At 68.6% G+C, this 52313-nt stretch carries 66 protein-coding genes (1 of these 66 running past the window's edge); 43 read left to right on the top strand and 23 right to left on the bottom strand.

Annotated elements, in window-relative coordinates:
• The 5 genes from V5F61_RS16240 to V5F61_RS16260 all read left to right on the top strand — a co-directional run.
• A partial coding sequence (locus V5F61_RS16240) for a dinitrogenase reductase (protein WP_394104057.1) occupies window positions 1–85 on the top strand: 85 nt, incomplete at its 5' end.
• Between the two features lie 527 nt (window positions 86–612).
• Entirely contained in the window at window positions 613–1461 is an 849-nt protein-coding gene (locus V5F61_RS16245) for an electron transfer flavoprotein subunit beta/FixA family protein (RefSeq protein WP_393989889.1), read from the top strand.
• 43 nt (window positions 1462–1504) lie between these two features.
• Window positions 1505–2614 carry an electron transfer flavoprotein subunit alpha/FixB family protein gene (locus V5F61_RS16250; RefSeq protein WP_393989888.1) on the top strand — a complete coding sequence of 370 codons (1110 nt, stop codon included), beginning with the start codon at window positions 1505–1507 and terminating at the stop codon, window positions 2612–2614.
• A gap of 10 nt (window positions 2615–2624) precedes the next feature.
• Window positions 2625–3932 carry an FAD-dependent oxidoreductase gene (locus V5F61_RS16255; protein ID WP_393989887.1) on the top strand — a complete coding sequence of 436 codons (1308 nt, stop codon included), beginning with the start codon at window positions 2625–2627 and terminating at the stop codon, window positions 3930–3932.
• A 71-nt stretch (window positions 3933–4003) separates the two neighbouring features.
• A complete protein-coding gene (locus tag V5F61_RS16260; RefSeq protein ID WP_393989886.1) occupies window positions 4004–4303 on the top strand; it encodes a ferredoxin family protein in 300 nt (99 codons plus the stop codon).
• A gap of 401 nt (window positions 4304–4704) precedes the next feature.
• Here V5F61_RS16260 and V5F61_RS16265 read toward each other — a convergent pair whose 3' ends face one another.
• From V5F61_RS16265 to V5F61_RS16280, 4 genes are all read right to left on the bottom strand, one after another.
• Window positions 4705–5022, bottom strand: coding sequence for a hypothetical protein (locus V5F61_RS16265; protein WP_393989885.1), 318 nt, complete (start codon window positions 5020–5022; stop codon window positions 4705–4707).
• A 5-nt stretch (window positions 5023–5027) separates the two neighbouring features.
• The gene (locus V5F61_RS16270; protein WP_393989884.1) at window positions 5028–5291 is read right to left on the bottom strand and encodes a hypothetical protein; all 264 of its coding nucleotides are present in this window, start codon (window positions 5289–5291) and stop codon (window positions 5028–5030) included.
• A gap of 60 nt (window positions 5292–5351) precedes the next feature.
• Window positions 5352–6206, bottom strand: a complete 855-nt coding sequence (locus V5F61_RS16275) for a sulfurtransferase (RefSeq protein WP_393989883.1) — start codon at window positions 6204–6206, stop codon at window positions 5352–5354.
• Between the two features lie 111 nt (window positions 6207–6317).
• Window positions 6318–6779, bottom strand: coding sequence for a hypothetical protein (locus tag V5F61_RS16280; protein WP_393989882.1), 462 nt, complete (start codon window positions 6777–6779; stop codon window positions 6318–6320).
• A 376-nt stretch (window positions 6780–7155) separates the two neighbouring features.
• Between V5F61_RS16280 and V5F61_RS16285 the strand changes: the two genes are divergently transcribed.
• The gene (locus tag V5F61_RS16285) at window positions 7156–8784 is read left to right on the top strand and encodes a flavin monoamine oxidase family protein (protein ID WP_393989881.1); all 1629 of its coding nucleotides are present in this window, start codon (window positions 7156–7158) and stop codon (window positions 8782–8784) included.
• Between the two features lie 135 nt (window positions 8785–8919).
• Window positions 8920–9381 carry a Rieske (2Fe-2S) protein gene (locus tag V5F61_RS16290; protein WP_393989880.1) on the top strand — a complete coding sequence of 154 codons (462 nt, stop codon included), beginning with the start codon at window positions 8920–8922 and terminating at the stop codon, window positions 9379–9381.
• Between the two features lie 153 nt (window positions 9382–9534).
• Here V5F61_RS16290 and V5F61_RS16295 read toward each other — a convergent pair whose 3' ends face one another.
• On the bottom strand, window positions 9535–10122 hold the full coding sequence (locus V5F61_RS16295; protein ID WP_393989879.1) for a hypothetical protein: 588 nt from the start codon (window positions 10120–10122) through the stop codon (window positions 9535–9537).
• A 416-nt stretch (window positions 10123–10538) separates the two neighbouring features.
• Here V5F61_RS16295 and V5F61_RS16300 point away from each other — a divergent pair, with 416 nt between their 5' ends.
• The 19 genes from V5F61_RS16300 (at window position 10539) to V5F61_RS16390 (ending at window position 22886) form a co-directional block, all read left to right on the top strand.
• Window positions 10539–10859 (top strand): HesB/IscA family protein, encoded by a 321-nt coding sequence (locus V5F61_RS16300; RefSeq protein ID WP_393989878.1) that lies wholly within the window; start codon window positions 10539–10541, stop codon window positions 10857–10859.
• Window positions 10860–10936: 77 nt separating this feature from the next.
• Window positions 10937–11266, top strand: a complete 330-nt coding sequence (locus V5F61_RS16305) for a NifU family protein (protein ID WP_393989877.1) — start codon at window positions 10937–10939, stop codon at window positions 11264–11266.
• Between the two features lie 62 nt (window positions 11267–11328).
• A complete protein-coding gene (gene nifS / locus V5F61_RS16310) occupies window positions 11329–12534 on the top strand; it encodes a cysteine desulfurase NifS (protein WP_393989876.1) in 1206 nt (401 codons plus the stop codon).
• A gap of 141 nt (window positions 12535–12675) precedes the next feature.
• The gene (nifT, locus tag V5F61_RS16315) at window positions 12676–12891 is read left to right on the top strand and encodes a putative nitrogen fixation protein NifT (protein WP_393989875.1); all 216 of its coding nucleotides are present in this window, start codon (window positions 12676–12678) and stop codon (window positions 12889–12891) included.
• Between the two features lie 5 nt (window positions 12892–12896).
• On the top strand, window positions 12897–13772 hold the full coding sequence (locus V5F61_RS16320) for an SIR2 family NAD-dependent protein deacylase (protein ID WP_393989874.1): 876 nt from the start codon (window positions 12897–12899) through the stop codon (window positions 13770–13772).
• A 351-nt stretch (window positions 13773–14123) separates the two neighbouring features.
• Window positions 14124–15683 (top strand): nitrogenase cofactor biosynthesis protein NifB, encoded by a 1560-nt coding sequence (gene nifB / locus V5F61_RS16325; protein ID WP_393989873.1) that lies wholly within the window; start codon window positions 14124–14126, stop codon window positions 15681–15683.
• A gap of 88 nt (window positions 15684–15771) precedes the next feature.
• Window positions 15772–15996 carry a 4Fe-4S binding protein gene (locus tag V5F61_RS16330; RefSeq protein WP_393989872.1) on the top strand — a complete coding sequence of 75 codons (225 nt, stop codon included), beginning with the start codon at window positions 15772–15774 and terminating at the stop codon, window positions 15994–15996.
• An 11-nt stretch (window positions 15997–16007) separates the two neighbouring features.
• A complete protein-coding gene (locus V5F61_RS16335) occupies window positions 16008–16325 on the top strand; it encodes a HesB/IscA family protein (RefSeq protein WP_393989871.1) in 318 nt (105 codons plus the stop codon).
• Window positions 16326–16361: 36 nt separating this feature from the next.
• Window positions 16362–16913, top strand: coding sequence for a hypothetical protein (locus tag V5F61_RS16340; RefSeq protein WP_393989870.1), 552 nt, complete (start codon window positions 16362–16364; stop codon window positions 16911–16913).
• On the top strand, window positions 16906–17679 hold the full coding sequence (locus V5F61_RS16345) for a 4Fe4S-binding leucine-rich repeat protein (RefSeq protein ID WP_393989869.1): 774 nt from the start codon (window positions 16906–16908) through the stop codon (window positions 17677–17679). Before V5F61_RS16340 ends, V5F61_RS16345 begins: the two co-directional genes overlap by 8 nt.
• Window positions 17676–17993 (top strand): nitrogen fixation protein NifZ, encoded by a 318-nt coding sequence (locus tag V5F61_RS16350; protein WP_393989868.1) that lies wholly within the window; start codon window positions 17676–17678, stop codon window positions 17991–17993. The genes V5F61_RS16345 and V5F61_RS16350 overlap by 4 nt, the downstream gene beginning before the upstream one ends.
• The gene (locus V5F61_RS16355; protein ID WP_393989894.1) at window positions 17993–18232 is read left to right on the top strand and encodes a nitrogen fixation protein NifZ; all 240 of its coding nucleotides are present in this window, start codon (window positions 17993–17995) and stop codon (window positions 18230–18232) included. Before V5F61_RS16350 ends, V5F61_RS16355 begins: the two co-directional genes overlap by 1 nt.
• 42 nt (window positions 18233–18274) lie before the next feature.
• Window positions 18275–18604: a DUF3024 domain-containing protein gene (locus tag V5F61_RS16360; RefSeq protein ID WP_393989867.1), complete on the top strand. Its 330-nt coding sequence runs from the start codon at window positions 18275–18277 to the stop codon at window positions 18602–18604.
• Between the two features lie 72 nt (window positions 18605–18676).
• Window positions 18677–18937: a hypothetical protein gene (locus tag V5F61_RS16365; RefSeq protein ID WP_393989866.1), complete on the top strand. Its 261-nt coding sequence runs from the start codon at window positions 18677–18679 to the stop codon at window positions 18935–18937.
• A 108-nt stretch (window positions 18938–19045) separates the two neighbouring features.
• The gene (locus V5F61_RS16370) at window positions 19046–20158 is read left to right on the top strand and encodes a DegT/DnrJ/EryC1/StrS family aminotransferase (RefSeq protein WP_393989893.1); all 1113 of its coding nucleotides are present in this window, start codon (window positions 19046–19048) and stop codon (window positions 20156–20158) included.
• A 104-nt stretch (window positions 20159–20262) separates the two neighbouring features.
• On the top strand, window positions 20263–20580 hold the full coding sequence (locus V5F61_RS16375; protein ID WP_393989865.1) for a ferredoxin: 318 nt from the start codon (window positions 20263–20265) through the stop codon (window positions 20578–20580).
• Window positions 20581–21159: 579 nt separating this feature from the next.
• Window positions 21160–21384 carry a hypothetical protein gene (locus tag V5F61_RS16380; protein WP_393989864.1) on the top strand — a complete coding sequence of 75 codons (225 nt, stop codon included), beginning with the start codon at window positions 21160–21162 and terminating at the stop codon, window positions 21382–21384.
• A gap of 239 nt (window positions 21385–21623) precedes the next feature.
• Window positions 21624–22382 carry a 4Fe4S-binding leucine-rich repeat protein gene (locus V5F61_RS16385; protein WP_393989863.1) on the top strand — a complete coding sequence of 253 codons (759 nt, stop codon included), beginning with the start codon at window positions 21624–21626 and terminating at the stop codon, window positions 22380–22382.
• A gap of 180 nt (window positions 22383–22562) precedes the next feature.
• Complete coding sequence (locus V5F61_RS16390) at window positions 22563–22886, top strand: hypothetical protein (protein ID WP_393989862.1); 324 nt, start codon at window positions 22563–22565, stop codon at window positions 22884–22886.
• A 199-nt stretch (window positions 22887–23085) separates the two neighbouring features.
• Here V5F61_RS16390 and V5F61_RS16395 read toward each other — a convergent pair whose 3' ends face one another.
• Window positions 23086–23598 (bottom strand): hypothetical protein, encoded by a 513-nt coding sequence (locus tag V5F61_RS16395; RefSeq protein WP_393989861.1) that lies wholly within the window; start codon window positions 23596–23598, stop codon window positions 23086–23088.
• Between the two features lie 231 nt (window positions 23599–23829).
• Between V5F61_RS16395 and V5F61_RS16400 the strand changes: the two genes are divergently transcribed.
• Together V5F61_RS16400 and V5F61_RS16405 are read left to right on the top strand one after the other, a co-directional pair.
• Complete coding sequence (locus V5F61_RS16400; protein ID WP_393989860.1) at window positions 23830–24075, top strand: hypothetical protein; 246 nt, start codon at window positions 23830–23832, stop codon at window positions 24073–24075.
• Between the two features lie 82 nt (window positions 24076–24157).
• Window positions 24158–24397 (top strand): hypothetical protein, encoded by a 240-nt coding sequence (locus V5F61_RS16405; protein ID WP_393989859.1) that lies wholly within the window; start codon window positions 24158–24160, stop codon window positions 24395–24397.
• Window positions 24398–24422: 25 nt separating this feature from the next.
• Here the strand turns inward: V5F61_RS16405 and V5F61_RS16410 are convergent, their stop codons facing one another.
• The 4 genes from V5F61_RS16410 to V5F61_RS16425 form a co-directional block, all read right to left on the bottom strand.
• Window positions 24423–24857 (bottom strand): group II truncated hemoglobin, encoded by a 435-nt coding sequence (locus V5F61_RS16410; RefSeq protein WP_393989858.1) that lies wholly within the window; start codon window positions 24855–24857, stop codon window positions 24423–24425.
• Between the two features lie 150 nt (window positions 24858–25007).
• Window positions 25008–25175 (bottom strand): hypothetical protein, encoded by a 168-nt coding sequence (locus V5F61_RS16415; protein WP_393989857.1) that lies wholly within the window; start codon window positions 25173–25175, stop codon window positions 25008–25010.
• A gap of 32 nt (window positions 25176–25207) precedes the next feature.
• Window positions 25208–25540: a DUF6156 family protein gene (locus V5F61_RS16420; RefSeq protein WP_393989856.1), complete on the bottom strand. Its 333-nt coding sequence runs from the start codon at window positions 25538–25540 to the stop codon at window positions 25208–25210.
• 62 nt (window positions 25541–25602) lie between these two features.
• Entirely contained in the window at window positions 25603–26052 is a 450-nt protein-coding gene (locus V5F61_RS16425; protein WP_393989855.1) for a Rieske (2Fe-2S) protein, read from the bottom strand.
• Window positions 26053–26270: 218 nt separating this feature from the next.
• On the opposite strand from V5F61_RS16425, the gene V5F61_RS16430 reads away from it, so the two are divergent.
• Window positions 26271–26921, top strand: a complete 651-nt coding sequence (locus V5F61_RS16430) for a glutathione S-transferase family protein (RefSeq protein ID WP_393989892.1) — start codon at window positions 26271–26273, stop codon at window positions 26919–26921.
• Window positions 26922–26931: 10 nt separating this feature from the next.
• Window positions 26932–27264, top strand: coding sequence for a Rieske 2Fe-2S domain-containing protein (locus V5F61_RS16435; protein ID WP_393989854.1), 333 nt, complete (start codon window positions 26932–26934; stop codon window positions 27262–27264).
• 21 nt (window positions 27265–27285) lie between these two features.
• Here the strand turns inward: V5F61_RS16435 and V5F61_RS16440 are convergent, their stop codons facing one another.
• The 3 genes from V5F61_RS16440 to V5F61_RS16450 form a co-directional block, all read right to left on the bottom strand.
• Window positions 27286–27687, bottom strand: coding sequence for a DUF59 domain-containing protein (locus tag V5F61_RS16440; protein ID WP_393989853.1), 402 nt, complete (start codon window positions 27685–27687; stop codon window positions 27286–27288).
• 299 nt (window positions 27688–27986) lie between these two features.
• The gene (locus tag V5F61_RS16445) at window positions 27987–28469 is read right to left on the bottom strand and encodes a tetratricopeptide repeat protein (protein WP_393989852.1); all 483 of its coding nucleotides are present in this window, start codon (window positions 28467–28469) and stop codon (window positions 27987–27989) included.
• 135 nt (window positions 28470–28604) lie between these two features.
• Window positions 28605–29465 carry a xanthine dehydrogenase gene (locus tag V5F61_RS16450; RefSeq protein ID WP_393989851.1) on the bottom strand — a complete coding sequence of 287 codons (861 nt, stop codon included), beginning with the start codon at window positions 29463–29465 and terminating at the stop codon, window positions 28605–28607.
• A gap of 304 nt (window positions 29466–29769) precedes the next feature.
• On the opposite strand from V5F61_RS16450, the gene V5F61_RS16455 reads away from it, so the two are divergent.
• Both V5F61_RS16455 and grxD read left to right on the top strand, forming a co-directional pair.
• Complete coding sequence (locus tag V5F61_RS16455) at window positions 29770–30003, top strand: BolA/IbaG family iron-sulfur metabolism protein (RefSeq protein ID WP_393989850.1); 234 nt, start codon at window positions 29770–29772, stop codon at window positions 30001–30003.
• 78 nt (window positions 30004–30081) lie between these two features.
• Window positions 30082–30414, top strand: a complete 333-nt coding sequence (grxD, locus tag V5F61_RS16460; RefSeq protein ID WP_393989849.1) for a Grx4 family monothiol glutaredoxin — start codon at window positions 30082–30084, stop codon at window positions 30412–30414.
• A 205-nt stretch (window positions 30415–30619) separates the two neighbouring features.
• Here the strand turns inward: grxD and V5F61_RS16465 are convergent, their stop codons facing one another.
• Window positions 30620–30847, bottom strand: coding sequence for a hypothetical protein (locus tag V5F61_RS16465; protein ID WP_394104055.1), 228 nt, complete (start codon window positions 30845–30847; stop codon window positions 30620–30622).
• A gap of 91 nt (window positions 30848–30938) precedes the next feature.
• Window positions 30939–31433: a hypothetical protein gene (locus V5F61_RS16470; protein ID WP_393989847.1), complete on the bottom strand. Its 495-nt coding sequence runs from the start codon at window positions 31431–31433 to the stop codon at window positions 30939–30941.
• Between the two features lie 173 nt (window positions 31434–31606).
• Between V5F61_RS16470 and V5F61_RS16475 the strand changes: the two genes are divergently transcribed.
• Window positions 31607–32560 (top strand): 2-hydroxyacid dehydrogenase, encoded by a 954-nt coding sequence (locus V5F61_RS16475; protein ID WP_393989846.1) that lies wholly within the window; start codon window positions 31607–31609, stop codon window positions 32558–32560.
• A 476-nt stretch (window positions 32561–33036) separates the two neighbouring features.
• Here the strand turns inward: V5F61_RS16475 and lpxC are convergent, their stop codons facing one another.
• The 5 genes from lpxC to V5F61_RS16500 form a co-directional block, all read right to left on the bottom strand.
• Window positions 33037–33969, bottom strand: a complete 933-nt coding sequence (gene lpxC, locus V5F61_RS16480) for a UDP-3-O-acyl-N-acetylglucosamine deacetylase (protein WP_393989845.1) — start codon at window positions 33967–33969, stop codon at window positions 33037–33039.
• Window positions 33970–34275: 306 nt separating this feature from the next.
• Window positions 34276–36021 (bottom strand): cell division protein FtsZ, encoded by a 1746-nt coding sequence (gene ftsZ / locus V5F61_RS16485; protein ID WP_393989844.1) that lies wholly within the window; start codon window positions 36019–36021, stop codon window positions 34276–34278.
• 89 nt (window positions 36022–36110) lie between these two features.
• Window positions 36111–37436, bottom strand: coding sequence for a cell division protein FtsA (gene ftsA, locus V5F61_RS16490; RefSeq protein WP_393989843.1), 1326 nt, complete (start codon window positions 37434–37436; stop codon window positions 36111–36113).
• Window positions 37433–38311: a cell division protein FtsQ/DivIB gene (locus tag V5F61_RS16495; protein ID WP_393989842.1), complete on the bottom strand. Its 879-nt coding sequence runs from the start codon at window positions 38309–38311 to the stop codon at window positions 37433–37435. Before V5F61_RS16495 ends, ftsA begins: the two co-directional genes overlap by 4 nt.
• 80 nt (window positions 38312–38391) lie before the next feature.
• On the bottom strand, window positions 38392–39312 hold the full coding sequence (locus tag V5F61_RS16500; RefSeq protein ID WP_393989841.1) for a D-alanine--D-alanine ligase: 921 nt from the start codon (window positions 39310–39312) through the stop codon (window positions 38392–38394).
• A 502-nt stretch (window positions 39313–39814) separates the two neighbouring features.
• On the opposite strand from V5F61_RS16500, the gene V5F61_RS16505 reads away from it, so the two are divergent.
• A complete protein-coding gene (locus V5F61_RS16505) occupies window positions 39815–40909 on the top strand; it encodes a methyl-accepting chemotaxis protein (protein WP_393989840.1) in 1095 nt (364 codons plus the stop codon).
• A 9-nt stretch (window positions 40910–40918) separates the two neighbouring features.
• On the opposite strand, the gene murB is transcribed toward V5F61_RS16505, so the two are convergent.
• Window positions 40919–41848 carry a UDP-N-acetylmuramate dehydrogenase gene (murB, locus tag V5F61_RS16510; protein WP_393989891.1) on the bottom strand — a complete coding sequence of 310 codons (930 nt, stop codon included), beginning with the start codon at window positions 41846–41848 and terminating at the stop codon, window positions 40919–40921.
• Window positions 41849–42158: 310 nt separating this feature from the next.
• Between murB and V5F61_RS16515 the strand changes: the two genes are divergently transcribed.
• The 7 genes from V5F61_RS16515 (at window position 42159) to lpxK (ending at window position 48135) form a co-directional block, all read left to right on the top strand.
• Complete coding sequence (locus V5F61_RS16515) at window positions 42159–42644, top strand: hypothetical protein (RefSeq protein ID WP_393989839.1); 486 nt, start codon at window positions 42159–42161, stop codon at window positions 42642–42644.
• Window positions 42645–42670: 26 nt separating this feature from the next.
• The gene (gene ubiA / locus V5F61_RS16520) at window positions 42671–43618 is read left to right on the top strand and encodes a 4-hydroxybenzoate octaprenyltransferase (RefSeq protein WP_393989890.1); all 948 of its coding nucleotides are present in this window, start codon (window positions 42671–42673) and stop codon (window positions 43616–43618) included.
• Between the two features lie 179 nt (window positions 43619–43797).
• On the top strand, window positions 43798–44664 hold the full coding sequence (locus V5F61_RS16525; RefSeq protein ID WP_393989838.1) for a 3'(2'),5'-bisphosphate nucleotidase CysQ: 867 nt from the start codon (window positions 43798–43800) through the stop codon (window positions 44662–44664).
• A gap of 19 nt (window positions 44665–44683) precedes the next feature.
• Window positions 44684–44929 (top strand): DUF4170 domain-containing protein, encoded by a 246-nt coding sequence (locus V5F61_RS16530; protein WP_393989837.1) that lies wholly within the window; start codon window positions 44684–44686, stop codon window positions 44927–44929.
• Window positions 44930–45098: 169 nt separating this feature from the next.
• Window positions 45099–45815, top strand: coding sequence for a lysophospholipid acyltransferase family protein (locus tag V5F61_RS16535; RefSeq protein ID WP_393989836.1), 717 nt, complete (start codon window positions 45099–45101; stop codon window positions 45813–45815).
• A complete protein-coding gene (locus V5F61_RS16540; RefSeq protein WP_393989835.1) occupies window positions 45812–47110 on the top strand; it encodes a 3-deoxy-D-manno-octulosonic acid transferase in 1299 nt (432 codons plus the stop codon). Before V5F61_RS16535 ends, V5F61_RS16540 begins: the two co-directional genes overlap by 4 nt.
• Window positions 47107–48135 carry a tetraacyldisaccharide 4'-kinase gene (gene lpxK, locus V5F61_RS16545; RefSeq protein WP_393989834.1) on the top strand — a complete coding sequence of 343 codons (1029 nt, stop codon included), beginning with the start codon at window positions 47107–47109 and terminating at the stop codon, window positions 48133–48135. Before V5F61_RS16540 ends, lpxK begins: the two co-directional genes overlap by 4 nt.
• A gap of 658 nt (window positions 48136–48793) precedes the next feature.
• Here the strand turns inward: lpxK and V5F61_RS16550 are convergent.
• Window positions 48794–49021, bottom strand: coding sequence for a DUF2093 domain-containing protein (locus tag V5F61_RS16550; protein ID WP_393989833.1), 228 nt, complete (start codon window positions 49019–49021; stop codon window positions 48794–48796).
• Window positions 49022–49134: 113 nt separating this feature from the next.
• On the bottom strand, window positions 49135–50754 hold the full coding sequence (gene xseA, locus V5F61_RS16555; protein ID WP_393989832.1) for an exodeoxyribonuclease VII large subunit: 1620 nt from the start codon (window positions 50752–50754) through the stop codon (window positions 49135–49137).
• Between the two features lie 162 nt (window positions 50755–50916).
• Here xseA and purD point away from each other — a divergent pair, with 162 nt between their 5' ends.
• Together purD and V5F61_RS16565 are read left to right on the top strand one after the other, a co-directional pair.
• Window positions 50917–52179: a phosphoribosylamine--glycine ligase gene (purD, locus tag V5F61_RS16560; RefSeq protein WP_393989831.1), complete on the top strand. Its 1263-nt coding sequence runs from the start codon at window positions 50917–50919 to the stop codon at window positions 52177–52179.
• A 12-nt stretch (window positions 52180–52191) separates the two neighbouring features.
• On the top strand, window positions 52192–52313 hold the 5' end (the start) of the coding sequence (locus V5F61_RS16565) for an acyl-CoA thioesterase (protein ID WP_393989830.1). Its footprint extends 319 nt past the window's final position; 122 of the gene's 441 nt are visible here — the first part of the coding sequence; the start codon lies at window positions 52192–52194; its stop codon lies beyond the right edge, outside the window.

Consider the following 52313-nt stretch of genomic DNA (forward strand, 5'->3'; position numbering starts at 1 on the left):
AGACCTGCTCATGGAGCACGGCATCCTGAACGCCGTCGACGAGAGCCAGGTCGGCAAGACCGCCGCCGAGCTCGCCGCCGGCTGAGGCGCATGAACGCTCCGGGCGGCCTTTTCGCCCGGAGCGATATTTCCACCGGCCCCTGTTCTTCTTTTCGACTTTGTCGGCAGGCCGGAGCGTTGGTTGAGTTCTTTTGGTTTTATTTCGACCTTTCATTTACCCCCGATTAGGCTTGGTCCCCCGCCGCAAGGCGGGGGACACTTTTTAGGTACCCCCCGACTTCGCCGGCGCGCCGCGCGAGACGACCGCCAGCCGGCCTTCCCAACACACGGCACGCGCCCCGCGCAGATCTGTCGCCTTCCCGTCATACGCCGCTTCGCGACACGCACGCGCCAGCACGCCGCGCCAACGGCCATCGCCGCGCATGTCCCGGCCCTGCGAATCTGTCGCGTTCCCGACAGAGGCTGCCGACGCCTGACGCATCGATGTCGCAACCCCCTCTGCAAACACCCATCAATGCTTTGTTTTATTATTGGAATTCTCGTTTTCGAAACATTGGCACGGTGCTTGCTCAGTCCTTTGCGGAGCCAAGGTGAAGGGCTCGGAGCAATCTCATGCACATCGTCGTCTGCATCAAACAAGTCCCGGATTCGGCGCAGATCCGCGTCCACCCCGTCACCAACACGATCATGCGGCAGGGCGTGCCGACGATCATCAATCCGTACGATCTCTTCGCCCTCGAAGAAGCCATGCGCCTGCGCGACAAGTTCGGCGGCGAAGTGACCGTGCTGACCATGGGCCCGCCCTCCGCCGAGGATAGCCTGCGCAAGGCCCTCACCTACGGTGCCGACCGTGCGGTGCTGCTCACCGACCGCTTCTTCGCCGGCTCCGATACGCTGGCGACCTCGTTCGCCCTTGCCACCGCCATCAAGAAGATCAGCGACACCTGGGGCGCGCCGGAGCTCGTCTTCACCGGCAAGCAGACCATCGACGGCGACACCGCCCAGGTCGGTCCCGGCATCGCCAAACGCCTCGGCCTGATGCAGGTGACCTACGTGGCCAGGGTGACCGAATACGACGTAACCGAGGGCACAGTGACCCTGGAGCGCCGCGCCGAGGGCGGCACGCAGGTGCTGAAGAGCAAGCTGCCCTGCCTCGTCGCCATGCTGGAGGGCACCAACGAGATTCGCCGCGGCACCATGGCCGACGCCCTGCGCGGCGCCCGCGCCGAGATCGTCAAGTGGAACGCCAAGGAAGCCGGCGTCGAGGATCTCAACAAGTGCGGCCTCAAGGGCTCGCCCACCATCGTGAAGCGCGTGTTCGCGCCCAGCGCGCGCGCCGAGAAGGCCAAGATCATCGAGATCCCCGAAGGCGGCTCGCTGCCCGAGGCGCTGATCGAGGAGATCTTCACCCGTCAGCCCGCCCTGGAGGCCGACCTCACCGCGCTCGCCCGCGGCTTCTGACGGTCCCGGAAGCACACGAGGCATCAGGAAGAAAGCGACACCCATGAGTGAGCCGAAGAAAACCCCCGCCCCCGCCGCCGGCGGCCGCGCATCCACCAAGAAGGAGCTTCCGGAGCACTTCAAGGCGTACAAGCACGTCTGGGTGTTCGTGGAGCAGGAACGCGGCCAGGTGCACCCCGTGTCCTGGGAACTGATGGGCGCCGGCCGCATTCTCGCCGACAAGCTCGGCGTGGAGCTCGCCGCCGTGGTGCTCGGCCCCGAGGGAGAGACCGTGCGCAATGCGGTCGCGGAGTCCTTCTGCTACGGCGCGGACCTCGCCTATGTGTGCGCCGACCCGGTGCTCACCGATTATCGCAACGAGGCCTACACGGCCGCGATGACGAACCTCGTCAACACCTACAAGCCCGAGATCCTGCTGCTGGGCGCCACCACCCTCGGCCGCGACCTCGCCGGCGCGGTGGCCACCACCCTGCTCACCGGCCTCACCGCCGACTCCACCGAGCTGGACGTGGACGCGGACGGCTCGCTGGCCGCCACCCGCCCCACCTTCGGCGGCTCGCTGCTCTGCACCATCTATACCCTGAACTTCCGCCCGCAGATGGCCACCGTCCGTCCGCGCGTGATGCCCATGCCGGACCGGGTCGAGAAGCCCATCGGCAAGGTGATCGAGCTGCCCCTCGGCGTGAACGAGGCCGACATCATCACCAAGGTGCTGAACTTCATCCCCGACCGCGAGTCCTCCAAGTCCAACCTCGCTTATGCGGACGTGGTGGTGGCGGGCGGCCTCGGGCTCGGCTCGCCGGAGAACTTCCAGCTGGTGCGCCAGCTCGCCCAGGCCATCGGCGCCGATTACGGCTGCTCGCGCCCTCTGGTGCAGAAGGGCTGGGTGACCTCCGACCGGCAGATCGGCCAGACCGGCAAGACCATTCGCCCGCGGCTCTACATCGCCGCCGGCATCTCCGGCGCCATCCAGCATCGCGTGGGTGTGGAGGGCGCGGACCTGATCGTCGCCATCAACACCGACAAGAACGCGCCCATCTTCGATTTCGCCCATGTGGGCATCGTCACCGACGCCATCCGCTTCCTGCCGGCGTTGACCGAAGCCTTCCGCAAGCGCCTGTCCGCCCATTCGCGCGACAAGCTGGCCAGCTGAGGATACTCCTATGATCGACGAAAAGTTCGACGCGATCGTGGTTGGCGCCGGCATGGCCGGCAATGCCGCCGCGTACACCCTGGCCAAGCGCGGCCTGAAGGTCCTCCAGCTGGAGCGGGGCGAGTATTCCGGCTCCAAGAACGTGCAGGGCGCCATCCTGTACGCGGACATGCTCGAGAAGATAGTGCCCGACTTCCGCGAGGACGCGCCCCTGGAGCGCCACCTCATCGAGCAGCGCTTCTGGATGATGGGCGACAGCTCCCACGTGGGCCTGCACTACCGTTCGGAAGACTTCAACGAAGAAAAGCCGAACCGCTACACCATCATCCGCGCCCAGTTCGACAAGTGGTTCAACAAGAAGGTGCAGGAGGCCGGCGCCCTGGTCGTCTGCGAGACCACCGTCACCGAGCTGGTGCAGGACGCCTATGGCAAGGTGATCGGCGTCAAGACCGATCGCGGCGGCGGCCAGATCCATGCCGACGTGGTGGTGCTGGCGGAAGGCGTGAGCGGCCTGCTCGGCACCCGCGCCGGCCTGCGCAAGATCCCCAAGCCCACCGATGTGGCCCTCGCCGTGAAGGAAATGCACTTCCTGCCGCAGGAAGTCATCGAGGAGCGCTTCAACATCAAGGGCGACGAGGGCGCGGTGATCGAGGCCGCCGGCACCATCTCCAAGGGGATGACCGGCATGGGCTTCCTCTATACCAACCGCGAATGCATCTCGGTCGGCATCGGCTGCCTGGTGTCGGACTTTGAGAAGGGCGGCGAGAGCCCCTATACGCTGCTTGAAAAGTTCAAGAAGCATCCCTCCATCGCGCCGCTCCTCGAGGGCTCCGAGGTGAAGGAATACGCCGCCCACCTCATTCCCGAGGGCGGCTACAAGGCGATCCCGCAGCTGTTCGGCGACGGCTGGGTGGTGGTGGGCGATGCCGCCCAGCTCAACAATGCCATCCACCGCGAGGGCTCCAACCTCGCCATGACCTCCGGCCGCATCGCTGCCGAGGCCATCTTCCAGGTCAAGTCCCGCAAGGACCCCATGACCTCAGCGAACCTCGCGCTGTACAAGAAGATGCTGGAAGACTCCTTCGTCATGAAGGACCTCAAGAAGTACAAGGACATGCCACAGCTCCTGCATGTCCAGTCGCAGAACTTCTTCCTTACCTATCCCCAGCTCGTCAACAAGGCGATGCAGAACTTCGTGCGCGTCGATGGCACGCCGAAGAAGGAGAAGGAGAAGCTGACGATGAAGTCGTTCACCTCGGCGCGGTCTTGGGCGGGCCTGTTCGGCGATGCCTTCAAGCTCGCCCGGGCGTGGCGCTGAGGCGGGGCTGATCGGACCACCCGTCCGCGCCGGAACGGTCATTCCGGCGCGGACAATCAAGGGAGATGGACATGGCAAGCACTGAAACCGCGGTCCGCGTCGAGGACAAGCTTTTCCAGAACCGCTACCTGGTGGACGCCGGCCGCGCCCACATCAAGGTTCGCGCCCACACCGAGCCGACCCCGGCCCTGAAGGCGCTGCTCACCGCCTGCCCGGCGCGCTGCTACGAGCTGAACGACAAGGGCCAGGTGGAAATCACCGCCGACGGCTGCGTGGAATGCGGCACCTGCCGCATCATCGGCGAGCCCTCCGGCGACATCGAATGGAATTATCCGCGCGGCGGCTACGGCGTCCTGTTCAAGTTCGGCTGAGCACGCCGGGCATGGGGTCCTCCACGGCCCCCTGCCCTCCATCACCCGCGCGAATATTTGCCGGATCCGTCATCCAGGGCCGAACGCCGGTATTTCAGTTCCGGCCCGGCGGATCACATCGATTGCCATAAGACGTTCTTGAATCGTCTCAGCCGCACGGGGCCGCCGCCCCGTGCGGCTGATTTTCCATGGGAGGCTCCGCCGTACCGGGCCACAAGGCCGGCGGCTAAAGACCCCTTCTCGCGTGCGGTTGGGACAGAGGGACGGGTGGACAAATCCAGCCCGCACCGGCCGAAGCTCCCCGCCGACACCTCATGACACTGATAGCCGTGAAGTAAAAAGAAGGGCGCGACGGCCATCACCGTCGCGCCCTTCTTCGAGAAACTGCGAAAAAGCCGAGCCTATTCGATGCCTTCCTGCCGCGCACGCCACATCATGGCGATGCGGAAGCGCTCGTTTATGGCGGCGGGGCTGGCGAGGATCTCCGCCTCCGCCTGGGCGAACGCCGCAGTCACCTTGTCCGCCTCCTCCTGGGTCAGGGTCACCCGGCCCGCCATGTGGCTGGCGTCGGGCGACACGTCCCAGATCTTACGGCGGTTGGGATGAAGCTTCACCTCCGTGAGGTCGAAGGCCTCCAGTTTTCCGTCGAGCATGATGGCGAGGCCCACGACCTCGAGCTTGCGTCCATCGGCTGTGGTCTTGATCAAAGTCGTCGCCATGGTGATCACCCGTCTTGAATGGCCAGCCAACTGTAACCGCCCTGGTCCCAGAGCTGCGCCAGCAGCTGATCGCAGGTCCAGTCCGGATACTGTGCCTTCACCGCATCGAAATCCGAACGAAAACGTTCTGAATCCTCGCCCTCAATGGTCGCCGTCATCTGCTCGGCCTTGAAGCGGAGCACGAACAGGGCTCCGTCTCGTCCGGCCTGAAGGGCATAGTCCTGCCCTTCGCAGAGGGTCTCCAGAGGCTCGTCGCTCGCGCCACTCATCTCGGTGCTCCCGGCTCGCCCATCGCTGGCTCGGATCACTTCTTTCCCACGGCGCCCGCCTCAGGCGGCCACCGGCGTGTCTTCGGCAAGTCCCCATTCGGCGAAGGAGCCGTCATAGACCGCCACATTCCCGATGCCGGCGACGTAAAGCGCCAGCGCCAGCACGCACGACACCGTCGCCGAAGCGCAGGTGACAACGATGGGCTTCGCAAGATCGATGCCCGCCGCCGAGAAGCGCGCCCGGATCGCCTCTGGCGGAACGAGCACGCCGGTCTCGGCCACCACGAGGTCGCCCCAGGGCACGTTCACTGCGCCGGGGATGTGCCCGTGCTTGCGCGCGGGAAACAGGTCTTCCTGGCTGCCGTCGAATTTGGCGGGGCCGCGCGCGTCCACCACCTGCTCGGCGCCGGAGGCGAGGTTCGCCCGCATCTGCGTGAGGGTCCGCACCAGATCCGGTGAGAAGCTGGCGCTGAAAGTGTTCGGCTCGGGCCGCACCGGAGACATCTCGGTGGGCCGCTTCTCGGCGGTCCACTTGCCGTATCCGCCGTCCAGCACCGCCACGTTGTCGTAGCCGAACACACGGAACATCCACCACACCCGCGCCGCGGCTGAGCCGCCGCAGTTGCGGTCGTAGACCACAACCCGGTCGCCGGTGCCGACGCCGAGCAGCCCCACCTTCTTCGCGAAGTCGGCGGCCGAGGGCAGCATATGGGGCAGGCCAGTCGACTTGTCCGCCACGTGGTCGATGTCGAAATGCACGGCGCCCGGCAGGTGACGGCCGCGATACTGGGTCCGCCCGTCGAGATTGGTGCTCTCGTGGTGCCAGGTGCAGTCGAGAATCCTGAGGTCCGGGTCCGAAAGATGCTCGGTCAGCCATTCGGTGCCGACCAGGGCCCCGGGGAGTGTGGTGGTCATGAGATCACGGGCTCCTTCTCGGCGGGCCGGCGCCGCGCCGGGCGCGCGCCGGAGGTCACGATCCCGAGGCCCGCGCCGCCAGCCCGAAGGCCGCGGCGCGGGCCGCGCGGCTCAGGGAACCTTGGGCAGCTCGTAGCCGGGGCGCGGGTGGCTGTCGTAGTAATCGACACGCTCCGGCCAGCCGCCTTCGGGCTTGAACGTGAATTTCGCCACCTTCACCGGTGCGTTGATGGAGACGCTGACCTCCGCGAACTTGATCTCGCGGTCGCCGGGGCCGGCGGAGAAGTCGGCGATCACGGTGCCGTCCTCCTTGGTAGCGCGGGCGAAGCCGGGGGTGCCGCCGTCGAGCCCCGGCACCGGATTGGCGACGAAGCTCGGAACCTCGGAGCCATCCTCGGAGGGCGTGCCGAAGGCGGGGGTGGCGAAGGTGAAGGCGACGAGCTTGCTCGAACGATCCACCTTCTGGTCTGCCGAGGCAGGGCGGGCGACGGAATAGACCGTGAGGGTGGCCCCCGCCAGCAGCTCCTTGATCTCGTCCAGCGACTTCTGGGCGAATTCAGACGCGACGTACATCTTGGCTCTCCAAAGGCAAACGCTTCGCCTTTCGAACATCAAGTTTCATGCCAGCCACCCGCACGGGCGGAAAAACAGCAGAACGAGGCGGCGCGGCCCCTTGCGCCGACAAGGCTCACGGCGGAACGGCGATAGATACGGGCAATCACGGGCCGGCGGTGCGGCCATGTCGGGAAGCCGCCGCGCAGCGCAGGAATGCGACGTCGTCCGTGTCCGCTTGCCGCCCTCACCCGCCGCGATCCGCCAGTTTGAGAGACAAACGCGATCGCCCGCGGTGCCGTCGCGTCCTTGTCGCCAAAGGCTTTGCCGCCGATACGGGGGCGTGAGCGCGAATCTTGCAAGGGTTCCAGGAAACGCAGTCATGCGAGGACAGTCCATGCTCGACACAGCGATCATCGGCGGCGGACTCTGCGGCCTTGCCCTGGCCCGGCACCTGTTGCGGCAGGGCCGCGACTTCGCCATCTACGAGGCGCGCCCCCGCCTCGGCGGGCGCATCCTCACCGCCGTCCCCGCCACCACCGGCGAGGCGCTGGACCTCGGCCCCACCTGGTACTGGCCCGACACCCAGCCCCTCGTCACCGCATTCCTCTCGGATCTCGGCCTGCCCACCTTCCTCCAGCACGACGAGGGCACGGTGCTGCACCTCGCCGAGGCGGACAAGAGCGCCCAGCCGCTGGCGAGCCCGAGCGTTCACGGCGGCGCCCGCCGCGTCGCCGGCGGCATGACGCGGCTGGTGTCGGCGCTGGCGGACGAGCTGCCGGAGGAGAGGATCCACCTCTCCCACGTGCTGGCGGCGGTGCGCGATGCCGGTGACCACGTGGTCCTTGCCTTCCGCGTGAACGACATGCTGCTGGAAGTGGAGGCGCGCCACGTGGTGATCGCCCTGCCCCCGCGCCTCGTGGCCGAGGGCGTGCGCTTCGAGCCGGAGCTCGACGGTGCCACCCGCGACGCCATGGGCGCCGCGCCCACCTGGATGGCCGCCCAGGCCAAGGTGGCCATCGCCTACGACCAGCCCCACTGGCGCGCGGCGGGCCAGTCCGGCAACGCCTTCGCCACTCACGAGCAGGCGGTAGTGGGCGAGATCTTCGACGCCTGCGACGCCACCGGCACGAAGGCCGCGCTCGCCGGCTTCCTCGCCTTCCCGCCGGAGTTGCGGGAGACCTTCGCCGTGGGGCTGCCCATGCTCATGAAGAACCAGATGGCGCAGGTGTTCGGTGCCGCCCTCGAGGGGGGCGGCGAGCTCCATTACCAGGACTGGGCGCGCGAGCCCCTCACCTGCAGCGCCCGCGACCGGGCCGAGCCGGCGGGCGAGCACGTGGCCTTCTCCAACCCCCTGCTGCGCCGGGCCCTGTGGGACGGGCGCCTGCTCCTCGGCGGCTCGGAGACGGCGGCCCAGGGCGCAGGCTACCTTGAAGGCGCCCTGGAGGCGGCCCGGCGCATCGATCGCGCCCTTGCCCGCCTCCGCGCGGCGGAGAGCGAGGATGACGGCCTGCCGACGGTGGGCGCCTCCGTCAATGCCGTGAGCCTCGCGCGGTTCGCCGCCTGGGTGGCCGGACAGAACGACGCCGCCTTCGACGCCTACCGCGCCCGGCTCAACCGGGCGCTGGCGGCCCAGCAGCGCGACCAGCTCGCCCAGCGCGCCATTCTCGGCGCGGTGGAGGACATCTACGACCGCGCCCTCGACATGCTCGACACCCTGCCCTTCGACATGCGCGACGTGGCCGTGGAGAAAGGCCGCTCGGCACTGATGCCGCAGGTGCAGCAGCCGTTCCGGGACTTCATCCAGACCCTCGTCGACGACGTGGTGGCGTTCAACCGCACCTCGTGCGCCCTGTCCAACTTCCCGGACGAGCACCACCTGTCGAAGGAATACATGCAGACGATCCTGAGGGACATCGCCGCCGCGTGGCGCGATTTCTCCCTGGCCGCCAACCGGCGCCTGCTGGCGAAGGCCGAGCGTGAACGCGCCCAGCCCGCGGCCACCGGCCCGGCGCTGGCGTCGTGACACAGCAGCGCGGCGCCGGCCGCCGCGCCGTCTTAGAACGTATTCAGTGAAGAAAATGCGTGGTCTGAATGACCTCGAACGATTTCCGCGCGCCGATGCGAGCGGGGAACCTCTGGAGCCGTGAACGAGGACGCAATGGAAACCGAAGTCGCACAGGAAGAAGCCACCGGCGAGACCATCGCCTACGCCATCTGCAGCATGAGCGACATCCCGAGCCAGAGGGCGCGGGGGTTTCAGCTGGTGCGCCTGGACGAGAACGGCGAGGAGAAGCCGTTCAACATCGTCGTGGTGCGCTGGGGCAAGCAGGTGTTCGGCTATGAGAACATCTGCCCCCACCAGCAGGTGAACCTGGACTGGGAGCGCAACCAATTCATGGACCCGAACGGCATCCGCATCATGTGCGGCAAGCACGGCGCGCTGTTCGAGATCGGCACCGGCGCCTGTGTCGACGGGCCCTGCAAGGGCGAGGGGCTGACCCCGGTGCCGCTGGCCGTGCTCGACAACGACATTTGCGTGGTGGGCGTGCCGCTCGCGGAGGATGAGGACGACGAGGAGGAGGAAATCACCTCCTGCTCCGACGAGGGCGGCGGCGTCTGAGGGCCGGGCACCGGATCCGGATGAGCCGGGCTCATCCGGATCGAGGTTCGGCGGGCCATATCCGGACATCCCACCGGGAAGACTCAGCCGCCCGAAAAGGCGGGGATGCGCCGCATCCCCGCAGGTTCCGTTTCGAAGACCGCGTCGTTCAGCTCAGACCGGGCGATCCGCGTAGCGGTTCTTCACCGGCTCCATGACCGCGAGGACCTGCTCGTACGTGACCGGCTCGAAATCCTCGTGCCAGTCGAGGGCAGCATCGAGCACCACATCGGTCTTGCCACCGGTGTCGAGCTTTTTGATGTCGTTCTTGTCGATGCTGAGAAGGTCAGTCATTTCCTTCCACACCGTGGATTCATCGCACGGCATCACATAAAACAGCTTGTCACCAAGGCTGACACGATACTTCTTCAGGAAGTCGATGTTGTTGGCGAAGATGATGTACTTTCCATCGGGGCTGAGCGCATCGCCGAGCACTTCGGCCACATCCTTCAGGAAGGCGAAGTTCTGCAGGTAGCCAGCGAGCACCGGAATCGTGCTCTTGCCTTCCTCGCCGAAGGTGATCACCTGCTCCATGGTGTATTCCGGCGGGCGCTTCTCGTCGGCAAGCTGGGTCTGGAACTTCAGGGCGATGTCCCCGCGGAAGCCGAACCGGCCCGGCTTCGTCTGCTGCTTGAGCACGGCGTTGAGCAGGCGGCCATCCTTATCCAGCCGGCCCAGGGGGGTATCGTCGATCGCGGTCATATGAGGTCTCCGAGTGGTCACGCACGACGCTTCTTGGCACAGGTGGCGCGGCGCACGGCCTGCGCGGGCGCAAGCGCATCGCTCATGCAAGTGCTTTGCCGAAGGCCAATGTCGCAAAAGCGAAAGGCCGGCGCGGTCGAAACCGCGCGGCGTCATGGCCCCGCAGACGCCCCTGCACGAAGACACAAGCCCTTGGGCGCCCGCGCTTTTCGGCCCGGCGCCGGAACGCGCCCCAGCTGCGACATCTCGCCCACCGGACCGCACGCAAAGAAGCCTGCAGACCTGTCCGAAACCCAACACGCGTCGGAAACGCAACAGCCACACCCCAAAAAATTGATATAAATCAGTTCTTTGGCGTTTGGCACACCGATTGCTTTGACCTTAGCAAAGCGTACCCAGCACCGAAGGTCGAGCCGATGATCAATTTGACCGACAGCGCACTGCATGCCGTCCGCGAGGCCATCAGCAGCGCCCCGGAACCCATGGGTGGTCTGCGCATCATGGTCGAGGCCGGCGGCTGTGCGGGATACAAGTACATGATGGGCCTCGTCAACGACGGCGAGCCCGACGACACGGTGATCGAGCACGACGGCGTGAAGGTATTCGTGGACATGAACAGCCACGACCTGCTCGCCGGCACCACCATCGACTTCGTCGTGGCCCTCGAAGGCTCCGGATTCACCTTCGACAATCCGAACGCCACCTCGAGCTGCTCCTGCGGCAAGTCCTTCGGCTGAGACCGAGCCCGGCAGGCTTGCCGGGCAATCTCACCAGAGCCTGAACGAAGCGAACCCCTCAGATAAAGGACAGTGCGATGTTGGCCGAGACCGAGGAGCTCAAGACCGAACAGCGCAAGCCCGCCACCGACCGGCAGGCCGAGCGCGAGGCGATCATCCGCGCCGTCATCGAGGAAGTGCGCCCCAACCTCAAGCGCGACGGCGGCGACTGCGAGCTGGTGGAGATCGACGGCAACAAGGTCATGGTGAAGATGACCGGCGCCTGCGTGTTCTGCAAGCTCGCCAGCGAGACCATCGAGGGCATCCAGTCCAAGATCGTGGAGCGTCTGGGCGAGCTGGTGCGCCTCATTCCCGTGGCCGGCAGCCTCAACAAGCCGCTCATCAGCCTGAAGGCCAAATCCATCTGAGGCCGCGCCCCGGCGCGTCCCGCGCCGGGCCGTCCACCCGCCGGATCACGAGGGGATTTGCCGTGTCGCCCGTCTATCTCGACAACAATGCGACGACCCGGACCGATCCGGCGGTGGTCGAGGCCATGCTCCCCTTCTTCAGCGAGCATTTCGGCAACGCCTCCTCCACCCATGCTTTCGGCGAGAAGGTGGGCGAGGCCCTGAGGGCCGCGCGCCGCCAGCTCCAGGCCCTGCTGGGCGCCGCCCACGACCACGAGATCGTCTTCACCTCCGGCGGAACGGAATCCGACAACGCCGCCATCCTCTCCGCCTTGGAGAGCCAGGGCGACATCGACCCCGCGCGCACCGAGATCGTCACCACGCGGGTGGAGCACCAGGCGGTGCTGGCCGTGGTGGCGTACCTGGAGAAGACCCGCGGCATCAAGGTTCACCAGATCGGCGTGGACCGCCAGGGCCGGCTCGACATGGACGCCTACGCCGCCGCCCTCGGCCCGCGCACGGCGCTCGCCTCGGTGATGTGGGCCAACAACGAGACCGGCACCCTGTTTCCCGTCGCCGAGCTGGCGCGGATGGCCCATGCCGCCGGCGCCCTCTTCCATACCGACGCCGTGCAGGCGGTGGGCAAGGTGCCCATGGACCTCAAGTCCATGGAGATCGACATGCTCTCCCTCTCCGGCCACAAGCTGCACGGGCCCAAGGGCATCGGCGCGCTCTACGTGCGCAAGGGCGTGAAGTTCCGGCCGCTCATCCGCGGCGGCCACCAGGAGCGCGGCCGGCGCGGCGGCACAGAGAACGTGCCGGGCATCATCGGCCTCGGCGCGGCGGCGGGCCTCGCGCTCGCACACCTGGAGGAGGAGGGCACGCGGGTGAAGGCCCTGCGCGACCGCCTGGAGCAGGGCGTGCTGCAGCAGATTCCCCACACGCTGCTCAACGGCGAGCCCGACAACCGCCTGCCCAACACCGCCAACATCGCCTTCGAGTATCTCGACGGCGAGGCGGTGCTCACCCATCTCAACCGGGCCGGCATCGCCACCTCCACCGGCTCGGCCTGCACCTCCGGTTCCACCGAGCCCTCCCATGTGCTGCGCGCCATGGACCTGCCGGCCACCGCCCTGCACGGCGCCATCCGCTTCTCCCTCTCGCGGGAGAACAGCGCCGAGGACGTGGACCGCGCGCTGGAGGCGCTGCCGGACATCATCACCAAGCTGCGGGACATGTCCCCGGCGTGGCGGAACCGCCAGGGCGAGCCGGCGGCCGCCCATGGCTGATGCCATCCCTTCTTTCGTGCGCGGGCCCATCCACGGGCCTCGCGCACGCTTCCCAAATGACCGGCAGGCGGGTCCCGAGACTCCAGGGTGCCCCGGCCATGGTCGCAGTGGCGCGTCGAACGCGATCCAGGAGCCCAACGTATGAAAATCATGCTTCGCCGTTCCCCGGAGATGGGTCTGTCGATCTATGTCCCGAAGAAGGACCTCGAGGAGCCGATCGTGGAGACCGAGCACGAAACCCTGTGGGGCGGCTGGATCAAGATCGCCAACGGCTGGGTGCTGGAGCTGCCGGAGATGCCGCCCGAGACCACCCTGCCGATCACCGTGAACGCCCGCAAGCGCGGCGAAGACGAGTAAATGCCATGAACCTGCCCCTCTCCCCCGGGGACGTCCTCAAGCTCGCCGACGCCGAGGCGGTTCTCGCCGACGTGGCCCGCGCGCTGCCTTCGGGCCGGATCGTTCCCTATCTCGGCCCCGCCGTCAGCGCGGGCGTGAACCCGGCCGTTCCCATGACGCCGGACGCGCTCGCGGCCTTCTTCGCCACCAAGGTGGCTCTGCCGAAGCGCGCCAAGGGCAATCCCTGGGCGGCGGCGCAGCACATCGAGGGCACGAAGCTCCGGGCCACCGTGGTCGCCCTGATGACCGAAGCCTTCACGCCCAAGCTGGAGCCCACTGCGCTCCATCGCCTGCTGGCGTCGCTGCCGCTGCCGGTGATCGTGGATACCTGGTACGATGGGACCATGCGGAGCGCGCTTCAGGGCCGCGCCGACTGGGGCGAGGCGCAGGGCATCAGCCGTGCCGGCATCGGCGAGGACCGCTGGTACCGTTTCTACGACGCAGCCGGGGGCGAAACCACCCGTGAGGCGGCGGAGGGCTGGACCACCATCCTCTACACGCCCCACGGCAGCGTGGCCCCCGCCAAGAACTACCTCATTTCCGATGCGGACTATGTGGAGGTTCTGACCGAGATCGACATCCAAACGCCGATCCCGGACATCATAAAGCACCGCCGGACGGAACGCTCCTTCCTGTTCCTCGGCTGTCGCTTCCACGACCAGATGCTGCGCAACTACGCGCGGCAGATCAGCAAGCGCTCCGCCACCCCGCACTTCGCGCTGGTGGACCCGGACGAGCTCACGAAGAACGAGCTGAAGTTCCTTCTGGAACACGCCATCACGCCCATCGCGATTCCCACGCCGCGCGCCATCGAGATCATCCTCGAGAACGCAAAGGCCTGAGCACGCCACGATGGAGAAGGGGCCCGCCGGCGCGGCGGGCCCCTTCTGCGTTTCGGAGGCGCCCACCACTGACGCCCACCCCGACCACCTCCGTATTTTCCCGGAATGGCGGACCTGCTCGACATCGCATAGAGGGTGAGCTGTTCTGCGGTTTTGTTCTCTTCGCACACATGTAACTTTTCCAACATGTCATGTGCGCCGTGTGGACGTGTTGGGAACGCGACAGCGACGCTTCACGCCAACCAACTGAAAACAATACCAGTTCTGCTGCGCTCAAAGCTGGCACGCCAGTTGCTCCACTCCCTCCAGGATAGGTTTTTTGGGATCCTGCTGAGAGCAAGGAGCAGAACCATGGACGCGACGACACAGCACGGAGACGCCGTCGGCATTTCCGACCAGCTCGCGGATATCATGCAGGCGAAGGCCGAGCACCAGGGCTGCGGCACTTCGGGCGGTTCCGGCAAGGCGAGCTGCGGCTCTTCGGCCGGCCAGGGCGACCTGCCCACCGAGATCTGGGAGAAGGTGAAGAACCATCCCTGCTATTCGGAAGAGGCGCACCACCACTACGCCCGCATGCACGTTGCGGTGGCCCCGGCCTGCAACATCCAGTGCAACTACTGCAATCGCAAGTATGACTGCGCCAACGAGAGCCGTCCGGGCGTGGTTTCCGAGAAGCTGACCCCCGAGCAGGCGGCAAAGAAGGTGCTCGCGGTCGCCTCCACCATCCCGCAGATGACGGTGCTCGGCATCGCCGGTCCCGGCGACCCGCTCGCCAACCCGGAGAAGACCTTCAAGACCTTCGAGCTGATCTCCAAGACCGCCCCGGACATCAAGCTCTGCCTCTCCACCAACGGCCTTGCGCTGCCGGACCATGTGGAGACCATCGCCAATTTCAACGTCGACCACGTCACCATCACCATCAACATGGTGGACCCGGAAGTCGGCGCGAAGATCTATCCGTGGGTGTTTTGGAAGCACAAGCGCTACACCGGCTATGAAGCCGCCAAGCTGCTCACCGATCGCCAGCTCCAGGGCCTGGAGATGCTCACCGAGCGCGGCATCCTGTGCAAGGTCAACTCGGTGATGATCCCCGGCATCAACGACAACCACCTGGTTGAAGTGAACCGGGCGGTGAAGTCGCGCGGCGCCTTCCTGCACAACATCATGCCCCTCATCTCCTCGCCCGAGCACGGCACCGTGTTCGGCCTCAACGGCCAGCGCGGCCCGACCGCCCAGGAGCTGAAGGCGCTCCAGGACCGGTGCGAGGGCGAGATGAACATGATGCGCCACTGCCGCCAGTGCCGCGCCGACGCCGTGGGCCTGCTGGGCGAAGATCGCTCGGCCGAGTTCACCACCGACAAGATCATGGCCATGGAGGTCAATTACGACCTCGAGAGCCGCCAGGCCTACCAGGCGCTGGTGGAGGAGGAGCGCGTCGCGAAGGTCGCCGCCAAGCAGGAGGAGCTGTCCTCCCTCGCCGGCGAGCAGAGCGACATCAAGCTCCTGATCGCGGTCGCCACCAAGGGCTCGGGCCTCGTCAACGAGCACTTCGGCCACGCCAAGGAGTTCCAGGTCTACGAGCTGTCCACCGCCGGGGCGAAGTTCGTCGGCCATCGCCGCGTGGACCTCTACTGCCAGGGCGGCTACGGCGAGGAGGACTCGCTGGAGACCATCATCCGCGCCATCAACGATTGCCACGCGGTGTTCGTGGCGAAGATCGGCGGCTGCCCGAAGGCGGACCTCATCAAGGCCGGCATCGAGCCCGTGGACCAGTTCGCCCACGAATTCATCGAGAAGTCGGCCATCACCTGGTTCAAGGACTACCTCGGCAAGGTGAAGAGCGGCGAGATCGAGCACGTGGTGCGCGGCGACGCCGAGATCCGCCAGGGCGCCCTCATCAGCGCCGCCTGAACTGCGGCTGAAACACGGACCGGGGTGGGCCAAGAACCGCCCGCCCCGGCTCCCGCGCGCAGCGCGCAAGCAACGAAGGACAAAAGCCATGGCGCTGAAGATCGTCGCCTCGCAATGCACGAGCTGCTCGGCCTGCGAGCCTGAATGCCCCAACGTCGCCATCTTCGAGAAGAACGGCACGTTCGTGATCGACCCGAAGAAGTGCACCGAGTGCATCGGCCACTACGACGTGCCCCAGTGCGCCGCCGTGTGCCCGGTGGACGACACCTGCATCATCGACACTTCCTATCCCCGCTACCAGCCGCCCGCGTAGGACCAGCGCAGATGAACTTCACCCTGACTCCCGCCGCCAAGCGCTTCATCCGCCTCATGATCATGAGCGACGGTGGCCCCGGCGCCGGCTTTCGCCTTGCGGTTTCGCCCGGCGGCTGCTCGGGCCTCAACGCCGACATCTCCGTGCTGGCCGAGCCGACGCCCGGCGACGCAGTGGTGGAGCGCGAGGGCCTCAAGTTCTTCCTGCCGGCGGAAAGCCGCCTGCTGCTGGAGGGCGTGACGGTGGACTTCACCGACAGCCCCGCCAAGACCGGCCTCGTGTTCCACGACCCCAAGGCCACCGGCACCTGCGCCTCGCACGCGCACTGAGCGGGCGCGGAGCGCCAGGGCATGACCAGAATGGGGATGACGGCGACCGTTCCGGACGGCGACGCGGACGTTCTCACCCCCGAGGCGCTGATGGCCAGCGCCGTGATGGGCGGCGGGCTGCCGCCGCAGGCGGAGGCGCACCTGGAACAGGCGGGCCTCTCCTACCAGCAGTCGGAGGTGGCGCTCGCCCACCTGCGCGCCGCGCAGGAGATCGCGCCGGGCCATGTGGCGGTGCTGATCGGGCTCTACCGCTTCTATTTCTACAAGGGGCGGCTTGAGGAGTGCCTCACCGTCGCCCGCGAGTGCCTCGCCAAGGCGCAGCGGGAGACCAACCTGCCGGCGGACTGGCGGGACGTGCAGCCGGGCGATGCGGAATTCTCCCGCTACGACCGGCTGATGCCCCGCTTCTTCATGTTCACCCTGAAGGGTTACGCCTATCTCCACATGCGCCTGGGCGCGCTGGAGGAGGGCCGGGCCGCGGCGGCGAAGCTCCTCGAGCTCGACCCGTCCGACAAGATCGGGGCCCGGCTGCTGATCGATGTGCTGGAACGGGCGGAAGCCGCCCGAGCGGAGCAGGACGATGACTGACGACATCGACGAGGCGAAGAACTGGCTCGGTGACGACATCGACTGCGCGACCTGCGCCCACCAGGAGATGCTGGCGACCGGCCGGTGCCGCCTGAAGCACGCCTGCGTCAACGACCGCTACGCCCGGCGCATCGACCGCTTCTTCAACTGGAACCCCGAGCTCGCCAGCGGCTATGTGCGGCACGAGCATTTCGAGGTGCGCGCCATCGCCGCCAAGCACGCGGACGTGTTCGTGCTGCCGCCGCTGCTCGACGACCCCGAGGAGACCGTGCGCTGGAACGCCGCCCGGCGCCTGCCCAAGCGGCTCATCCTGCGCCTGCGCACCGATCCGCACCGCGAGGTGCGCATCCGCATGGTCTCCCTCCTCGACGACGCCGAGCTGATCCCCATGCTCGCGGACCCGGACTATTACGTGCGCCTCGTGGTGGCGCGCCGGGTGGCCCCGCCCCTGCTCTCGCGCATCGTCAACGACCCCGAGGAGCAGGTGCGCAAGGTGGTGGCCCAGCGCCTGCCGGCCGAGTGGCTGCCGAACATGATGACCGACCCGGCCGCCACCGTGCGGCTGGAGGTGGCCCAGCGCCTGCCGCCGGACCTGCTCTCGGGCCTGATCCGCGACCCGGACTGGCGGGTGCGCCACGAGGTGGCGGGCCGCATCGGCCTCGACCATATCGACCCGCTGCTGGACGATGCCGACGAGTTCGTGCGGGAGGTGGCCCGCACGCGCCGCGACGGCGGCGCCCCCCTGGTGAAGGAGATGCCGCGATGAGCAATATCGTCCGCGACAGCGATGTCGTCGAGATCACCGAGCCGCCCTATTTCTCCTTCGGCGAGAAGGTGAAGGCGAAGCGGGTGATCCGCAACGACGGCACCTATGCCGGCAAGGAGATCGGCGAAGTCCTCGCGCGCAAGGGGGAGATCGGCTACGTGGTCTCCATCGGCACCTTCCTCCAGCAATTCTATATTTACGGCGTGGAATTCACCGAGAGCGGCAACCGCGTCGGCATGAAGCGCAAGGAACTCGATCCCGCGAACCCGCGGGACGAGGAAGATATTCCCCTGCCCGGAGCACCCAGCGCATGATGTTCGATCCCCGCCTCCCCAAGTACGACTGGGGCATGAAGGTGAAGACTCTCATCGAGCTGCGCAATGACGGCTCCTTTCCCGAGGCGCCCGAAGATGCGCTGCTGGTGGGCCTTGGCACGGTCGGCGAGATCGTGCAGGTGGGCACCCACACCGAGACCAATACCCCCATCTACCTGGTCGAGTTCAGCGAGCGCATGGTCATCGGCTGCCTCGAGGAAGAAATCGAGCCCGTGTGAACGGACCTCGCGGCCGGCGGACCCGCGCGAGAGAGAAGGCCGATGAGACCGCCCCCTCATCCCAATGATCTCGACCGCAAGCGGATCGAGCGGACGCTCAAGGGCCGCAAGCGCTATCGCTATGTGGAGCCCCGCGTGATGGCCGCCCCGGACGGCTACCGCATCGAGAGCGCCTGCTGCTCGCGCAACGTGGACCCTGAAGGCGGCGTGGTGGACATCGCCCTGCTGCGGTTCGATGCGGACGCCGGCACTTGGCATCTTTTTCGCAAGAACCACAAGACGAAGTCCTGGGAGTTCGACAGCACGCATGGGCGGCTCGCCGAGCTTCTGGTGCTTCTGAACGACGATAGCGAACGCAAGTTCTGGCAGTGAGGCGCGCCCGCCGCGGCGCGCCCTCCCCGGCCATCCGGCGGCCTTGCGCAGCCAAAGCGGAGTTGAGCGGACATGGCATTGAGCGACACCGACCTGTCGGAAATCGAAAATGTGCTGACGGCGCAGGATCTTGCCATGCCGGTGTTCAGCGCGCTGCGCGCCCGCCTGCCCAAGCTCTCCTGGACCCAGTGCGACGCCTCCGACATGACCGAGGCGCCGTTCCGCAGCTTTGCGGCGTTCGAGATCCACCTCATAGACACCTCCGATCACTGCGTGCAGATCACCTCCGATCCCGCCCGCGCCACCGGCGTCATCCTCGCCAAGAAGAACTGAAGACGGGAGCGCTGTGCGATGATCGACGACGACCTTGTCGCAGACCTGACGGACGACATCGGCGAGGATGCCGCCGAGGCCACCTTCATCCCCCTCTCCGACCCCGACATGACGGTGGCCGAGCTGGAGGCGGTGAACCTCGCTCTGCAGGCGCCGCGCCTGTCCGCCGGCCCCACGGTGGAGGCCTTCGAGGAGGCGTTCGCCGCCTATCTCGGCCGCAAGTATGCGGTGGCGGTGCCGAGCGGCACCATGGGCCTGCTGCTCACACTCCACGCCTATGGCATCGGGCCCGGAGACGAGGTGATCGCCTCCCCCTATTCCTTCCGCGAGACCGCCCACGCCATCAGCCTGTGCGGGGCGCGCCCGGTGTTCGCCGACATCGACTACTGGGCCGGAACCCTCGTGCCCGACAAGGCGGCCACGCGCATCACCGAGAAGACCAAGGCCATCGTCGCCTGCAACAACAACGGCCATCCGGCCGCGTGGGAGGGCCTGCGCGCCCTCGCCAAGGCGCACAACCTCATCCTCATCGAGGATTCCACCGAGGCCATCGGCTCGCGCTACAAGGACGCGCTGGTGGGCACCTTCGGTGACACCGCGGTGTTCGACTTTTCCCAGCCCTCGCCCCTCACCTGCGGCGAGGGCGGCATGGTGGTGACCAACGACATCGACGTGGTGGTGGCCCTGCGGCGCTTCCGTTCCCACCGGCTGGACGAGCGTTCCTCCGTGGTGGTGAGCATGACCGCGCCCTACCAGGCGCCCATGAGCGACGTCACCGCCGCGCTCGGCCTCGCGCAGCTGCAGCGCCTGGAGGAGATCCTGGAGCGGCGGCGCTATGTGGAGCACCTCTATTACAAATACGTCCAGTCGTTCGAGGGCATCAAGGACCCCTACATCGGCCCGGACGTGACCGAGGTGCACTGGTTCCTCTACGTGGTGCACCTGGGCACCCGCTTCTCCAAGTCGAGCCGCGACGCCATCGTGGACGACCTGAAGGTGGAGAAGGTGGAATCCACCGGCTACGCCAACCCGCTGCACCTGCAGCGCCACTATTTCGACCTCGGCTATCGCCGCGGCGACTATCTCGTCACGGAGAAGGTGGCCGACCGCGCCATTGCGCTGCCGTTCCATACCCACCTGACCGAAGACGAAATCGAGTTCATCGTCGCCACGATGAAGGATGCCTCGATCAACGTCGGGGCGGGCTCGGCCATCTACTAGGCCGTCGCCATGCGGGAGGATGCTCTTGCTGGGCGGAGCGCGCCGCGGTTGGGCGCGCCAAGAACATTCGCATCAATAATATTTGGAAATGACAGGAGTCGTTGATGTCCACCGTGACCATTAAGGTTCTTCCCGTTGGAAAGACCGTCGAGGCCGCCGAAGGGGCGAACCTGTTCGAGATCCTGACCTCGGTGGAGCCGCGCCTGCTCGACCGCCAGAAGGACGACAAGGACGGCAGCTATTCCCACGTCTTCGTCCAGGAAGGCCGCAAGGGCCTCTCGAAGACCAGCCGGGAAGAGAACGAGAAGCTGGATACCCTCGTCGGCGTGGGCTCCAAGTCGCGCCTCGCGTCCATGATCACCGTGCTCGGCACCGAGAATGTCACGGTGGAGCTGCTGGGCTTCGATTACGCCGGCCTCTGAGCGCCTCTCGACGGCCGGCGCCGCCCTTTGGCCGCGCCGGCCGTCCCGCACGAGCCGCAGGGCCACGCTTATGTCGCGCGAAAGCGGCCCCCTTTTTCAAGCGATGTCCCTGAACCTCCCGCGGCCGGCGTTCCACGAAGTCCGCGCGCGATCCGAGCGAAACGGCCCACACGTAAAAGCCGCCGACCGGCATTCGCGGGCATAAGGCGAAGACGTGATTGGATCACACGGCCGCCCTGGTATCGAACTTGCTTGGAAAATCAGTGCGGACGCCGACCCAGCCACCCCGCCCCCTCGGGGCCGAAGGGCCGGCAACCGAGATGACGCGAGCTGCGGCCGCGAGCCCCATGCGGCAGAGGCCCACAGCACGACAATTCTGGGAGTGAAGAGATCCGCGCACGCGGAAATGACGAGTTTCGTCCCATCCAACGCCACTCTGTGACTGCTCAACTACCGGAGCAGGCAACTGCGGCGAAGCAAAACCGACACGGTTGGCGGGATGAGAACATCGGGCACCGATATCACCGGCGCCCTGTCCGAAAGTCTACAGCAGACGCGTTTTCAAAACGGAGAGCACAGATGGACAATCAGAAGGTCATCATCCACGCCCGCTTCTCGCCCAGCGGCAACGTTGTCGAGATCGGCGAGCGGCCCTCGACGCTGCCGCCCCAGGATTGGTTCAACTACCTGGCAGAGCACGCCGCCAACGCCTATCAGGCTCTGGCCGGTGGCCGCGGGGTATTCCGCCTGGAACCGTCGCAGCTCGCGGAATTCAAGGCCCCCTTCGACTCGAAGGCCGCGTGACTGCACCTCACGTAACTACGGCACCCCCTTGGCCGCAGCAATACGGACAACTACGTAGCCACCTCCGCCCCGCGCCGCCTTCCCGGTGCGGGGCGCCGGACCTCACGCCTTCGCGATCCGATCGGAAGCCGGCAACTCTGGCAATCCGCACGAACCGCCACTAGCTTTGCAATAGGGCGCCGGGCAATGGAGGCCGCATGCAAGGGGCGCCTTCCCGCGCGGGTGAGGAGGTTTCGTCCATGGTCGCTACCAGCGAAGTTCAGCTCGAAGCCCTGGATTGGCAGGGTCGCCCCCTGCGTTGCCAGGATTGCCCGCACGAGGACATCCACGCGGAAGGCCGCTGCGACCTTGGTGCGGTGTGCGTGGCGGATCGCCGCCGCAAGCGCATCGATAACTTCTTTCGACGCAACGAGGAGCTGGCCGCGCGCTATCTGAAGCACCCCTATTTCGAGGTCCGCGTGCTCGCCGCCCGCCACGCCAGCCTCTTCGCCATCCCCGCCTTATTGGCGGACCCGGAGCCCGACGTGCGGGCCGAGGTGGTGGCGCGCCTGCCCGCGAGCCGCGTCGCCGCGCTGAAGGCCGATCCCGAGCCGGAAGTGCGGATCGCCGTCGCACGGCGGCTGGAGGGCGCGGCCGTGGTGCCCCTGCTTTCGGACGAAGACTACCGCGTGCGCGTAGCCGCCGCCCGACGCGCGCCGCCCGATGCCCTGGCGTTCAGCCTGCGCGACCCGGAAAGCGAGGTGCGCCGTGAGGTGGCGCGCCGCGTGGAGGGGCCGCAGCTTGAACGCATGGCTGCCGATCCTGATCCGCTGGTGCGGATGGTGGTGGCCGAGCGCCTGCCGCAGGGCCGGCTGAAGCTGCTGCGGGACGATGCGGACATGCGCGTGCGCTTCGCCGTGGCCGAGCGCACAACCGATGCAGCCGACCTCAACGCCCTTGCGGAGGACCCCGTCCCCGAGATCGCGGAGCTCGCGCGGGCGCGCCTCAAGCCCTGCTGACGGAGGAGGGGCGAACCTCCGGCGCCGGGCACGTCATGGTCGTTGGCCGGCTTGATTTCGGATGAGGCGGATTTTACCTTATCGTCTGCGCGACAAGCTCGTGTTTGGTTTCGCGTTGCTGCTCCCGCGCAGCTTTCGCACGGCGCCGCGCCCGTCCCGATGCGCTTCACGAGGCCTGACATGAGTGTGATCACGCACGATTTCGGCGCCGACAAGCGTCGCACCCAGCAGCGCTTCCGAAAACTCCTGAGCCTGGACGCACTCCACGAAACCAATGTGGAGGCGAACCCGCTGCCCTATCTGGAACGCGCCAGCGAGCGCATCTTCCAGCTGGAAAAGGCGCTGTTCGAGGCCGTGCTGGCAAGCCGCCCCGCCGCCGGCGAGGAAGCGGGAACCGACACCGTCACCATCGATGCCGGCGAATATCGCCGGCTGCGGGCGACGCTTGCGGTGGTCGAGGCGGCCCACGCCCATTTCTCGGCGGATGACGAGGACAGCCTCTGAAGCCTCCCAGCGCCGGCGGCGATGGGCGAGGCCCATTTCGCCGCGCTGTGGGAGAGTGGATGGCCCCGGGCCGCAATTTGAAAAAGGCGGCTCGGAGCGCGATCGAGAGCTCCGAGCCGCAAGGTGCGCGCCATCCCGGACGGTGAACCGGCCGGGCATTGGATAAGCGCGACGACCGCAAGGGCCGCGCGAGATCCGGCTACGCCACAAACCATCGGGGGGCACGCCCCCTGCCCCGCGCCGCTGCGGGGGTCCAGCGATAGAGATCGCCCCAGCCACTCGCGGCCCGCATCTGATGAATGAAGCCCTGCGCGCCCAGCGCCTCCGCGAAGCCCTGGCGGTCGCCGGTCTTCACGCTCGCGAGCACCGCCACGCCGAGCCCCTTCACCTCCCCCAGCAGACCGGCGAAGAGATCGGTGCCGCGGAAGGCCGGCGCCATGGCCGCATAGGCCACATGGACCGCGGGATTGTTGCGCAGGCCCCATTCCAGGTCGTCGCGTCGCGCCAGCAGCGCGCCGACGATGCCGCGCTCATTGTCGATGGCAATGGGGGAAAGGCCAGAGGCGCAGCATGCCGCCACCTCGGACAGGATCGCTTCCTGCTCGCCCTCGTCCTCAAGCATGAAGGGCACGTCGCCGGAGACACGGCGCAGCAGGCCCCACAGGCCCTGCACATCGGCGAGCGAGGCCTTTCGCTGAGTCAATTCAGCCATCTCGCATGTCCAATATACGACTAATGAATGCTCGAAATTTATGGCGAGGCGTCACCTCGTGCAAGTTCAAAAAATTGATTTGGCGCAAATCTGATGATTTGATCTAGACTTTCTCATGCCAGTGAACGGCGCCGAATCCGGCGCGTGAGGCGCACAAGGCGGGTTGGCAAGAACCTTGCTGAAGGCTCCTCATCCGGCCCGCGTGCGTGGGCGTTTCACTGGAGAAGGTGCATGTCGACCCCGGATGGTTTCTTTGTGGATTGGGACGGAAATCTCCGCAGCACGAGCGATCCGGGCGGCGGCTACCTGTGCGAAACCGACACCGTGGCCCGTTATGTCGCCATCACCACCAAAACCGGCACGCTGGTGCACGAGGCGACCTTCTACAGGTCGGTCGCGGACGTGGAGAAGGCCGGTATCCGCGCCGGCCTGGTGCCGGGCTCCCATCCCTGGGGCAAGAAGGGGGACGGCTTCTGAGGCGCCACGGCGCACGTCCCGCTCCCCGCGTCCCGGCCACGGCCGGGGCGCATCCGCAAACCGCCGAGCCGAGAGGTGAGACATGCTGCCGACGACCATTCTCATCGACGAGGCGCCCCGCTGCGTGGTGCGCCCCAACGACATGAAGGCCCTCAACCGCTTCATCAAGAATGGACGGGACTACCTGCTGGCGGGTCGGCCCGATGGCAGGATCACCCATCGCGGCGCCTCCGAGCCGGAATTGGCGCGCTGGCAGGAGGGCTTCGCGCTCCACAAGGCCTGGGGCGGCGAAGACGAAGATTTCTTCGGAGTGCCGCTGTAGCGGCCCCCCCCCCCGTCCGCTCAGCTCAGGGACGCGCGGCGTGGCCGGCAGTGTCGTGGGGATTGTCGCCGGTGTTGCGCATCCAGTCCGCGAGCTTGGCCATGGCGCCGTAGAGCTCGTCGCGCGCCGCCAGGTCGGCCACCGTCTGGTCGAGGGCGCCGCGCATGCACAGCAGCCACGCGTCCCGCTCCGCCGCGCCGATGGGCACATGCATGTGCCGCTGGCGCATGCGCGGATGGCCCTTCTGCGGAGAATAGAGCTTGGGGCCGCCAGTCCATTCGGTAAGATAGCGCTTCAGGTCGCCCTTCAGGGGCGTGAGGTCCGGGGCGTGCAGCAGGCGGATCTCGCGGGCCTCCGGCAGGTGGTCCATGCGGGCGTAAAATTCCTCCACCAGCCGGTCGATCGCCACCGCGCCGCCGATGCGCTCGTACATGCTGGGGGTGTCGGCTGCGTCGGACATCTCTTTCCTCGACCATTGGCGGGGCGCCCCCGCTGGAGACCATGCGCGGGGCAAGGCCCCGGCCGGGCGGACGAAAACAGGTGCGGGCTCTCCCTGCAAGAGCGCGGCCAGCGTCCGCGCGCCGCAGCGGCCGGGCTCCGGCGCCGCGGGCTATTCCTCCATGCTGGGCAGGAGAACCACCTCCGCCGGCGCGCCCGGCCCCTGGGATTCCACGAAATCAAGGGCACTGACAAGAGAGAGGCCACCATCGGCCTCCATCAGCACCACCGCCTCCCCCGGCATGCGGGACAGGGCCTCCATGAGCTGCGCGACCGTCATGCCGGGCTCCTCCGCGTGCTGTAGCGCCGCCGTCAGCCGGCGGCCACCGGCGCCCCCGCCTCGTCGAAGGCAAGGACCACCGTTTCCTCGTCCATGGTCACCTCCGCCCGGCTCAGCCGGCCGTTGGCGTGGTAGTCGTAGCGATGCGCCAGCTCCACTTCTCCGTAGACCATCTTGTCGAAGCCGGTGAGCATGCCGGCGGCGTCGAAATAGGCGCGGATGAAGGTGTTGCGGTGCGTCAGGTGCTCCGCCTCGATGGGCTCCACCAGCTTGAAGGGCACCTTCACGCCGGTATAGGTGAGGAAAAAGCGGCAGGACGCGCCGCTTTCCGGAGCGTCCTGCTCCGCCGCGTCGAAAGAAGTCATGAAAACCTGCGTGCCGGTTGAAAAGGAAACCCCGCGCCGATGGGGCGCCATTCGGTGACGCTTCAATCGGGAGAGATCATGATCTCCATGGTGTCGTCGAGATCGTCATAGGGGAAGGGCCGGCCCTCCTCCTCCACCAGCGGCACCCCGCACAGACATACGTCCTCGCCCACCACCACGAGGGCGACGGGCTCCAGGCTCTGCTCCTTGCAGGGCCCCTCAGTGCAGGCACCGCTCTCGATATCGAACAGGGCGCCATGCCGGCCGCACCGGAGCATGGTGCCGTCCTTGTTGAAGAATTCCCCGCTGCCGACATTGAGCCAGGTGCCCTGGTGGGGGCAGGCGTTCACATAGCCCACCACCTCCCGCGCGCCGGTGCGGACCACGAGGATGCGGAACGGGCGCGCCGTGCCGTCCTCGCCCAGGCGGGACAGGCTGAAGGCTTTCGCCTCGCCCGGATCGATGTCCTCGATCTCGCAGATGGCATAGACCTCGATCTCGTCAGCCGACATGGTGCCCGTCCTGCTTTTCTTCTTGTGCGCGCACGTCGCCGGCGCCCGATCTTGTCGCGAAGGGCACAGGGATGTCGGGTTCTGTTCCCGACAACCTGCGCCAGCTCCGAATTGACCCGATAATTGCATGAAGCATGCCGCCGCCCGGCGGGCGGACAGGCGCGGGCCGCACCATCCCCACAGGGCCCGGCGGAAAAGACAGGTCGCGCATGGCCAAAATGAAGTTCTACATGACCCCCGGATCGTGCTCGACCGCGATCCACATCATCCTCGAAGAGCTGGAGGAGGTGTTCGAGGCCCACATCGTCAACCTGCCGGCCGGGGATCACTTCAAGCCCGAGTATGTGGCCGTCAATCCAAAGTCCACCATCCCCGCCCTGGTGCGGCGCGACGGCAGCGTACTCACGGAGATGGTCGCCATCGGCTACTGGCTCGGCAGGAGCCGCCCGCGCGCCGGCCTGTGGCCCGCCGACGTGGAGGCCGAGACCCGCGCCCTCGAAGCCATGACCTATGTGGTGAACACCGTGCACGGCCAGGGCTTCGCCCGCATCTTCGCCACCCCGAGCTTCACCGGCACCGGCGTGGACCAGGAGAAGATGAAGACGCTCGGGCGCGACATCGTCACCCAGGGCTTCTCCATCCTCGACAAGGCGCTGGAGGGCCGCGACTACGTGGCCGGCGCCTTTTCCGTCGCTGATCCCTTCCTGTTCTATGTGGAATTCTGGGCCGACAAGACCCAGATCCCCCTGCCGCCCAACCTCGCGGCCCACTACCGCCGGCTGCTGGAACGCCCGGCTGTGCTGCAGGTGCTGCGGGAAGAGGGCTACAACCCTGCCACCCTCGGCGGGGCGGCGCGCATCCTCAACTGAGGGACGGGCCATGTTCGTAAGACTGTGCGCCCTGTCGGAGCTGGAGGAGGGCACGATGCTGCCCGTCGGCATCGGCACCACGCTGGTGCTGGCGGTGTGGCCGCAGGGCGGAACGCCGCGCGCGTTTCAGGGCCTCTGCCCCCACGCCGGCGAACTGCTCATCGACGCGCGCTTCGACGGACGCAGCATCACCTGCCGGGCCCACGACTGGGTGTTCGACGCCGCAACCGGCCTGTGCACGGTCGGCGCCTTGTGCACGCTCGCCGAATATCCCTCGCGGATCGAAGGCGGCGTGATGTTCGTCGATGTGGAGGACGTGCCCCCGAACCGCCTGCGCCGCTGAGGTGCAGCCCGTGGGCTCGCCTCAGAGCAGGCCCAGCTCCAACTGCACCTCTTCCGACATGCGCGACTTGTCCCACGGCGGGTCGAACACGAGGTTCATTTTCACGTCGCGCACGCCATCCACCGCGCTCACCGCCTCCTGCACCCAGCCCGTGAGGGTGCCGGCCACCGGGCAGCCGGGAGCGGTGAGGGTCATGTCGATCTCCACCACGCCGTCCGCCTTCAGGTCGATGCGGTAGACGAGCCCGAGATCGTAGATGTTCACGGGGATCTCGGGATCGTTGACCGTGCGCAGCGCGCAGACGATGCTTTCCAGGCGCGTCAAATCCTTCGGCTCGAAGTCCACATGGGCCTTCTGCTCCCCGTCCGCATAGAGCACGGGCGCGGAGGGTGAATCGAAGCCGTAGTCCATGTTCTCCGTCATCTGACAGTCGCCTCCAGCAACCAAACCAGTCACGGCCTGCATCCGCCTTGCTGATGTAGGCGCCGGCGCGGTGATCGGACAGGGGCGCTGCCGCATTCCCCCGCCGCCGCCCGCGCACGAACACGCGATGCCGCCCACTCCGCCTGGAGCGGCGAAACCGTACGTGTGACGTGCTGCGCCGCCGCGTTGTCACGCAAATGTCGCATGAAGTTGCGCACGATTTGCGGCTTTCCTTCATCCCGACGCCGGGCGGCGCCTTACCCGGCCCACCGTGCAAGGCCGGTGCCAGACGGAGAGGATCAGGAGGCGAGGCCCTCGGCCAGGGCCGCCACCACGGGCCAGCCCACGGCGCCGGAGGGGTCGAGCACCCGCAGGGCGTCGAGCTTCTCGGCGGCAGCATCGGGGCGGTCCTGCCGCAGGTGAATGAAGGCGAGCGCCTTCAACGTGTAGAGGGCGAACCGGCCCGCGCCCTCGGGAAAAGGATGCTCGGGCGTCCAGTCGTGCCAGTCCGTGCTCCAGCCGGCCTGGATGGCGGCCTCCCTCAGCCCGCTCTCGGCGGCGCGCTGAGCCTCATCCAGATTGCCCTGGTAGGTGTGGATCTTGTAGAGGCAGAAATAGGTGGGCAGCTCATGGGGCGCGGCCGCCAGTGCCTGCCGGAACAACTGATCCGCCTGCGCGCGGTCGCGCCGGTAGGCGATGACCCCCTGCTGGAGTAGGGCGTTGATGCCGGGCGGCAGGTCACCGAAATTGATGACGTCGGTGTTCGGAAACAGTTCGATCATGAGCGTCGGCCCCAGGCGCGCCTCCCGCTGGCCGAAGCTCGCGGCAGCCGCCCCAGCCTTTCGGGTTGCGGCGAAGTCTTCACGCGAAACGAAATCCCCGCGCGCCGGCGCAATGCGCTCCGGCAGGCGGGCACCTCACCTTACCGGCACCGAGACGCCCTGTGCCGGCGGCTTCGCCTTCCGGAACGACAGGGCGCGGGTGACGGCCTTGGCGATGATGAGCGCCCGCGCATCGAGCCCGGTCCAGTTGGCATTGCGCCCGCGCGGGTCCAGCTCCAGCAGCTTCACGCCCGCAGGCACCTCGGTGCCGTCGCGCGCGACGCCCCGCAGCACACCGTCGAACGGGGCACGCACCGGCACGCCGCCCAGATGGCCGATGAGGAAATCCTTGTAGACGCGGGTGCCGATCTCGATGGCCGTGTGCCAGCGCCCCGGCACTTCCGTGTGGATGAAGCGTTCCGAGCGCCTGTTGCCCAGCGGCCGCGCGATCCCGTCGGCAGCATCGGTGGGGCCATACTGGATGATCCGCCCCTCCTTGCCCGGCCGCGTCTCGATGGCGACATCGCAGTTGGCGCCGCCACTGAAGCCCGGACCAAGCCCGATGGTGAGCCCGGCGAGGCGGCGCAGGTCCGGCGTCACCTGGTACTTGTTCATGCGCGCGTCCACCAGAAGGTCGATGGCGCCGATGACGATGAGGTCCAGCAGGCCGAGGTTGGTGACCATCACGCCCTCGGGGCGGCCGAGGCCGGCGCGGATCTGCATGCTCGAATCCGCGAGCGTCGCGAACACGCCGTCCACCTCCACCAGGTCGTCGAACAAGGCGTCGTGGAACGCCATCTTGCGGCGGATCACCGGCGGCATCGGATCATGAGACAGAACAACGCCGTAGCCGGAGCGATGCAGGTGCACCGCCACCGCGGAGGCGATCTCGTTGGTTCCGAGGATCACCGCGAACGGCGGAGATCGGCGGCGGCCCTCATGTCGTGTTTCTCTCATGTTCCGTCTCTCGTCACGGAGGCTGACGCAGCCAAGCAAGAGCCGGGCCGATTTCGGGGGAGGCTCCGCATTTTCCGGGCTAACGCTATTCCCTCTCGTATAGAGCGCACCCGCCGTTCTTTCAGCGCCCGCCTGCCGGCGACCCTGTCGCAAAGCCGACAGCTCGACCCATGGGGGAAAGGCGCCATCCGTGTCCACATGACGCCAAGGCGCTCACCCGTGCCCGGATTTCAACCACTTGCGGCGGCCGTCTCCGCTTGGTGCCGACCTTGCATGAGGGGCGCGTAGAAGAGGAGCAAAGACCATGGCCATGGACGGAGCCGAAATCGAGCGGCTGGTGAAGATCGCCCTTCCGGACGCCCACGTTGTGATCGTGGACCTTGCCGGCGACGGCGACCACTATGCCGCGCGCGTCACCTCGGAGTCCTTCAAGGGCAAAAGCCGGGTGCAGCAGCACCAGATGGTCTACGCCGCCCTCCAGGGGCAGATGGGCGGCGTGCTGCACGCCCTCGCGCTCGAGACCATCATTCCCAAGTAAATCGTTTCATTGGCGCCGGCCCCCGCGCCCGCGCTTCTTCCCCACCCGTCAATTTCCGATCAGCCGAGGATTGCCCCGATGGCCAACACCGCCGAACGCATCAAGGATCTCATCGAGAACAACGACGTCGTGCTCTTCATGAAGGGCGTGCCGCAGGCGCCGCAGTGCGGCTTCTCCTCCGCGGTGGTCCAGGTGCTCGGCCAGGTCGGCGTGCCCTATGCCGCCGTGGACGTGCTGCAGGACCCCTTCATCCGCGAGGGCATCAAGGCCTATTCCAACTGGCCGACCATTCCGCAGCTCTACGTCAAGGGCGAGTTCGTCGGCGGCTGCGACATCGTGCGCGAGATGTTCCAGGCGGGCGAGCTCACCGCGCTGCTGACCGAGAAGGGCATCCTCGCTCCCGCCTCCTGATCCCTGAGGGCCCGTGCTCCGCGCGGGCCCTTCACCGAACGGCATTCGAAACAGCGGCCGGCGATGCGCTCTGTCGCCTTACGACCTGGATGCGGCCGGCGCGAAACGCGCCCGTTCACCCCCAATGGAGATTGCGCGCATTTCGCCGCCGTCTCCAGGCCATGAGCGGTTTGCGCGCTCTTTCCGGCAAGCGGAGAGAGCTGGCTCACACCGGCAACGGCGCGCTGAACCGGCGGTTCGCCAGCCGAATGTAGGAAGCCGGCGACAGCCGGAAAAGCGACGCGCCGCTGAGCCGGCCCATCACGAGAGAGCAAAACTGAGGCGTCACCCGCGCGCGCTCAACTTTGCCGCCGGGAGCTCGCATTCGAAGAGCCCAGGTTTCCGCAGCATCCTGCCGGGCGACTTTCAAGCATGGGCGCAGCAGCGAGGCCACGCCCACCTTCGCGGCATCTTTCATCGGCAGGAGGCGCAAGGCCCCCGTGCAGCCGGGCGGGGCAGCGGCGAACCGCCGCCCCGGATGCCGCTTACTTCGCGTCGGCAGCAGTGGTGACGACGCCGGCCAGCCACTCCTGCTGGCTCACGCCCCCGGCGCGCGCCTTGGCGTTCACCGCGTCCACCACCGCCGGCGGCAGCCCCACGTCGAGGAAGATCTTGTCGGCCGTCTCCAGCGAATAGACGAGGCGCACGGTGCGGGCCGCGAAAGCCTGCATGCGGGCGGTCTTCTGCGCGTCGGTGTAGCTGGCATTCTCCGCCACGACCGGGCAATAGGCGCTGACGAGGCCGTCGATGATGAGGGCGGGACGCAGGCCGCTGGCCTTCAGCTTGTCCACTGCAGCGTTCAGCACATTGGGCTGGTCCAGCGGATCACCGGCGGCGAGCAGCGCCGCTACCTCGGCGGAGGGCTTCTGACCCGCCGGTAGCCAGGCGCATTCGAACTTCGCCGTGTCGGCAAGGCCGAGGCGAGGCATCGCACAGAGCGCAAGCGCGGCGACGGCAGCGAACAGAGACGCTTTTTTCATGACGAATCCTGCACATGGAAGCCATTCGGCCAAATCGGGAAAGCTCTTGCACGGCGCTCGCGCGAATGCAACGCGGCCGATGCGCCCGCTCGCGTGCACACTCGAAAAGCCGATATAGAAGGCGACCCCGCTCCGCGGCGGGGCAATAGCGCCCTCCCGTTTCGGAAAGCCCGATGATCTCCTCCACGCCACGCCCGCCCGTCCTGCTCTGGGCCTGCCCCGGCATCGCGCCCGAGCCCTGGCTCGCCGCCTTCGCCCGCGAGATGCCGGAGCTGGAGGTCCGCCAGTGGCCGAATGTCGGCGTGGCCGAGGACATCGACTACGCCTTCGCCTGGAAGGTGCCGGCGGGCGTGCTCGCCGCCTTGCCGCACCTCAAGGCGGTCTTTTCCCTCGGCGCCGGCGTCGACAGCATCATCGGCGCCGACGTGGTGCCGGCGCATCTGCCGCTGGTGCGCATGGTGGATCCGGGCCTGAAGCACGGCATGAACGAGTTCGTGCTCATGCAGGCGCTCTATTATCACCGTGAGATGCCCGCCTTCGCCGCTCAGCAGGCGCGGCGGGAGTGGAAGGAGCGGAACGTGCCCCTCGCCCGCCACCGCACCGTGGGTATCATGGGGCTCGGCGAGCTCGGCCGCTTCTGCGCGGAGAACCTCGCGCGGGTAGGCTTTTCCGTGCGCGGCTGGGCGCGCTCGGCGCGCGACATTCCCGGTGTCACCTGCTTCCACGGGCGGGAGGGGCTCGGCCCCTTCCTTTCGGGAACCGAGATCCTTGTGTGCCTGCTGCCCCTCACCCCCGAGAGCCGCGGCATCCTGAACGCGGACACCTTCGCCCACCTGCCGCGTGGCGCCTGCCTCATCAATGCGGCCCGCGGCGGCCATCTGGTGGACGAGGATCTCCTCGCCGCGCTGGAAAGCGGCCACATGGCCGGTGCCACACTGGACGTGTTCCATGTGGAGCCGCTGCCGGCGGAGTACCCCTTCTGGTCGCATCCGCGGGTCATCGTGATGCCCCACGCGGCTGCGCCCACCCAGCCGGAAACGGCGGCACCAACCGTGATCGAAGGCATCCGCCGCCATCAGGCGGGCTTGCCGTTGCTGCATGTGGTGGACCGCGCCCTGGGCTATTGAGCCAAGGCGCTCCGCAGCACCGCGCGCCTAGAGCATTTTCCGTTCGTATGGGCTCACACCAAATGCTCCAGGCCCTTGTGTTGATGCGCGTTCTTCACGCGAACCGGTAGCCACTTCGCTTGAAGACACCCCAGGCGCGGCCCTTCGCGGGGAGCCACCTGTCCGCCCCACGGCGCAGGAACCCGGTGGACGGCGGCGCGCGCCGAAGAAGGTGCCTCCCGGAAGCGTTCGATGCCGGGTCCAGCGCCTGATATTTCACACGGCGTCCCGGGCCGGCTTGGAAAGCCCTCCGCTCACAGCGCGCGTGGAAGGCGACCAGTCTATCAAGGCAGCACATTTCTCGCATGCGCGCCGGCACCCACTTCGCGTGAAGAAGAAGCCCCCAAAAGCAAAGACCCCGCCGGGCGGTGCGCCGGACGGGGTCTTGAAACGATGAGCCCAAAAAGGGAACTGCGACATCCGGCCGTGCGGCCGCCTCACAGCTCGGGGGCGAACACCGGAACCGGGGTGGCGCCGGCGATCTCGGCACCGACGGTCTCGCGCACCGGGCGGGCCTCTTCCACCACCGCATAAGCGGAGCGGTCGGCGAGCAGCGCATTGACCATCTGGAAGTTCAGCTTGTGGCCGCCGCGGAAGGAGCGGTAGCGGGCCAGCAGCGGCATGCCGGCGAGAGCGAGGTCGCCCACCGCGTCGAGGGCCTTGTGGCGCACGAATTCGTCGGTGAAGCGCAGGCCGTCGGGATTGATGACGCCGGCCTCATCGAGGCACACGGTGTTCTCAAGGGCGGCGCCGCGGGCATAGCCGGCAGTGCGCAGGCGCTCCACATCCCTGAGGAAGCCGAAGGTGCGGGCCTGCGCCAGCTCGCGGCGGAAGACCGCGGGAGAAAGGGTGGCGGCGAAACGCTGGCGGCCGATGGCCTCGTGGGAAAAATCGATCTCCACTTCGAGGCGGAAGCCGGCGTCATAGGGGAGAAGCTCGCCGAAGGCGGCGCCGTTCTCGACCCGCACGGGCTTCAGAACCTTGAGATACTTGCGGCGGCCGCGCAGGGTGGTGACACCGGCGGCATCGATGGCCGCGACGAACTCGACAGCGCTGCCGTCGAGGATCGGAACCTCGGGGCCGTCGATCTCCACCACGGCGTTGTCGATGCCGAGGCCGTTGAAGGTGGCGAGCAGGTGCTCGACCGTGGACACCAGGGCGCCGGAGCGGTCGCCGAGCACGGTGGCGAGGTCGGTGGCCTGCACGGACTTATGAGAAACGGTGGCCTTGCGCGGGGCGCTGTCGGCGAAGGAGCGGACGAAGACGATACCAGTGTTCGCGGCTGCCGGCTTCAGAGTGAGGGTCGCCTCGACCCCGGCGTGAACGCCGGCCCCCTTGAGGGCAATCTCGCGAGCCAGAGTGGTCTGCATAATCGGTGTCGTCCCATGCTCGGGGAGCCGGGGCCATCGAATGGCCAAAGGCTCTCCCCCAAAGCTTCACCTTGCCTTCCCACTTTCGCCGCGGTTGTCCAAAAAAACTGTCAACGCGATGCGTGTGGGCCGATCAGGATTGGGGGCACCCTAGTCTCCAGGCTGCGCTGCGCCAAATCACGCTTGCTTACCGCCTGTTACCAAGGCCAACGACACGATTTCCATTATTTAACAAATGCTTAAGGCCGACCATGACAGTCGGCCTCAAGCCTATTGTTACAGCCTTCGACGGGAACCGGGCCCGACTCAGTTCGCCTGGCGGCGCAGGAAGGCGGGGATTTCCAGGTGGTCGTCCTCCTCGCCACGCTGCGGCGCGGGACGGGAGGGAACCTCCATCACGGGCCGGCTCTGCGGGCGCTTGGCGAACTCGGAAACCGCCTCGCCGGGATGGCCGCCCATGGTCGGGCGCTGGTCCTGATAGCCGCGCGGGTCCTGGTAGCCGCGCTGGTCCTGGTAGCGGGGCTCGGGCTGGCGACGCTCGGGGGCGCGCATGCTCGGCTGGTCGCGGCGCGCCGGCTCGGGCTCGGGCTCCTCGCGGCGGCCCACATGGGCGAGGCGCTGCAGGAGGGTCATGCGCTTCTTGTCCGGCTGGGCCTGCTCCAGCGGCGGCTCGCCGCGCTGAGCGCGGATCTGGTTCTGGGCCGGCAGCGGCAGCTCGTCCACCCGCGGCATCCGCGTGGTGCGCACGCGCTGGCTCTGCGGCGGAATGTAGGGCGCGAAGTCATCCTCCTCCTGCACCGGCATCGGCGCGGGAGCGGGCTCCGGCTCGGCGAGGAAGGACGGGCGCGGCTGCGCGGCGCGGATGGTCACGTCGTCGATGGCCACCGGCTGCTCCGGCATCGGCGCGGGGGCCGGCTGCTGGGCGACGGGCGCGAAATCCTCGAGGCCGATGAGGTCCTCGGCGGAGATGGCGGCGACGGCCGAGTGGATCTGCGCCTCACGGGCGGTCTCCACCGCGACGCGGCCGGCGTTGGACATCTTGCGACCGCCAAGGTCGGCCGGGGGCTGGATCTGGTCGGGGATGGAGAGCGGATCGATGCCGGTGGCCACCACGGACACGCGGATGATGCCGTCCAGCATCTCGTCGAAGGTGGCGCCGAGGATGATGTTGGCGTCGGGGTCCACTTCCTCGCGGATGCGGGTCGCCGCCTCGTCCACCTCGAACAGGGTCATGTCCTTGCCGCCGGTGATGGAGATCAGCAGGCCGCGGGCGCCCTGCATGGAGGTCTCGTCCAGCAGCGGATTGGCGATGGCGGCCTCGGCGGCCTGCAGGGCGCGCTTCTCGCCGGAAGCCTCGCCGGTGCCCATCATGGCCTTGCCCATGTCGCGCATCACGGCGCGCACGTCGGCGAAGTCGAGGTTGATGAGGCCTTCCTTCACCATCAAATCGGTGATGCAGGCGACGCCCGAATAGAGCACCTGATCGGCCATCGCGAAGGCGTCGGCGAAGGTGGTCTTCTCATTGGCCACCCGGAACAGGTTCTGGTTCGGGATGACGATGAGGGTGTCGACGCTCTTCTGCAGCTCGGTGATGCCGTGCTCGGCCACCCGCATGCGGCGCAGGCCCTCGAAGTGGAAGGGCTTGGTGACCACGCCCACGGTGAGGATGCCGAGCTCGCGGGCCGCGCGGGCCACCACGGCGGCAGCGCCCGTGCCGGTGCCGCCGCCCATGCCGGCGGTGATGAACACCATGTGCGAGCCGGACAGGTGGTCGCGGATCTCGTCGATGACTTCCTCAGCCGCGGCGCGGCCCACTTCCGGCTGGGAGCCGGCGCCGAGCCCCTCGGTCACCGCCACGCCCATCTGCACCACGCGCTCGGCCTTGGTGAGGGTGAGCGCCTGGGCGTCGGTGTTCGCAACCACGAACTCGACGCCGCTCAGGCCCGAGGAGATCATGTTGTTCACGGCGTTGCCACCGGCGCCGCCCACACCGAACACCGTGATCCGCGGACGGAGCTCACGAATGTCGGGCATCTGAAGGTTGATCGTCATATTTTCGCTCCGTCGAACCCGTTCGGCTCAGACCGCCTGTCGATGAATCCCGTTGACCAACTTGTTACTGCTGATTTGGTTAACCATGTCTAAAAGCTGTCCTTCAGCCAGCGCCCCACGCGGCCGAAATAGCCCTGCGGCTCGGCGCCCACCGCCTGCCGGCGGCGCGGCTCGAAGTGTTCAAGGCCAGCGGCTTGCGGGTAGACCAGCAGGCCCGCGGTGACCGCGAACGCCGCCCCGCGCGCCGCTTCCGGCAGGCGCGAAACTCCTAACGGACGGCCGATGCGGACCTGCGGCCCGATCACCCGCGCCACCAGGTCCGCCAGCCCCTGGAGCTGCGCGGCGCCGCCCGTGAGCACGATGCGCCGGCCCGCGTCGCCGGCATGGCCGGAAGACTTCAGCCGATCGCGAATCAACTCCACGATTTCTTCCGCCCGCGGCCGCACGATGGTGACGAGCCGCGACTTCGGTACCATCTGCGGCTGGTCGCGCGTGTCGCCCGAGAGCGGCGGCACGGTGAGCATGTCATGCTCGTCGGAGGACACCGCCACCACGGCGCCGTGCAGGGCCTTCATGCGCTCCGCGTCGGCGAGCCGCGCCGGCAGCCCGCGCGCGACATCGTTGGTGATGTGGTGGCCACCCAGCGCCACCCCGTCCACATAGACGCAGTGCCCCCCGTCCACGATGGCGAAGGTGGTGGTGCCCGCCCCCATGTCGATGAGGGTAACGCCCAGCTCCATCTCGTCATCGGTGAGGGAGGAGAGCGCCGCCGCATAGGGCGCCGCCACCATGGCCTCGATGGAGAGATGGCAGCGCTCCACGCACAGCACGAGGTTCTTCAGCGCCGTAAGGTCGGCGGTGATGACATGCATGTCGGCGCCGAGCTCCTGGCCCAGCATGCCGCATGGCTCGCCGATGCCGGAGCGCCCGTCGAGCGAATAGCCCACCGGCAGCGCGTGCATCACGGCCCGGCCATCGTTCACCGCATAGGTGGAGGCGGCCTCCAGCACGCGGCGGATGTCGAATTCCTCCACCGACGGCGCGGTGAGCCGCACCGCCGCCTCGTAGTGCTGGGAGGCGAGCCGGCCGCCGGAGACGCCGACGACCACCGAGGCGATCTGCACGCCAGAGGCGCGCTCGGCCATGTCCACCGCCTGGCGGATGGCGAGCTCGGCCTTGGCCATGTCCACCACCGCGCCGCCCTTGATGCCGTAGGCGCGGGTGTGGCCGATGCCGAGGACATCGATGGAATGGGTGCGTCGGCTCAGCACGTCCGACGCGCCGCGGGGCCGCAGCTTGGCGATGGCGCACACCACCTTGCTGGTGCCGATATCCAGCACCCCCACGATGCCGCCCTTGCGCGGCGGCAGCGGGCGCATCTTCGGCGCGAACCCCTGGGCGAGCCGGGACCTCATGCGGGGCCTCCCTTCTTGGCCTTGGCCTTCGCCTTCAGCATCTCGTCGCGAGCGGCGGCGGCGGCGTCCGACAGGCGCACCGCCACGCGATCGGGCAGACGCAGGTCGACGATGGTGATGTCACGGGACAGAAGCTTCTTGTCGCGGTCGAGGGCGACGAGCTGCATCAGCGCGCCCTCCACCTCCCGCTCGGGCAGGCGCACGTCGATGCCGTTGCGCGTCTTCAGGGTCCAGCGGCGCTCGGCCACCAGGATGGCGGCGCGTACCTGGCTCTTGAGGTCCGGCAGGCGGGCGAGGGCGTCCACGATCTCCTCCACCCGCTTCTCCGCGCCCTCGCCCACCACGATGGGCAGGTCCACGTAGCGCGGGTCGTCGGAATAGGGGGCGATGGCGGTGCCGTCGCGGGCGATGACCTTGATCTCGCCGTTGACCTGCCAGAGCGCGAATGCCTCGCGCTCGACGATGGCGATGTCGATGCGGTCGGGGAACTGCTTGCGCACGCTCGCCGCGCGGATCCAGGGCATCTGCTCCAGCCGGGCGCGCGTGTCGTCGGCGTTGACGAACAGGATGGAGGTGGAGCCCTTGATGCCGGCGGCCTGGAGGATCTCCGCCGGCGACATGTGATTGTAGCCGGAGAGGTTGACCTCGCGCACCTTGAACCCGGCCACGTTGGCGGCCGCGTCCGCGAGGTCGACGCCGATCTCCCGCGCCTCCTCCACATGGCCGCCGAGCACGACGCCGTAGGCCGAGAAGCCGCCGATGACCGCCACCATGAGCAGGCCGGCGCCGCGCTGGCCGAGCCGGGAGGCGCCCAGCCACACGGTGAAGCGGCGCAGGAGCAGCGCAGTGCGGCTCGCCGGGCGGAGGTCCTCCACCGGCAGGCGCTTGTGCCGGCCGGGCGGAACCGGGCCGGCCTTCGGCGCCGCGCCCCGAGGCGCCTCCGCCCGGGGGGCCCTTACCGATCCAGCGACGCGTCCTCCACCATCCATGTCACAAGCTCGCCGAATGAAATGCCCGCGTGGGCCGCCATGTCGGGCACCAGGGACGTCTCGGTCATGCCGGGCTGGGTGTTCACTTCCAGGCAGACGAGCCCGGAGGCATCGCCCTTGGAAACGTCGAAGCGGAAATCCGCGCGAGACACCCCCCGGCAGCCGAGAGCTCGGTGCGCCGTTAGGCTTAACATCTGCACGCGCTCGTAAATTTCAGGTAAAATCCGCGCCGGAAGAATGTGGCGCGAGCCGCCGGGCGCATACTTGCTTTCGTAGTCGTAAAACGGTTGCACCGCCTCGATCTCGATGACCCCCAGGGGCGTGTCGCCCATCACCCCGCAGGTCAGCTCCAGGCCGGGGATGAAGGCTTCCGCCAGCAGGGTTTCGCCGAAGGTCCAATCTTCCCTGTGGAGTTCCTGGGGCGGGTGGGCCTGGCCCTCGCGCACGATGAAGACGCCCACGCTGGAGCCCTCCGCCACCGGCTTCAGCACATAGGGCGGCGCCATCACATGGCCCAGCGCCGCCTCGGCGCGGGTGACGGTGCGGCCGGCAGCCACGGGAACCCCGGCCGCCGCCAGGGTGATGCGCGCCTGGGCCTTGTCCATGGCGAGGGCCGAGGCGAGCACGCCCGAGTGGCTATAGGGAATGCGCAGGATCTCCAGCACGCCCTGGATGGTGCCGTCCTCGCCGGGGTGGCCGTGCAGCACGTTCAGCGCCGCGTCCGGCCTCAGGCGCGCCAGCACCTCGCCCACGTCGCGGCCCACGTCCACCCGGGTCACCCGGTAGCCCGCGCCCTCCAGCGCCGCGGCGCAGGCGGCGCCGGAACGCAGCGAGACCTCCCGCTCGGACGACCAGCCGCCCATCAGCACCGCCACATGTTTCGCCATATCGCTCACCGCTCCTGAAGCCCCCGCGCCAGAGGCGGCGGGATGTAGCAGAAAATCGCCCCGCCGGCGCCACGGGAGGCGCCGGGCAAAGGCCGCCGCCAGTGAAGACCGGCTCCGGTGTGCAATTCCCTAAGGGCCGCACGCGGGAAGGCACACCGGGCACGGGCATTCCGATGCCCGTTCCTGTGGCACCTGCCTCCATTTTTCGCGTCCGCGGGGCCCGAAACACCGCTCGGCGGACTTCGCCGCGGCCTGAAGGGTGGCGTTGGCAACGAAAAATCGCCCCAGCCGTGGCCATCCTGCCCTGAGCTCCTCAGGCCGTCATGGAGGGCAAATACCGGAGGAGAGGTAACGACATATCCCGTCAAGCTTGGCCATGCCCGAAGCGTAACGGTACGAAGATAACGGCCCGAAGACCGGCTGCCGCCGTCCGGCACTGACAAATATGGCTCATTTCTTGCTCAGCTGAAAAAGCAGGCAGCACACCTCATGAGGAAGTCACATGAGCGCTGAACCGGAACGCGTCGTGATGCTCTCCGAGCAGATCGGCGCCATTGCCCATGAGAAAATCGACCTGATCAACGGCGTGACGCGGGAGACGCGCACGCTTGCCCTCAACGCGCTCATCGAGGCCGCCCGCGCCGGCGACGCCGGACGCGGCTTCTCGGTGGTCGCCAACGAAGTGAAGGCGGTGTCGCAACGGATCCAGGAGATCTCGAGCGCCCTCTCCACCGACCTCTCGCGTTCCATCGTCGAGCTCACCGAGATCGGTCGCCGCATGGCCGAGCAGGTGCGCGGGCAGCGCCTCGCCGACCAGGCGCTGAACATGATCGAGATCATCGATCGCAATCTCTACGAGCGCTCGTGCGACGTGCGCTGGTGGGCCACCGACAAAGCCGTGGTGGACTGCCTGGAGGCGCCCGGCCCCGAAACCGCCCGCCACGCGGCCGAGCGGCTGGGCGTGATCCTCCAGAGCTACACGGTCTATCTCGACCTCTGGATCGTCGACGCCGACGGGCGCGTGGTGGCCAACGGCCGGCCCGACCGCTACCGCCGCGCCGTGGGCGCCGACGTCTCGCGCACGGAATGGTTCCGCGCCGCCATGGCCACCCGCAGCGGTGAGGATTTCTCCGTCGCCGACGTGGAGACCATCCCCGCCTTGGGCCAGGCCCAGGCGGCCACCTACGCCACCGCCGTGCGCGCCGGCGGCGAGGCCGCGGGCCGGCCGATGGGGGTGCTCGGCATCTTCTTCGACTGGCAGCCCCAGGCCGCCGCCGTGGTCAGCGGCGGCCGGCGCAGCGCCGAGGAGCAGGCCCGCACGCGCTGCCTGCTGCTCGATTCACGCCATCGCGTCATCGCCTCGTCGGACGGCAAGGGCATCCTCTCGGAGGTCTTTCCCCTCCGGACGGAAGGGGACAGCGGCCACTACACCGACGCCCAGGGCGCCATGGTAGGCTATGCCCTCACCCCCGGCTACGAGACCTATCGCGGCCTCGGCTGGCATGGCGTCATCGTGCAGGCGCGGCCCGCCGCGCAAGCGGGGCAGATCGGCGATGTGGTGCGGCTCGCCCCTGCTGCCCTGCGGGCGGCCGAATAGGCAGAGGGATCAGGCGGGCAGGCCGATCCGCTTGATCTCCCATTCCAGGCTCACGCCGGTGGCGGCCAGCACCCGCCGCCGGACCTCCTCGCCCAGGGCCTCGATCTCGGCGGCGGTGGCGCCGCCCAGGTTGACCAGGAAGTTCGTGTGCAGCTCGGACACCTGCGCCCGACCCAGGGTGAAGCCACGCAGCCCGGCAGCATCCACCAGCTTCCAGGCGCTGGTGCCCGGCGGATTCTTGAAGGTGGAGCCGCCGGTGCGGCTCTTGATGGGCTGGGTGGCTTCCCGGCTCTGGGTGATATGCGCCATCTGCGCGGCGATGGCCTCGCGGTCGCCCGGCCGCCCCTCGAACACCGCGCGGGTGAAGATCAGGTCAGCCGGCGCTGCGCAATGGCGGTAGGTGAAGCCCATATCGGCGGCGGACAGCTCCAGCTTCTCCCCGGCGCGGCTGACCGCCTCGGCCGAGACCAGGATGTCCTTCACCTCCCCGCCATAGGCGCCCGCGTTCATGCGCAGGGCGCCGCCCACCGCGCCGGGAATGCCGCGCAGGAAGGCGAAGCCATCGAGCCCCGCCTCGGCTGCCGCGCGCGCCACCTTCACATCCGGCACGCCGGCGCCGGCGCCGACGCGGCAGCCGTCCACGGCGATCTCCGTGAAGCCCTTGGCCAGCCGGATCACCAGCCCCGGCACCCCGCCGTCGCGAACGATGAGGTTGGAGCCAAGACCGATGACCGTCACCGGCACCTCCGCCGGCAGCGCCGCCAGCAGCGCGGCAAGGTCGTCCGCATCGGCGGGCAGGAACAGCGCCTGCGCCGGGCCGCCCGCGCGGAACCATGTCAGCTCGGCAAGCGGCGCGTTCGCCTCGAGCCGGCCGCGCAGGCCGGGCACGCGGGCTCGCAGCGCGGGCACGAGATCCGTGAAGGGCGCCGGGCGCGCCATTGTCTCCGACTCGGAGGCCGGCTGGTCTTGCGTCATGCTCATCGGCATCGTCCGGGTCCCAGGGGCCGCGCGAGGGGGCCCATTCGCCCTGCCTCTCCCACACGGCCGGCGGAAGGACAAGGGCCGGCGGCGCATGGAAGCTTCCCGCCGGCCTGCCGCCGACACCCGGAAACGGAACCTTCACGCCCCTCGTGGCAACCTGCCGCAACGTCCGCCGGCCGTCATGCCGGCTTTGCCGTGATATTGCCCCATGTCTGCGCTCTGTATATCAAGAGATAGCCGGGGGCGGAGAATGAAAGGGCAGTGCTCGATGCAGAAGACGACGCTCAAGATCGCGGCCATCGCCGTCGTGAGCGCCCTGTCCATCGCCAGCGCGCGGGCGGACTGCCAGAGCGATGTCGCCGCCGCGCGCGCCGACCTGGAGCAGAAGGGCAAGGCCCTGAACGAGGCCGGCAAGCGGAAAGCCGATCCGCAGACCCTGTGCCCGCTGTTCCGCTCGTTCTCCAGCGCCGAGGCGAAATGGGTGGAATTCCTCACCCAAAACAAGGACTGGTGCCAGATTCCCGACCAGGCCATCAAGCAGGCCGCCGCCAGCCACAAGAAGACCAACGAGATCCGTGACAAGGTGTGCCAGGTGGCCGCTAACGGCGGCGCCACGGGTGGGCCGGCCAAGCCGCCGCCCCAGGGCTCCATGTCCAGTGCCCTCGGCATCACCACCGGCTATTCCACCGGCAAGGCTGCGGACGGCAAGAGCGGCGTGTTCGACACCCTGAGCGGCAACGTCCTCCAGAAATAGGCATCGGCTTGAGCACACAGGAAGGCATGGCCGGCCCCACGGTCGCGGATGCGCCGCCGGACAACTGGGTCGACCGCCACGCCCCCGCCCTGGTGCGGCCCTATCTCCATCTCGCGCGGCTCGACCGGCCCATCGGCTCCTGGCTGCTGCTGCTGCCGTGCTGGTGGTCCACGGCGCTGGCCGCCGTCGCGGCTGATGCACCCTATCCCGACCCGCGGCTGCTGGTGCTGTTCGCCATCGGCTCGGTGGCCATGCGCGGCGCCGGCTGCACCTGGAACGACATCCTCGACCGCAAGATCGACCGCGCGGTGGCGCGCACCCGCGCCCGGCCGGTGGCTTCCGGCGCGGTGAGCGTGCCGGCCGCCCTCGCCTTTCTCGTGTTCCAGTGCCTCGTGGGCCTCGCGGTACTGTTGTGCCTGCCGCGCTTCGCCATCGTCACTGGCCTCGCCTCGCTGGGGGTGGTGGCGGTCTATCCGCTCATGAAACGCATCACCTCGGTGCCGCAGCTCACTCTCGGCATCGCCTTCTCGTGGGGCGCGCTGATGGGCTGGGCGAGCGTGTTCGACACCATCTCGGACCCTGCCCTGCTGCTGTTCGCCGGCGCGGTGCTGTGGGTGTTCGCCTACGACACCATCTATGCCCACCAGGACCGGGAGGATGACGCCATCGTTGGCGTGCGCTCCACGGCGCTGCTGTTCGGGCGCCGCACGGGCGTCGCGGTGGCGCTGTGCTACACGGCGGTGGTGGCGCTGTTCGCCGGCGCGCTGCTGCTGGTTCCGGTGGGACTGTTCTCGATTCTGGGCCTTGTCGGCTTCGCCGCCCATCTCTATTGGCAGGTGACGCGGCTCGACATCGACGATTCCGCGCGCTGCCTTGCCATTTTCCGCTCCAACCGCGACGCCGGGCTCATCCTGTTCGCCGGCCTCAGCCTCGATACGCTGGTGCCGAGCGTGCTGCGACTGATCTTTCCCTGAGCACTGCCCAATCAAAATGCAGCGAAAGAGCGTGTGCGGCGTAAAATCACTCTTGCTTGTATACCAATGAATTATTTTGTGTTTTCACCTCCCAAACCCTGCATCTGCCCGCTTTTCAGGCTCTTAGAAGACGGAAGGCGCATTGCCTTCCGCTCAGCCTGCTCCTATGTGGCGAGGCCATGAGCGTCGAGCCAGTCAGCGCCGCCGCCGGCGAGGGGAACGCCCTGCGCCCGGACGACGAAACCCTCGCCCGCCACCTGACGGACGTGGTGGCGGAGGCGGGCGAGCTTGCGCGCTCCATGTTCGCCGCCGGGGTGAAGTCCTGGAGCAAGGGCAACAATTCCCCGGTGACCGAGGCCGACATCGCCGTCGACCGGTTCCTGCACAGCCACCTCACCTCCCTCGCGCCCGATTGCGCCTGGCTTTCGGAAGAGACCGCCGACGACGCGGCCCGCCTCTCGGCCCGCCGGGTGTGGGTGGTGGACCCCATCGACGGCACCCGCGGCTACATGCATGGCGCGCCCGATTGGGCGGTTTCGGTGGCGCTGGTGGAGGACGGGCGCCCGCGCCTCGCCGCTTTGTTCGCACCGGTGCTGGACGAGATGTTCATCGCCATGCGTGGCGCCGGCGCGCGACGCAACGGCGCGCCCATCACCGCAACGACCCGCGCCACGCTGGAGGGGGCCCGTGCCGCCGGCCCGGTGGATGCGCTCGACCTCATCGCCCGCGCTGCCGCCATCACCCGCCTGCCGCGCGGCCACTCGCTGGCGCTGCGGCTTGCCCGCGTGGCCACCGACGAGGTGGACATCGCCCTCTCCCGCGCCAACAGCCACGACTGGGACCTCGCCGCAGCGGACCTTCTGGTGGAGGAAGCCGGCGGGCGCCTCACCACGCTGGACGCCGCGCCCCTCGCCTACAATCGCGCGGTGCCGCGCCATCCGCCGCTGGTGTGCGCCGGCCGCGCGCTGCACCCGGCCGCGCTGGCCGCCGCCAACGGCCTTCCCCCTTCCACCGTCCCACCCGGGACGCCCCACCCCCGACCGTGACCCTCTTTCCGGACACGCCATGACCAGCTCCAGCAAGCAACTGCCCCACCTCGTCTTCGGCGGCGAGCTCGCCGCCCTCGACGGCACCGAGTTCAAGGACCTCTCCAAGCTCGACATCGTCGGCATCTTCCCCGACTACGCGAGCGCGGCGGCGGCCTGGAAGGCGAAGTCCCAGCAGAATGTGGACAACGCCATGATGCGCTATTTCGTGGTCCACCTGCACCGCCTCCTGGACCCGGAGACCGGCAAGGCCCTGGGCGCCTGAGCCAGCGCGCAAAAAGGCGCGCCTGACCTTGCGGCACCGCCGCATGGGGCGCGCCGGAAGAGGCAGATCCGCTCCCGCCGTTTGACTGGAGCCGCAGAGAGGCTATGGATGGCGCCGTGCGCGGCTGTCCATGGCCGCGTGCCTCTCACCACAGCGAGCAAAAAGAACAATGTGGCGGCGACTGAGGACCAACCGCGCGTTCCAACTCGCGGCGGGGACGACCTTTGCTTCCTATTTCAAGTTGGTGGCGCACACCACGCGGTTCGTCATCGAGCCGCCCGATGTCTTCGAGACCATCGACGCGCGCCTGCCGGCCATCCTGACCTTCTGGCACGGCCAGCATTTCCTGACGCCGTTCGCGCGCAAGCCGCACCACCAGGCGAAGGTGCTGATCTCCCGTCACGCCGACGCGGAAATCAACGCCATCGCGGCCGAGAAGCTCGGGGTGGGCACCATCCGCGGCTCGGGCGCCACCTCGCGCAACGACTTCCACCGCAAGGGCGCGGTTTCCGCGACCTATGAGATGCTCGCCACGCTGGAAGCGGGCGTCACCGTCGCCATGACTGCCGACGTCCCCAAGATCGCCCGCCGCGTGGGGCTCGGCGTCGTTACTATTGCACGGTATTCGGGACGGCCTATCATCCCCGTCGCAATGGCCACCCAACATCGCATCACCCTCAAGAGCTGGGACCGCGCCAGCCTGAACCTGCCGTTCGGGCGCGGGGCGGCCGTGGTCGGGGAGCCGCTCTACGTGCCGCGCGAGGCCGACGAAGCCGCGCTCGCCGCCGCCCGCGACGAACTGCAGGCACGGCTGGAAGCTGTGACGAAGCGCGCCGAGGCGCTTGCGCGCGGGCGCGGCGAGGCCGCCCGGTCGAGGCTCGCATGAAGAGATCCCGCGCGTTGCCGGTGACGCTGCGGCTCTACCGGGGCGCCAGCTCCGCCGCCGCCCTGCTCACGCCGGCCTGGCTCGGCTATCGCGTCCGCAAGGGCAAGGAAGACCCCGGCCGCCTCGCCGAGCGGCGCGGCCATGCCAGCGCCGAGCGGCCGGAAGGCGCGCTCATCTGGGTGCACGGCGCCAGCGTGGGCGAGGTGACCTGCGTGCTGCCGCTGATCGAGAACCTGCGCGCGCGCGGCTATGAGGTGCTGCTCACCTCCGGCACCCTCACCTCCAGCAAGGTCGCCGCCCACCGCGCGCCCGAGGGCGTCATCCACCAGTTCTGCCCGCTCGATGCCGCCCCCTTCGTGCGGCGCTTCCTCGACCACTGGCGGCCGGACCTGGTGCTGCTCGCCGAATCCGAGCTGTGGCCCAACCTCCTCTCCGAGCTGAACCGGCGCGAGACGCCGGTGGTGCTGGTGAACGGGCGCCTGTCCACCCGCTCCGCCGAGCGCTGGGGCAAGCTGCCGCGGAGCGCGCAGGCGCTGCTCTCCCGGGTGGACCTGTGCCTTGCCCAGAGCGAGGACGACGCCCAGCGCTTCCGTGCGCTCGGCGCCGAGCGGGTGGAGGTGTGCGGCAACCTGAAGTTCGACGTGCCGCCGCCCGCCGCCGATCCGGCCGATTTCGCCGAGTTCACCCAGGCCATCGGCAACCGGCCTCTGCTGCTGGCAGCCTCCACCCATCCGGGCGAAGACCAGGTGGTGATGGAGGCGCACGCCATCCTTGCCGAACAAATCACCGACCTGCTCACCGTGATCGTGCCCCGCCATCCCGAGCGCGGGGGCGCCATCGTCGCCGCGGCCGAGGCGGCCGGCTGGGCCGCCGCCCAGCGCAGCCGCGACGAGCTGCCCGCCGCCGATGCCGACTTCTACGTGGCCGACACGGTGGGCGAGCTGGGCCTGTTCTACCGCCTGGCGCCGGTTTCGTTCGTCGGCGGCTCCCTGGTGCCCCGTGGCGGCCAGAACCCCATCGAGGCGGTGAAGCTCGGCAGCGTGGTGCTGCATGGGCCCCATGTGGACAATTTCACCGAGACCTACACCCACCTCGACGCCCAGTATGGCGCCCTGCCGGTGAGCGACGCGGCCACCCTCGCCCGCACCGCCTTCGTGCTGATGCGCGATCCCGACCTGCGTGCCCAGGCCGTGGCCCAGGGGCTGAAGACCATGGAAGCCCTTGGCGGCGCGCTGGAACACACCCTGCGCGCCATCGAGCCCTACCTCATCCACATCCGCCTGCAGCACCGATGACCGCCCGCGCTCCCGGCTTCTGGTGGCGGCCGCCGGGGCTCGCGGCGGGGCTGCTATCGCCCGTGGGCGCGGTCCTGGGCGCGGTCACCCTCGCCCGCATGGGCGGCCGGGGCGAGACGGTGCCGGTGCCGGTGCTCTGCATCGGCAACCCCACCGTGGGCGGCGCCGGCAAGACGCCGACAGCCCTGTGGTTCCTTGATCGCCTCGCGGCGGCGGGCATGCGGCCGTTCGCCCTGCTGCGCGGCCATGGCGGCTCCGCCGCCACCCCCCTCCTGGTCGATCCCGCGCGGCACGACGCCCGCCCCGTTGGCGACGAGGCGCTGCTGCTGGCCCGGCACGCGCCGACCATCGTCGCCGGCGGCGACCGGGCGGGTGGCGCGCGCCTCGCTGTGGCCTCCGGCGCGAGCCACATCGTGATGGACGACGGCTTCCAGAATCCGCGCCTCGCCAAGGATGCAAGCCTGCTGGTGGTGGACGCCGCGGTGGGCGTGGGCAACGGCGCGGTGCTGCCGGCCGGCCCCCTGCGCGCGCCGCTCGGGCCGCAGATCACGCGGGCGGATGCGGTGCTGCTGGTGGGCGAGGGGGACGCGGGCGAGGTCGTGGCAAGAGAGGCCGTGCGCCGGGGCCGGACCGTGCTGCGCGCCCGCCTCACGCCAGAGCCCTCAGCCGTGGCGGCCCTGCGTGGGCGCCCGCTCCACGCCTTCGCCGGCATCGGCCGGCCGGAGAAGTTCTTCTCGACCCTGGAACTGGAAGGGCTCGACCTGCGGGCCCGCGCCCCCTTCCCCGACCACCACCCCTTTCGCCGGGGCGAGATCGAAGCTCTCCTGCGGGACGCCGCGCGCGCCGGGGCGACGCTGGTGACCACCGCCAAGGACATGGCACGCCTCGGCACGCCCGAGCTTCGGGACCTGAGGACCGGCATCGCCGTGCTGCCGGTCACCCTGGCGCCGGAGGACCCGGAGGCGCTCGAAGAGCTGCTCCGGCGCGCCGAGGCTCGCGCCCGCGCGCGGACAGGGGCCGAATGAAGCGGAAGGGAGGAGCTCGCGTCCATGCGGGATGGAGGAGCTGGGGAAAATCACGCTACGCACCGGCCCCGGCCGCCGCGAAACGGTATCGCGAGGCATGAAGCCTCCCGTCTTCGGGGAAGCAGCGAGGCGGGCCCCGGGCAGGAGCGGAAAACGATGGGGATCTGACGGGCCCCGGCGCAGGCGCCGCTCCGGCCACGAACGCCCGGCCGCCATCCGGCAATGTCCCGCCCTCCGCCAGATCCAGATGGAGAGGGGTGCGCACCGCGTGACGCCCTGGCGTCGAACGGCGATCCGCCGCGAGGCGCGCTCATCCGCGCTGGAAGAACCCTGCGGGCACGGCTGAAACAGGCGTCCGCTGCGACGCCGCGGCCAGCACGCGAACGCCCGCATGTCGCGGGCGCCGCCAGTGCCAGACAGCCTCACCGGATGGCTGGCCAGACTCGCTGCCCCGGCTCGTCACGCGCGCGGGGCTCCCCATGCTGCAAAATCCGCGCGCGAGGCCCCGCACCATCAGCAGCGGCCGAGGGATACCGGTTCAGTTTTATTCAAATGCCGCAGCCTTTTGACCCATGAGACAGGGGCGCGGCTTTTGGCGCGACATGGCGCCGTATGCGCGGGTGCGACCCCGGCGCACAGGCCCGCCTGAAGTCCCCGCTCAAGGCACGGGGCGGCCGCGTTCCTGCATGCGGGTCAGCACGGCCTCGGGGCTGGCATAGGCCTCCTGCAGGTCCACGCTCCAATAGCGCAGGTCGTCGAGCGGAATGGCCTGGCCCGTCACCGCGCAGCGCACGAAGCTGCCGGGGCGCACGATGCGGAACTCCCCGTCGAGATAGCGCAGCTCCGCCTCGCCGATGGGTTCGGGGAAGCGTTCGAATCGGTTCATCACTTTGCGAAACGTCCTCAAGAGAGGACGAAAGCATAATGCGGCGCGCCCGCGCGCGAAAGAGGCCCACCCCGACGGCGGCTGCGGCTGGGAAGTCCGGCCCATGGTGCGCCTCAGTCGAACAGGGTCGGTCCCGGATCCGGCTTGCGCGGCCGGCGGGACGGGGCGCGGCGGGCGGAAGCATCCGGGGCCGAAGCCGCAGGCACCTCCGCGCGGGAGGCGCCGCCCACGGTTTCGGCGGCGACGCGTCCGTCCGCGAACTCGATCTCGATGCGCGCGGCGGGCCCGAGCCCGGCGGCGCGGCGCACCGCCTGCCCCTGCGCATCGCGCACCAGGGCAAAGCCGCGCTCCAGCACCCCGTGGTAGGACAGGGCACCGAGGAGCTGGGCAAGGCCGTCGAGCCGCCGCCCCTCTTCCCGCAACCGGCCCTCCACCGCGCGACGGGCGCGCAGGCCGAAGGCGGCCACCCATTCGGCCCGACGGGCATTCAGCTCCCGCTGGGCGCGCAGGTGGGCGCCGCGCGCCATGGCGAAGCCCTGCGCCGCGCCGCGCAGGCGCTCGCGCGCGTGCCGCAGCGCCGCCACGGACGCCCGCTCCAGCCGGCCGGAGAGATTCTCGACCCGCTCGCCCGCCCGCTCGAAGCGCCCCCGCAGGGTGAGCGGCGAGAGCCGGGCGCCGGCCTCCAGCAGCCGCAGGCGATGAGCTGCCGCATTGGCCTTGAGCGCGCGCGGCAGGCGATCTCCCACCGCATCGAGCCGCTGGCGGGGAATGGCGAACAGGTCCTCGGCCGTGGGCAGCAGGCGCGCGAGGGCCCGCAGGTCCGCCCGGCGGCGCTCCAGCATCCGCACCGGCGCGGCGGCGAGCCGGGCACCGAGGCCCTCCACCCCCGCCACGAGGTCGGATCGCACCGGCACCACCATCTCGGCGGCGGCGGTGGGGGTGGGCGCGCGCACGTCGGCGGCGAAATCGATGAGGGTCACGTCCGTTTCGTGGCCCACGGCGGAAACGAGGGGAATGGCGCTTTCCGCCGCCGCCCGCACCACCGCCTCCTCGGAGAAGCCGAGCAGGTCCTCCAGCGAGCCGCCGCCGCGCGCCACCACGATCACGTCGGGCCGCGGCACCGGCCCGCCCTCCGGCAGGGCATTGAAGCCGTGGATGGCGGCGGCCACCTCCGCGCCGGAGGTCTCGCCCTGCACCCGCACGGGCCACACCACCACCCGCCGGGGGAAGCGGTCCGCCAGCCGGTGCAGGATGTCGCGGATCACCGCGCCGGTAGGCGAGGTGACGACCCCGATCACCTGCGGCAGGAACGGCAGCTCCTGCTTGCGGGCGGGGTCGAACAGCCCCTCGGCCGCGAGCCGGCGCTTGCGCTCCTCCAGCATGGCCATGATGGCGCCGGCGCCGGCGAACTCCAGCGCCTCGATGACGATCTGGTAGCCGGACTTGCCGGGATAAGTGGTGAGCCGGCCGATGGCCACCACCTCCAGCCCCTCCTCCGGGCGCACGCGCAGGCGCTGGAAGGTGCCCTTCCAGATCACGGCATCGAGCCGGGCGCCGGCGTCCTTCAGCGAGAAATAGGCATGGCCGGAGGAATGCGGCCCGCGATAGCCTGAAATCTCGCCGCGCACCCGCACGTGGCCGTAGGCGTCCTCCACCGTGCGCCGGAGGGCGGCGGAGAGCTCGGACACGCTCCATTCGGGCGCGTTGCCGCGCGCTTCGGGGACATCGACCATCGAATCATTCAACCGGAAATACGGGTCGCGAGCATAGCCCGCCACGCCCCTATGCGGCGAGCGCAGAGCGGAGGGTCTTGTATGCGCGCGCCCGAGCCGATAGCCAAGGGCCCGAAGAACTGCCCCAACGACCAACAACAAGACGCAAGGCGTGGAGGATCGATGAACATCCTGCTGCTCGGTTCGGGAGGCCGCGAGCATGCGCTCGCCTGGAAGCTGGCGCAGAGCCGCGAGATCGGCCAGTTCTATGCCATGCCCGGCAATCCCGGCATCGCCGAGCACGCGGAGCTGATCGAGGGCATCCCGCTCTCCGCCCACGACACCCTCGTCGCCTGGTGCCGGGACCACGGCATCGAGTTCGTGGTGGTGGGCCCCGAGGCGCCGCTGGTGGCGGGCCTGGTGGATCGCCTCCAGGCCGCCGGCATCCCCGCCTTCGGCCCCACCGCCGCCGCCGCGCGGCTGGAGGGCTCCAAGCTCTTCACCAAGGAGCTTTGCAAGGCCAACGGCATTCCCACCGCCGCCTTCGCCCGCTTCGACAACGCCGCCGCCGCCGCCGCCTACGTGAAGGCGCAGGGCGCGCCCATCGTGGTGAAGGCCGATGGCCTCATGGCCGGCAAGGGCGTCGTGGTGGCCCTCACGGTGGACGACGCGGTGGACGCGGTGGAGCAGGTGTTCTCCGGCGGCGGCACCGAAGTGCTCGTCGAGGAGTTCATGGAGGGCGAGGAAGCGAGCCTGTTCGCCCTCGTGGACGGGGAAACGGTGGTGCCCTTCGGCAGCGCCCAGGACCACAAGCGCGCCTTCGACGGCGACCTCGGCCCCAACACCGGCGGCATGGGCGCCTATTCCCCCGCCCCGGTGCTCACCCCCGAGCTGGAGCGCCGTGCCATCGAGGAGATCATCCGCCCCACGGCCCGCGCCATGGCGGCGGCGGGCACGCCCTATCGCGGCGTGCTCTATGCCGGCCTCATGCTCACCAAGGACGGGCCGAAGCTGGTGGAATACAATTGCCGCTTCGGTGATCCCGAGTGCCAGGTGCTGATGCCCCGCCTCGCCAGCGACATCCTGGTGCTGCTGCACGCCACCGCCACCGGCCGCCTCGCGGAAGTGACCCCCACGTGGCGCGACGTCTCTGCCATGACCGTCGTCTATGCCAGCCGCGGCTATCCCGGCCCGCACCAGACCGGCAGCGTCATCTCCGGCCTCGACCGGGCGGCGGGAGACGACGTGCTGGTGTTCCAGGCGGGCACCCGGCGCAAGGGAGCGGACATCGTCTCCAACGGCGGGCGGGTGCTGAACGTCACGGCCACCGGCGCCACCCTGGCCGAAGCGCGGACGCACGCCTACGCCGCCATCGCGCGCATCGACTGGCCGGACGGCTTCTACCGTTCCGACATCGGCTGGCGCGCCCTGAACCCCAAGCCCTGAGCCGGAGCCCCCATGACCGTCGCGCCCCCGCCCGGGAAGGCTCCGCTGCCCACGCTCGACGACTTCCCCCTGAAGTCGTTCGACACCATCCGCTTCGGCGACACCGACAAGCAGGGCCACGTGAACAACGCGGT

The sequence above is a fragment of the Xanthobacter sediminis genome (genome assembly GCF_043195015.1).
Classification (GTDB): Bacteria; Pseudomonadota; Alphaproteobacteria; order Rhizobiales; family Xanthobacteraceae; genus Xanthobacter.

Coding starts and splice junctions, on each gene's coding strand:
- V5F61_RS16245 (WP_393989889.1), top strand. CDS start 613: ATGCACATCGTCGTCTGCATCAAACAAGTCCCGGATTCGGCGCAGATC.
- V5F61_RS16250 (WP_393989888.1), top strand. CDS start 1,505: ATGAGTGAGCCGAAGAAAACCCCCGCCCCCGCCGCCGGCGGCCGCGCA.
- V5F61_RS16255 (WP_393989887.1), top strand. CDS start 2,625: ATGATCGACGAAAAGTTCGACGCGATCGTGGTTGGCGCCGGCATGGCC.
- V5F61_RS16260 (WP_393989886.1), top strand. CDS start 4,004: ATGGCAAGCACTGAAACCGCGGTCCGCGTCGAGGACAAGCTTTTCCAG.
- V5F61_RS16265 (WP_393989885.1), bottom strand. CDS start 5,022: ATGGCGACGACTTTGATCAAGACCACAGCCGATGGACGCAAGCTCGAG.
- V5F61_RS16270 (WP_393989884.1), bottom strand. CDS start 5,291: ATGAGTGGCGCGAGCGACGAGCCTCTGGAGACCCTCTGCGAAGGGCAG.
- V5F61_RS16275 (WP_393989883.1), bottom strand. CDS start 6,206: ATGACCACCACACTCCCCGGGGCCCTGGTCGGCACCGAATGGCTGACC.
- V5F61_RS16280 (WP_393989882.1), bottom strand. CDS start 6,779: ATGTACGTCGCGTCTGAATTCGCCCAGAAGTCGCTGGACGAGATCAAG.
- V5F61_RS16285 (WP_393989881.1), top strand. CDS start 7,156: ATGCTCGACACAGCGATCATCGGCGGCGGACTCTGCGGCCTTGCCCTG.
- V5F61_RS16290 (WP_393989880.1), top strand. CDS start 8,920: ATGGAAACCGAAGTCGCACAGGAAGAAGCCACCGGCGAGACCATCGCC.
- V5F61_RS16295 (WP_393989879.1), bottom strand. CDS start 10,122: ATGACCGCGATCGACGATACCCCCCTGGGCCGGCTGGATAAGGATGGC.
- V5F61_RS16300 (WP_393989878.1), top strand. CDS start 10,539: ATGATCAATTTGACCGACAGCGCACTGCATGCCGTCCGCGAGGCCATC.
- V5F61_RS16305 (WP_393989877.1), top strand. CDS start 10,937: ATGTTGGCCGAGACCGAGGAGCTCAAGACCGAACAGCGCAAGCCCGCC.
- nifT (WP_393989875.1), top strand. CDS start 12,676: ATGAAAATCATGCTTCGCCGTTCCCCGGAGATGGGTCTGTCGATCTAT.
- V5F61_RS16320 (WP_393989874.1), top strand. CDS start 12,897: ATGAACCTGCCCCTCTCCCCCGGGGACGTCCTCAAGCTCGCCGACGCC.
- nifB (WP_393989873.1), top strand. CDS start 14,124: ATGGACGCGACGACACAGCACGGAGACGCCGTCGGCATTTCCGACCAG.
- V5F61_RS16330 (WP_393989872.1), top strand. CDS start 15,772: ATGGCGCTGAAGATCGTCGCCTCGCAATGCACGAGCTGCTCGGCCTGC.
- V5F61_RS16335 (WP_393989871.1), top strand. CDS start 16,008: ATGAACTTCACCCTGACTCCCGCCGCCAAGCGCTTCATCCGCCTCATG.
- V5F61_RS16340 (WP_393989870.1), top strand. CDS start 16,362: ATGACGGCGACCGTTCCGGACGGCGACGCGGACGTTCTCACCCCCGAG.
- V5F61_RS16345 (WP_393989869.1), top strand. CDS start 16,906: ATGACTGACGACATCGACGAGGCGAAGAACTGGCTCGGTGACGACATC.
- V5F61_RS16350 (WP_393989868.1), top strand. CDS start 17,676: ATGAGCAATATCGTCCGCGACAGCGATGTCGTCGAGATCACCGAGCCG.
- V5F61_RS16355 (WP_393989894.1), top strand. CDS start 17,993: ATGTTCGATCCCCGCCTCCCCAAGTACGACTGGGGCATGAAGGTGAAG.
- V5F61_RS16360 (WP_393989867.1), top strand. CDS start 18,275: ATGAGACCGCCCCCTCATCCCAATGATCTCGACCGCAAGCGGATCGAG.
- V5F61_RS16365 (WP_393989866.1), top strand. CDS start 18,677: ATGGCATTGAGCGACACCGACCTGTCGGAAATCGAAAATGTGCTGACG.
- V5F61_RS16370 (WP_393989893.1), top strand. CDS start 19,046: ATGACGGTGGCCGAGCTGGAGGCGGTGAACCTCGCTCTGCAGGCGCCG.
- V5F61_RS16375 (WP_393989865.1), top strand. CDS start 20,263: ATGTCCACCGTGACCATTAAGGTTCTTCCCGTTGGAAAGACCGTCGAG.
- V5F61_RS16380 (WP_393989864.1), top strand. CDS start 21,160: ATGGACAATCAGAAGGTCATCATCCACGCCCGCTTCTCGCCCAGCGGC.
- V5F61_RS16385 (WP_393989863.1), top strand. CDS start 21,624: ATGGTCGCTACCAGCGAAGTTCAGCTCGAAGCCCTGGATTGGCAGGGT.
- V5F61_RS16390 (WP_393989862.1), top strand. CDS start 22,563: ATGAGTGTGATCACGCACGATTTCGGCGCCGACAAGCGTCGCACCCAG.
- V5F61_RS16395 (WP_393989861.1), bottom strand. CDS start 23,598: ATGGCTGAATTGACTCAGCGAAAGGCCTCGCTCGCCGATGTGCAGGGC.
- V5F61_RS16400 (WP_393989860.1), top strand. CDS start 23,830: ATGTCGACCCCGGATGGTTTCTTTGTGGATTGGGACGGAAATCTCCGC.
- V5F61_RS16405 (WP_393989859.1), top strand. CDS start 24,158: ATGCTGCCGACGACCATTCTCATCGACGAGGCGCCCCGCTGCGTGGTG.
- V5F61_RS16410 (WP_393989858.1), bottom strand. CDS start 24,857: ATGTCCGACGCAGCCGACACCCCCAGCATGTACGAGCGCATCGGCGGC.
- V5F61_RS16415 (WP_393989857.1), bottom strand. CDS start 25,175: ATGACGGTCGCGCAGCTCATGGAGGCCCTGTCCCGCATGCCGGGGGAG.
- V5F61_RS16420 (WP_393989856.1), bottom strand. CDS start 25,540: ATGACTTCTTTCGACGCGGCGGAGCAGGACGCTCCGGAAAGCGGCGCG.
- V5F61_RS16425 (WP_393989855.1), bottom strand. CDS start 26,052: ATGTCGGCTGACGAGATCGAGGTCTATGCCATCTGCGAGATCGAGGAC.
- V5F61_RS16430 (WP_393989892.1), top strand. CDS start 26,271: ATGAAGTTCTACATGACCCCCGGATCGTGCTCGACCGCGATCCACATC.
- V5F61_RS16435 (WP_393989854.1), top strand. CDS start 26,932: ATGTTCGTAAGACTGTGCGCCCTGTCGGAGCTGGAGGAGGGCACGATG.
- V5F61_RS16440 (WP_393989853.1), bottom strand. CDS start 27,687: ATGACGGAGAACATGGACTACGGCTTCGATTCACCCTCCGCGCCCGTG.
- V5F61_RS16445 (WP_393989852.1), bottom strand. CDS start 28,469: ATGATCGAACTGTTTCCGAACACCGACGTCATCAATTTCGGTGACCTG.
- V5F61_RS16450 (WP_393989851.1), bottom strand. CDS start 29,465: ATGAGAGAAACACGACATGAGGGCCGCCGCCGATCTCCGCCGTTCGCG.
- V5F61_RS16455 (WP_393989850.1), top strand. CDS start 29,770: ATGGCCATGGACGGAGCCGAAATCGAGCGGCTGGTGAAGATCGCCCTT.
- grxD (WP_393989849.1), top strand. CDS start 30,082: ATGGCCAACACCGCCGAACGCATCAAGGATCTCATCGAGAACAACGAC.
- V5F61_RS16470 (WP_393989847.1), bottom strand. CDS start 31,433: ATGAAAAAAGCGTCTCTGTTCGCTGCCGTCGCCGCGCTTGCGCTCTGT.
- V5F61_RS16475 (WP_393989846.1), top strand. CDS start 31,607: ATGATCTCCTCCACGCCACGCCCGCCCGTCCTGCTCTGGGCCTGCCCC.
- lpxC (WP_393989845.1), bottom strand. CDS start 33,969: ATGCAGACCACTCTGGCTCGCGAGATTGCCCTCAAGGGGGCCGGCGTT.
- ftsZ (WP_393989844.1), bottom strand. CDS start 36,021: ATGACGATCAACCTTCAGATGCCCGACATTCGTGAGCTCCGTCCGCGG.
- ftsA (WP_393989843.1), bottom strand. CDS start 37,436: ATGAGGTCCCGGCTCGCCCAGGGGTTCGCGCCGAAGATGCGCCCGCTG.
- V5F61_RS16500 (WP_393989841.1), bottom strand. CDS start 39,312: ATGGCGAAACATGTGGCGGTGCTGATGGGCGGCTGGTCGTCCGAGCGG.
- V5F61_RS16505 (WP_393989840.1), top strand. CDS start 39,815: ATGAGCGCTGAACCGGAACGCGTCGTGATGCTCTCCGAGCAGATCGGC.
- murB (WP_393989891.1), bottom strand. CDS start 41,848: ATGGCGCGCCCGGCGCCCTTCACGGATCTCGTGCCCGCGCTGCGAGCC.
- V5F61_RS16515 (WP_393989839.1), top strand. CDS start 42,159: ATGCAGAAGACGACGCTCAAGATCGCGGCCATCGCCGTCGTGAGCGCC.
- ubiA (WP_393989890.1), top strand. CDS start 42,671: ATGGCCGGCCCCACGGTCGCGGATGCGCCGCCGGACAACTGGGTCGAC.
- V5F61_RS16525 (WP_393989838.1), top strand. CDS start 43,798: ATGAGCGTCGAGCCAGTCAGCGCCGCCGCCGGCGAGGGGAACGCCCTG.
- V5F61_RS16530 (WP_393989837.1), top strand. CDS start 44,684: ATGACCAGCTCCAGCAAGCAACTGCCCCACCTCGTCTTCGGCGGCGAG.
- V5F61_RS16535 (WP_393989836.1), top strand. CDS start 45,099: ATGTGGCGGCGACTGAGGACCAACCGCGCGTTCCAACTCGCGGCGGGG.
- V5F61_RS16540 (WP_393989835.1), top strand. CDS start 45,812: ATGAAGAGATCCCGCGCGTTGCCGGTGACGCTGCGGCTCTACCGGGGC.
- lpxK (WP_393989834.1), top strand. CDS start 47,107: ATGACCGCCCGCGCTCCCGGCTTCTGGTGGCGGCCGCCGGGGCTCGCG.
- V5F61_RS16550 (WP_393989833.1), bottom strand. CDS start 49,021: ATGAACCGATTCGAACGCTTCCCCGAACCCATCGGCGAGGCGGAGCTG.
- xseA (WP_393989832.1), bottom strand. CDS start 50,754: ATGGTCGATGTCCCCGAAGCGCGCGGCAACGCGCCCGAATGGAGCGTG.
- purD (WP_393989831.1), top strand. CDS start 50,917: ATGAACATCCTGCTGCTCGGTTCGGGAGGCCGCGAGCATGCGCTCGCC.